This is a genomic window from Polynucleobacter alcilacus, assembly GCF_018881545.1.
GTDB classification, from domain to species: Bacteria; Pseudomonadota; Gammaproteobacteria; order Burkholderiales; family Burkholderiaceae; genus Polynucleobacter; species Polynucleobacter alcilacus.
In genome coordinates this window covers 1699973-1757643 of record NZ_JACVQD010000001.1, presented here as the reverse complement: position 1 = coordinate 1757643, position 57671 = coordinate 1699973, and the positions used below count along the sequence as shown (strand labels likewise).

56 protein-coding genes, 2 tRNA genes and 1 pseudogene (2 of these 59 running past the window's edge) are annotated in these 57671 nt (G+C 45.6%); 21 read left to right on the top strand and 38 right to left on the bottom strand.

What is annotated here, in order from left to right:
• Window positions 1-2100: the 5' portion of an excinuclease ABC subunit UvrB gene (gene uvrB, locus ICN45_RS09090; RefSeq protein WP_255531131.1), read on the bottom strand. 57 nt of this gene lie to the left of the window's left edge; 2100 of the gene's 2157 nt are visible here — the first part of the coding sequence; it begins with the start codon at window positions 2098-2100; its stop codon lies beyond the left edge, outside the window.
• A 158-nt stretch (window positions 2101-2258) separates the two neighbouring features.
• On the opposite strand from uvrB, the gene ICN45_RS09085 reads away from it, so the two are divergent.
• From ICN45_RS09085 to ICN45_RS09065, 5 genes are read left to right on the top strand one after another with little or no spacing between them, the layout of a single operon-like run.
• Window positions 2259-3458 (top strand): amino acid aminotransferase, encoded by a 1200-nt coding sequence (locus ICN45_RS09085; protein WP_216175342.1) that lies wholly within the window; start codon window positions 2259-2261, stop codon window positions 3456-3458.
• A 41-nt stretch (window positions 3459-3499) separates the two neighbouring features.
• Complete coding sequence (locus tag ICN45_RS09080; RefSeq protein WP_216175341.1) at window positions 3500-4798, top strand: polyhydroxyalkanoate depolymerase; 1299 nt, start codon at window positions 3500-3502, stop codon at window positions 4796-4798.
• A 46-nt stretch (window positions 4799-4844) separates the two neighbouring features.
• A complete protein-coding gene (rsxB, locus tag ICN45_RS09075; RefSeq protein ID WP_216175340.1) occupies window positions 4845-5540 on the top strand; it encodes an electron transport complex subunit RsxB in 696 nt (231 codons plus the stop codon).
• The gene (gene nth, locus ICN45_RS09070) at window positions 5537-6193 is read left to right on the top strand and encodes an endonuclease III (RefSeq protein WP_216175339.1); all 657 of its coding nucleotides are present in this window, start codon (window positions 5537-5539) and stop codon (window positions 6191-6193) included. The genes rsxB and nth overlap by 4 nt, the downstream gene beginning before the upstream one ends.
• Window positions 6186-6611: a DUF1841 family protein gene (locus ICN45_RS09065; RefSeq protein ID WP_216175688.1), complete on the top strand. Its 426-nt coding sequence runs from the start codon at window positions 6186-6188 to the stop codon at window positions 6609-6611. Before nth ends, ICN45_RS09065 begins: the two co-directional genes overlap by 8 nt.
• Window positions 6612-6666: 55 nt before the next feature.
• Here ICN45_RS09065 and ICN45_RS09060 read toward each other — a convergent pair whose 3' ends face one another.
• The 9 genes from ICN45_RS09060 to clpB all read right to left on the bottom strand — a co-directional run bounded on the left by ICN45_RS09060 (window position 6667) and on the right by clpB (window position 16237).
• A complete protein-coding gene (locus ICN45_RS09060) occupies window positions 6667-7008 on the bottom strand; it encodes a winged helix DNA-binding protein (RefSeq protein ID WP_216175338.1) in 342 nt (113 codons plus the stop codon).
• 171 nt (window positions 7009-7179) lie between these two features.
• Window positions 7180-7572: a Zn-ribbon domain-containing OB-fold protein gene (locus ICN45_RS09055; RefSeq protein WP_216175337.1), complete on the bottom strand. Its 393-nt coding sequence runs from the start codon at window positions 7570-7572 to the stop codon at window positions 7180-7182.
• Entirely contained in the window at window positions 7569-8750 is a 1182-nt protein-coding gene (locus ICN45_RS09050) for a thiolase family protein (protein ID WP_216175336.1), read from the bottom strand. The genes ICN45_RS09055 and ICN45_RS09050 overlap by 4 nt, the downstream gene beginning before the upstream one ends.
• Before the next feature lie 33 nt (window positions 8751-8783).
• Window positions 8784-9446 (bottom strand): 3-oxoacid CoA-transferase subunit B, encoded by a 663-nt coding sequence (locus ICN45_RS09045; RefSeq protein WP_216175335.1) that lies wholly within the window; start codon window positions 9444-9446, stop codon window positions 8784-8786.
• Window positions 9443-10114: a 3-oxoacid CoA-transferase subunit A gene (locus ICN45_RS09040; RefSeq protein ID WP_216175334.1), complete on the bottom strand. Its 672-nt coding sequence runs from the start codon at window positions 10112-10114 to the stop codon at window positions 9443-9445. Before ICN45_RS09040 ends, ICN45_RS09045 begins: the two co-directional genes overlap by 4 nt.
• A gap of 91 nt (window positions 10115-10205) precedes the next feature.
• Entirely contained in the window at window positions 10206-10646 is a 441-nt protein-coding gene (locus tag ICN45_RS09035) for an HIT family protein (protein WP_216175333.1), read from the bottom strand.
• A gap of 121 nt (window positions 10647-10767) precedes the next feature.
• Entirely contained in the window at window positions 10768-12066 is a 1299-nt protein-coding gene (gene aceA, locus ICN45_RS09030) for an isocitrate lyase (protein ID WP_216175332.1), read from the bottom strand.
• Window positions 12067-12348: 282 nt separating this feature from the next.
• Window positions 12349-13584, bottom strand: coding sequence for an MFS transporter (locus ICN45_RS09025; RefSeq protein ID WP_216175331.1), 1236 nt, complete (start codon window positions 13582-13584; stop codon window positions 12349-12351).
• 49 nt (window positions 13585-13633) lie between these two features.
• Complete coding sequence (gene clpB / locus ICN45_RS09020; protein WP_216175330.1) at window positions 13634-16237, bottom strand: ATP-dependent chaperone ClpB; 2604 nt, start codon at window positions 16235-16237, stop codon at window positions 13634-13636.
• A gap of 105 nt (window positions 16238-16342) precedes the next feature.
• On the opposite strand from clpB, the gene ICN45_RS09015 reads away from it, so the two are divergent.
• On the top strand, window positions 16343-16585 hold the full coding sequence (locus ICN45_RS09015; protein WP_216175329.1) for a GIY-YIG nuclease family protein: 243 nt from the start codon (window positions 16343-16345) through the stop codon (window positions 16583-16585).
• Between the two features lie 9 nt (window positions 16586-16594).
• Here the strand turns inward: ICN45_RS09015 and ICN45_RS10525 are convergent, their stop codons facing one another.
• The 9 genes from ICN45_RS10525 to ICN45_RS08970 all read right to left on the bottom strand — a co-directional run bounded on the left by ICN45_RS10525 (window position 16595) and on the right by ICN45_RS08970 (window position 26661).
• The gene (locus tag ICN45_RS10525) at window positions 16595-17572 is read right to left on the bottom strand and encodes an HD-GYP domain-containing protein (protein WP_216175328.1); all 978 of its coding nucleotides are present in this window, start codon (window positions 17570-17572) and stop codon (window positions 16595-16597) included.
• Between the two features lie 140 nt (window positions 17573-17712).
• Window positions 17713-18807, bottom strand: a complete 1095-nt coding sequence (gene dctP / locus ICN45_RS09005; RefSeq protein WP_216175327.1) for a TRAP transporter substrate-binding protein DctP — start codon at window positions 18805-18807, stop codon at window positions 17713-17715.
• Between the two features lie 117 nt (window positions 18808-18924).
• A complete protein-coding gene (locus ICN45_RS09000) occupies window positions 18925-20592 on the bottom strand; it encodes a carboxylesterase/lipase family protein (RefSeq protein WP_216175326.1) in 1668 nt (555 codons plus the stop codon).
• A 35-nt stretch (window positions 20593-20627) separates the two neighbouring features.
• A complete protein-coding gene (gene moaE, locus ICN45_RS08995; RefSeq protein WP_216175325.1) occupies window positions 20628-21092 on the bottom strand; it encodes a molybdopterin synthase catalytic subunit MoaE in 465 nt (154 codons plus the stop codon).
• A 1-nt stretch (window position 21093) separates the two neighbouring features.
• Window positions 21094-21351 (bottom strand): molybdopterin converting factor subunit 1, encoded by a 258-nt coding sequence (moaD, locus tag ICN45_RS08990; protein WP_216175324.1) that lies wholly within the window; start codon window positions 21349-21351, stop codon window positions 21094-21096.
• A gap of 18 nt (window positions 21352-21369) precedes the next feature.
• Window positions 21370-22596 (bottom strand): molybdopterin molybdotransferase MoeA, encoded by a 1227-nt coding sequence (locus ICN45_RS08985; protein WP_216175687.1) that lies wholly within the window; start codon window positions 22594-22596, stop codon window positions 21370-21372.
• A gap of 39 nt (window positions 22597-22635) precedes the next feature.
• Window positions 22636-24078, bottom strand: coding sequence for a threonine synthase (thrC, locus tag ICN45_RS08980; RefSeq protein ID WP_216175323.1), 1443 nt, complete (start codon window positions 24076-24078; stop codon window positions 22636-22638).
• Between the two features lie 19 nt (window positions 24079-24097).
• Window positions 24098-25408: a homoserine dehydrogenase gene (locus tag ICN45_RS08975; RefSeq protein WP_216175322.1), complete on the bottom strand. Its 1311-nt coding sequence runs from the start codon at window positions 25406-25408 to the stop codon at window positions 24098-24100.
• Window positions 25405-26661 carry a pyridoxal phosphate-dependent aminotransferase gene (locus ICN45_RS08970; protein ID WP_216175321.1) on the bottom strand — a complete coding sequence of 419 codons (1257 nt, stop codon included), beginning with the start codon at window positions 26659-26661 and terminating at the stop codon, window positions 25405-25407. Before ICN45_RS08970 ends, ICN45_RS08975 begins: the two co-directional genes overlap by 4 nt.
• A gap of 79 nt (window positions 26662-26740) precedes the next feature.
• Here ICN45_RS08970 and ICN45_RS08965 point away from each other — a divergent pair, with 79 nt between their 5' ends.
• The 10 genes and pseudogenes from ICN45_RS08965 to ICN45_RS08920 form a co-directional block, all read left to right on the top strand.
• Entirely contained in the window at window positions 26741-27118 is a 378-nt protein-coding gene (locus ICN45_RS08965; protein ID WP_216175320.1) for an Mth938-like domain-containing protein, read from the top strand.
• Window positions 27118-28809 (top strand): glycosyltransferase family 39 protein, encoded by a 1692-nt coding sequence (locus ICN45_RS08960; protein WP_216175319.1) that lies wholly within the window; start codon window positions 27118-27120, stop codon window positions 28807-28809. The genes ICN45_RS08965 and ICN45_RS08960 overlap by 1 nt, the downstream gene beginning before the upstream one ends.
• Before the next feature lie 24 nt (window positions 28810-28833).
• A complete protein-coding gene (locus ICN45_RS08955; RefSeq protein ID WP_216175318.1) occupies window positions 28834-30009 on the top strand; it encodes a DegT/DnrJ/EryC1/StrS family aminotransferase in 1176 nt (391 codons plus the stop codon).
• Between the two features lie 41 nt (window positions 30010-30050).
• Entirely contained in the window at window positions 30051-31013 is a 963-nt protein-coding gene (locus ICN45_RS08950) for a glycosyltransferase (protein WP_216175317.1), read from the top strand.
• Complete coding sequence (locus ICN45_RS08945) at window positions 31014-31883, top strand: formyltransferase (protein WP_216175316.1); 870 nt, start codon at window positions 31014-31016, stop codon at window positions 31881-31883.
• A gap of 47 nt (window positions 31884-31930) precedes the next feature.
• Window positions 31931-32977, top strand: coding sequence for a bifunctional UDP-4-keto-pentose/UDP-xylose synthase (locus ICN45_RS08940; protein ID WP_216175315.1), 1047 nt, complete (start codon window positions 31931-31933; stop codon window positions 32975-32977).
• A 12-nt stretch (window positions 32978-32989) separates the two neighbouring features.
• Window positions 32990-33907 (top strand): polysaccharide deacetylase family protein, encoded by a 918-nt coding sequence (locus tag ICN45_RS08935; RefSeq protein WP_216175314.1) that lies wholly within the window; start codon window positions 32990-32992, stop codon window positions 33905-33907.
• A 35-nt stretch (window positions 33908-33942) separates the two neighbouring features.
• Complete coding sequence (locus tag ICN45_RS08930; protein WP_216175313.1) at window positions 33943-34410, top strand: peroxiredoxin; 468 nt, start codon at window positions 33943-33945, stop codon at window positions 34408-34410.
• 235 nt (window positions 34411-34645) lie between these two features.
• Window positions 34646-36295 carry a PhoH family protein gene (locus ICN45_RS08925; protein ID WP_216175312.1) on the top strand — a complete coding sequence of 550 codons (1650 nt, stop codon included), beginning with the start codon at window positions 34646-34648 and terminating at the stop codon, window positions 36293-36295.
• A gap of 22 nt (window positions 36296-36317) precedes the next feature.
• Window positions 36318-36800: pseudogene (locus ICN45_RS08920) on the top strand (C40 family peptidase); the annotation flags it as partial.
• 44 nt (window positions 36801-36844) lie between these two features.
• Here the strand turns inward: ICN45_RS08920 and ICN45_RS08915 are convergent.
• Entirely contained in the window at window positions 36845-39685 is a 2841-nt protein-coding gene (locus ICN45_RS08915; RefSeq protein WP_216175310.1) for an autotransporter outer membrane beta-barrel domain-containing protein, read from the bottom strand.
• A 226-nt stretch (window positions 39686-39911) separates the two neighbouring features.
• Here ICN45_RS08915 and ICN45_RS08910 point away from each other — a divergent pair, with 226 nt between their 5' ends.
• Window positions 39912-40175, top strand: a complete 264-nt coding sequence (locus ICN45_RS08910; RefSeq protein ID WP_216175309.1) for a hypothetical protein — start codon at window positions 39912-39914, stop codon at window positions 40173-40175.
• Window positions 40176-40272: 97 nt separating this feature from the next.
• On the opposite strand, the gene dnaB is transcribed toward ICN45_RS08910, so the two are convergent.
• The 6 genes from dnaB to ICN45_RS08880 form a co-directional block, all read right to left on the bottom strand.
• Window positions 40273-42768: a replicative DNA helicase gene (gene dnaB, locus ICN45_RS08905; protein ID WP_439650786.1), complete on the bottom strand. Its 2496-nt coding sequence runs from the start codon at window positions 42766-42768 to the stop codon at window positions 40273-40275.
• A 24-nt stretch (window positions 42769-42792) separates the two neighbouring features.
• On the bottom strand, window positions 42793-43245 hold the full coding sequence (gene rplI / locus ICN45_RS08900) for a 50S ribosomal protein L9 (RefSeq protein WP_216175308.1): 453 nt from the start codon (window positions 43243-43245) through the stop codon (window positions 42793-42795).
• Between the two features lie 13 nt (window positions 43246-43258).
• Entirely contained in the window at window positions 43259-43531 is a 273-nt protein-coding gene (gene rpsR, locus ICN45_RS08895) for a 30S ribosomal protein S18 (RefSeq protein WP_028819198.1), read from the bottom strand.
• 13 nt (window positions 43532-43544) lie between these two features.
• Window positions 43545-43838 (bottom strand): primosomal replication protein N, encoded by a 294-nt coding sequence (gene priB / locus ICN45_RS08890; RefSeq protein WP_087909119.1) that lies wholly within the window; start codon window positions 43836-43838, stop codon window positions 43545-43547.
• 59 nt (window positions 43839-43897) lie between these two features.
• The gene (gene rpsF, locus ICN45_RS08885) at window positions 43898-44272 is read right to left on the bottom strand and encodes a 30S ribosomal protein S6 (protein ID WP_216175307.1); all 375 of its coding nucleotides are present in this window, start codon (window positions 44270-44272) and stop codon (window positions 43898-43900) included.
• A 133-nt stretch (window positions 44273-44405) separates the two neighbouring features.
• On the bottom strand, window positions 44406-45467 hold the full coding sequence (locus ICN45_RS08880) for an asparaginase (protein WP_216175306.1): 1062 nt from the start codon (window positions 45465-45467) through the stop codon (window positions 44406-44408).
• Window positions 45468-45525: 58 nt separating this feature from the next.
• On the opposite strand from ICN45_RS08880, the gene lexA reads away from it, so the two are divergent.
• Window positions 45526-46245 carry a transcriptional repressor LexA gene (lexA, locus tag ICN45_RS08875; protein WP_216175305.1) on the top strand — a complete coding sequence of 240 codons (720 nt, stop codon included), beginning with the start codon at window positions 45526-45528 and terminating at the stop codon, window positions 46243-46245.
• Window positions 46246-46304: 59 nt separating this feature from the next.
• On the opposite strand, the gene ICN45_RS08870 is transcribed toward lexA, so the two are convergent.
• The 5 genes from ICN45_RS08870 to uvrC form a co-directional block, all read right to left on the bottom strand.
• Window positions 46305-46769 (bottom strand): hypothetical protein, encoded by a 465-nt coding sequence (locus tag ICN45_RS08870; protein ID WP_255531129.1) that lies wholly within the window; start codon window positions 46767-46769, stop codon window positions 46305-46307.
• Between the two features lie 65 nt (window positions 46770-46834).
• Window positions 46835-46908, bottom strand: a tRNA-Cys gene (locus ICN45_RS08865).
• A gap of 49 nt (window positions 46909-46957) precedes the next feature.
• Window positions 46958-47033: transfer RNA gene (locus ICN45_RS08860), tRNA-Gly, on the bottom strand.
• A 116-nt stretch (window positions 47034-47149) separates the two neighbouring features.
• Window positions 47150-47725, bottom strand: coding sequence for a CDP-diacylglycerol--glycerol-3-phosphate 3-phosphatidyltransferase (gene pgsA / locus ICN45_RS08855; protein WP_216175304.1), 576 nt, complete (start codon window positions 47723-47725; stop codon window positions 47150-47152).
• A 34-nt stretch (window positions 47726-47759) separates the two neighbouring features.
• Window positions 47760-49676: an excinuclease ABC subunit UvrC gene (uvrC, locus tag ICN45_RS08850; RefSeq protein ID WP_216175303.1), complete on the bottom strand. Its 1917-nt coding sequence runs from the start codon at window positions 49674-49676 to the stop codon at window positions 47760-47762.
• On the opposite strand from uvrC, the gene earP reads away from it, so the two are divergent.
• The 3 genes from earP to ICN45_RS08835 all read left to right on the top strand — a co-directional run bounded on the left by earP (window position 49675) and on the right by ICN45_RS08835 (window position 52470).
• Complete coding sequence (gene earP / locus ICN45_RS08845; RefSeq protein WP_216175302.1) at window positions 49675-50745, top strand: elongation factor P maturation arginine rhamnosyltransferase EarP; 1071 nt, start codon at window positions 49675-49677, stop codon at window positions 50743-50745. The two genes, uvrC and earP, sit on opposite strands and share 2 nt — an antisense overlap.
• A gap of 86 nt (window positions 50746-50831) precedes the next feature.
• The gene (gene efp, locus ICN45_RS08840) at window positions 50832-51392 is read left to right on the top strand and encodes an elongation factor P (protein WP_216175301.1); all 561 of its coding nucleotides are present in this window, start codon (window positions 50832-50834) and stop codon (window positions 51390-51392) included.
• A 76-nt stretch (window positions 51393-51468) separates the two neighbouring features.
• Window positions 51469-52470: a GNAT family N-acetyltransferase gene (locus ICN45_RS08835; protein WP_216175300.1), complete on the top strand. Its 1002-nt coding sequence runs from the start codon at window positions 51469-51471 to the stop codon at window positions 52468-52470.
• A 29-nt stretch (window positions 52471-52499) separates the two neighbouring features.
• Here ICN45_RS08835 and nagZ read toward each other — a convergent pair whose 3' ends face one another.
• The 7 genes in view from nagZ to lepB are tightly spaced (at most 44 nt apart) and all read right to left on the bottom strand, a layout consistent with a single transcriptional unit that may run on beyond the window.
• Window positions 52500-53576, bottom strand: coding sequence for a beta-N-acetylhexosaminidase (nagZ, locus tag ICN45_RS08830; protein ID WP_216175299.1), 1077 nt, complete (start codon window positions 53574-53576; stop codon window positions 52500-52502).
• Window positions 53577-53610: 34 nt separating this feature from the next.
• The gene (gene acpS / locus ICN45_RS08825) at window positions 53611-54003 is read right to left on the bottom strand and encodes a holo-ACP synthase (RefSeq protein WP_216175298.1); all 393 of its coding nucleotides are present in this window, start codon (window positions 54001-54003) and stop codon (window positions 53611-53613) included.
• Window positions 54000-54752, bottom strand: coding sequence for a pyridoxine 5'-phosphate synthase (pdxJ, locus tag ICN45_RS08820; RefSeq protein ID WP_216175297.1), 753 nt, complete (start codon window positions 54750-54752; stop codon window positions 54000-54002). The genes acpS and pdxJ overlap by 4 nt, the downstream gene beginning before the upstream one ends.
• A gap of 12 nt (window positions 54753-54764) precedes the next feature.
• Window positions 54765-55499, bottom strand: a complete 735-nt coding sequence (gene recO / locus ICN45_RS08815) for a DNA repair protein RecO (protein ID WP_216175296.1) — start codon at window positions 55497-55499, stop codon at window positions 54765-54767.
• 6 nt (window positions 55500-55505) lie between these two features.
• Window positions 55506-56399: a GTPase Era gene (gene era / locus ICN45_RS08810; protein WP_216861770.1), complete on the bottom strand. Its 894-nt coding sequence runs from the start codon at window positions 56397-56399 to the stop codon at window positions 55506-55508.
• A 44-nt stretch (window positions 56400-56443) separates the two neighbouring features.
• On the bottom strand, window positions 56444-57235 hold the full coding sequence (rnc, locus tag ICN45_RS08805) for a ribonuclease III (protein WP_216175294.1): 792 nt from the start codon (window positions 57233-57235) through the stop codon (window positions 56444-56446).
• Between the two features lie 5 nt (window positions 57236-57240).
• Window positions 57241-57671, bottom strand: partial view of a signal peptidase I gene (gene lepB / locus ICN45_RS08800; RefSeq protein WP_216175293.1) — the 3' portion only. The gene runs 376 nt beyond the window's last position; the window shows 431 of its 807 coding nt (coding positions 377-807); its start codon lies beyond the right edge, outside the window; it ends in the stop codon at window positions 57241-57243.

The window sequence follows — 57671 nt, the reverse complement described above, 5'->3', positions numbered from 1 at the left end:
GCGATCTCGGGTGCCGGCGGCCTTCTCAAACTCCAAATTCTTGGCCTCAGCATTCATTTGCTTCTCCAAAAGCTTGATTTCAGCTGCCAGATCCTTATGACCCATATCTTCATAGCGAGCCCGCTCCTGCTCCACCTGCATCTCCTGACGCTTCTCTTTGACGTCATAGACGCCATCAATAATGTCTTTAATGCGCTTTTTAACGCCTTTAGGCTCGATACCATGTAGCTTATTAAAGGCAATCTGCTTAGTGCGACGCCTTTCAGTCTCCCCCATCGCCCGTTTCATAGAATCAGTGACTCGATCCGCATACAAAATCGCTTTGCCCCGGACATTGCGAGCTGCGCGCCCAATCGTCTGAATCAAACTGCGTTCTGAACGTAAGAAGCCTTCTTTGTCGGCATCTAAGATGGCGACCAGCGATACCTCTGGAATATCTAAACCTTCGCGTAATAAATTGATACCCACTAAAACATCAAACACACCCAAACGTAAGTCACGCAGAATTTCTACCCGCTCAACAGTATCGATATCAGAGTGCACATAGCGCACCTTTACCCCATTATCAGAAAGGTAATCCGTTAATTGCTCTGCCATCCGCTTAGTGAGAACAGTAACCAATACCCGCTCATGCACTTTGACGCGCTCATGAATTTGTTCGAGCAAATTATCGACTTGCGTACTTGCTGGCAACACTTCAATTTCTGGATCAACCAATCCAGTGGGTCTTGCAACTTGCTCAACCACTTGCCCTTGATGTGTCTTTTCGTAATCGGCAGGCGTTGCAGAAACAAAAATGGTTTGACGCATCTTGGTTTCAAACTCGGTAAATTTAAGGGGGCGGTTATCCATTGCAGACGGCAAACGAAAACCAAACTCCACTAAAGTATGTTTACGAGATTTGTCGCCGTTATACATGGCATTGAGTTGACCAATTAAGACGTGACTTTCATCTAAGAACATCAAAGCATCATTAGGGAGGTAATCCACCAGCGTAGGCGGAGCCTCGCCTGGGGCTGCGCCTGAGAGGTGCCTTGAGTAATTCTCAATCCCCTTACAAAAGCCTAGCTCATTAAGCATCTCTAAATCAAAGCGAGTGCGTTGCTCCAAGCGTTGTGCCTCCACTAACTTCCCATCCTTCACAAACTCATCTAGGCGGGTGCGTAACTCTGTCTTGATTGTTTCAATAGCTTTAAGAACGGTTTCTCGTGGGGTGACGTAATGCGAACTTGGGTAAACAGTAAAGCGTGGAATCTTTTGACGAATCTTTCCAGTCAGAGGGTCAAAGAATTGCAAACTCTCAACGACATCATCAAATAATTCCACACGGACTGCTAATTCATTATGTTCTGCAGGGAAGATATCAATCGTATCCCCACGCACCCGAAATACGCCGCGCTTGAAATCCGTTTCATTGCGATCGTATTGCATAGCAATCAAGCGCATTAAGATATCGCGCTGACTCATTTTGTCACCAGGACGAATAGTCATCACCATACTGTGATAGTCACCCGGATTACCGATGCCATAAATTGCAGAAACAGTTGCCACGATGATGACATCGCGTCGTTCTAATAAACTCTTTGTAGCAGATAAGCGCATCTGCTCAATATGCTCATTAATAGAAGAATCTTTTTCAATGAAAAGGTCACGCTGGGGGACATAGGCCTCAGGCTGGTAATAGTCGTAATAACTGACGAAGTACTCGACAGCATTCCGAGGAAAAAACTCCCTAAATTCACTATACAGTTGCGCGGCTAGGGTCTTATTTGGGGCAAAGATAATGGCTGGACGCCCTGTTCTAGCGATGACATTGGCCATCGTGAAAGTCTTTCCAGAACCAGTAACCCCCAAAAGAGTCTGAAAGGTCAAGCCGTCCTCAATACCCTCAACCAAGGCATCAATTGCCTGGGGTTGGTCACCCGCGGGCTTAAAAGGCTGGTAAAGGTGGTACGGGGAGTCTGGGAAGCTCACAAACTTGGCTGGATCCAGGTCATGGCCAGCTTCCCCCAAGGGATCAGCCGCTGGGGTTTTTTTGACATCCTGAGCTTCTGAATTCGAACCAGTTTTGGGGGACTTAGGGGGCATCTCGGCTATCATTTCACTTGTGAGTGTTCTTCACAGCGAATTTTGTAAAAACAATGATTTTGCCGTTTTTATTTAGAAATAGTTGGGTCTGGCCTCAAAAACCGACAATTAAGCTAAATTTAACGACAATAAAAGCCAAACTACCCTTAAACCACCATTCTCGACCTCAAATGACCCTGTTTTCCTCAGTCCAGCTAGCCCCCAAAGATCCTATTTTCGGCCTCACCGAAGCCTACGTTGCAGATCAGCGTCCTGACAAAGTGAATCTCGGTGTGGGTGTGTATTACACAGACGAAGGCAAGGTACCGCTCTTAAAAGCCGTGATCAAAGCTGAAGAAGCGCATGTAGCCAAGCGCTCTCCTCGTAGCTACATCCCGATCGAAGGCCCAAACCCATATAACAGCGCAGTGCAGACTTTGCTATTTGGTGCAGATTCTTCACTCATTCAAGATGGTCGTGTTGTTACTGCAGAATGTCTTGGTGGTACTGGTGCCTTACGCGTTGGTGCAGACTTTATTAAACGCCTCAACTTAAATGCGCCTTGTGCAATTAGTAACCCAACTTGGGAAAACCATCGTGGCATTTTTGAATCCGCCGGATTTGAAGTGCTTGAGTACACCTACTTTGATGGCACAACCCGTGGTGTTGATTTTGATGGCATGGTGAAGTCACTAGAGTCTTTCCCTAAAAACACTACCGTACTCTTACATGCTTGTTGTCATAACCCAACCGGTGCAGATATCACTGAAGCGCAATGGCGCCAAGTCATTGAGATATGCAAGAACAAGGGCTTGATTCCGTTCCTGGATATGGCCTACCAAGGCTTTGCAGTAGGGATTGAGCAAGACGGTATCGCGGTTCGCCTGTTTGCTGAATCAGGTATGTCCTTCTTTGTATCTAGCTCATTCTCCAAATCATTTTCGCTGTATGGTGAACGTGTTGGGGCACTGTCGATCGTGACACAAAGCAAAGATGAATCTACTCGCGTACTGTCTCAATTGAAGCGTGTGATTCGGACTAACTATTCCAATCCTCCAACGCACGGTGCTGCAATTGCAGCCGCTGTTTTGAATTCACCAGCATTGCGTCAGCTCTGGGAAGATGAATTAGCAGAGATGCGTGATCGGATTAAAGCAATGCGTCATGGTCTGGTTGAAAAACTCGCTGCTGCTGGTGTAAAGCAAGATTTTGCTTTCATTGAGAAGCAACGGGGAATGTTTTCTTACTCAGGTTTAACAGCTGAGCAAGTTGAACGCTTACAGAAAGAAGATGGCATTTATGCCCTCTCTACTGGACGCATTTGTGTTGCGGCCCTCAATACCAATAATATTGATAAAGTGGCTAAAGCAATCGCCCGCGTATTGGCTTAATTAAGTTTAATAAGCGGATACACTGAATTACCGGAGGTACCATGCTATATCAGTTACACGAATTTCAAAAAGCCTTACTTCAGCCAGTCAGTTCATGGGCACGCGCCGCCTCTGAGGCATTCATTAACGCTTCGAACCCCGCCTCGAAGGTCCCAGGGTCTGAGCGTTTAGCTGCTAGTTATGAACTCCTCTATCGCTTAGGCAAAAATTATAAGAAGCCCGAATTTGGTATTCGTGCTGTTCAAGCACATGGTCGCGAAGTGGCGATCCATGAAAGAACGATCATTGCAAAACCTTTTTGTAACCTGGTTCGCTTCAAGCGCTTTTCTGATGATGTAGAAACTATTAAGAGCCTCAAAGAAGATCCCGTGGTATTAGTCGTTGCTCCTATGTCAGGGCACCATGCCACCCTATTGCGCGATACCGTGCGTACCCTGTTACAAAACCATAAGGTTTACATTACCGACTGGATCGATGCACGTAACGTTCCGCTTGAAGATGGTGAATTTGGTCTTGATGATTACGTTCATTACCTACAAGAATTTATTCGTGTCATTGGCGCAGTAGATTTGCATGTCATTTCTGTTTGCCAGCCTACCGTTCCAACCCTGGGTGCTATTTCCCTGATGGCCTCTGCTGGTGAAGTAACTCCAGCCTCAATGATCATGATGGGCGGCCCAATTGATGCCCGTAAATCACCAACAGCGGTGAATAACTTAGCAGAGCAAAAATCCCATGCATGGTTTGAGAGTCACGTTATCTATAACGTGCCACCAAACTATCCAGGCGGTGGTCGTCGCGTGTACCCTGGCTTCTTGCAACACACCGGCTTTATTGCCATGAATCCGCAAAATCACTTGCAATCCCATTGGGATTATTTTCAAGATCTCGTTCGCGGTGATGAACAAGATACTGAATCACATATTCGTTTCTATGATGAATACAACGCCGTATTAGATTTAGATGCCAAATTCTATTTAGATACGATCAAAACAGTATTCCAGGATTACGCCTTACCTAATGGCACCTGGGAGGTATCTGGAGATCTCGTGAAGCCACAGGACATCACCAAGACCGCCCTTCTAACCATAGAGGGTGAGTTGGATGATATTTCGGGTAGCGGTCAAACCCGTTCAGCACATGGTTTATGTGCTGGCATTCCAAAAGAAAATAAAGCCCACTATGAAGTTGCGGGTGCCGGACATTACGGTATTTTTGCAGGTCGTCGTTGGCGCGATAAGGTTTATCCAAAGATCACATCCTTTATTCGTGAACACCAAGCCGTGAATAAGAAGCCCAAAGCTAGGCCCCCAAAATTAGAAGGTGCTGAGTCAGCATAAATTGGTGAGGGCAGATGCCCTTGCTTCTTTTGTTTTTTCTAAAGCAATGAAGATTAGCCAAGCGAACGAACTCAGCAATCGCTTGGAAGATGTTCTTCCACAAACCCAATGCACCAAATGTGGCTATCCAGATTGCCGTGGGTATGCCGAAGCGATGACGGGAGGCGATATCCTCCCCAATCGCTGTCCTCCAGGCGGCATTGAAGGCATTCGGCGCCTGAGTCAGATTCTTGCCCCTATTTATCCTCAAGATGCATTTGATTTGCACTCCCAGATTGACCCCGAATGCGGTGCAGAACGCCCAAGACCCGTTGCCTTCATTGATCCCCAAAAATGCATTGGCTGCACACTCTGTATACAGGCCTGTCCTGTTGATGCCATTGTTGGAGCTTCCAAACAAATGCACGTTGTTTTAACGGAATGGTGTACAGGTTGTGATTTATGCATTCCGCCATGCCCAGTTGACTGCATCAGCATGATTAATGTTACAGGCGATGCGACCGGCTGGAATGCCTGGTCTTCTGAATTGGCCGACATCTCCCGTAAGCGTTATCACGATCGGGAGCAACGTTTAGATCGCGAGCAAAAAGACAATGATGAGCGCCTGGCTAAAAAAGCCAGCGCTAAGCTACTTGCTGTAAATGCGGATACTCCCATATCAGATGCAGATAAGAAAGAGCAAGAGCGAAAACGGGCCATCATTACTGCTGCGATTGCACGTGCACAGCAAAAGAAATCATGAACCTAGAAAAGCGTCGGGCTTTTTTTGAGCAACTCAAAGCCAATAATCCAAAACCTGAAACGGAGTTGGAATATAGCTCGCCATTTGAGCTACTCATTGCAGTCCTCTTATCTGCACAAGCGACAGATATCTCAGTAAATAAGGGTACACGTCAATTATTTAAGCTTGCGAATACCCCGCAAGCCTTACTAGACTTGGGTGAAGAAGGCGTTAGGCCTTTTATTCAGCACATTGGATTATTTAATTCCAAGGGCAAACATATTCAAGAAACCTGTCGACTCCTGCTAGAAAAACATGATGGCAAAGTACCACGGACACGTGAAGAACTAGAGGCCTTACCCGGAGTGGGCAGGAAGACCGCCAATGTCATCCTCAATACTGCTTTTGGACAACCCACTATTGCAGTCGATACGCATATTTTTAGAGTCTCCAATCGTACGGGTTTAGCTCCCGGCAAAGATGTTGTCAAGGTAGAAGAGCAGCTGCTAAAACGCGTACCCAAAGAATATCTATTAGACGCCCATCATTGGCTCATTCTGCACGGCAGATATACTTGCAAAGCGCGCAATCCAGATTGTGCGCAATGCATTGTTGAGCCTTTATGTGGCTTCAAACAAAAAACCGGTAAAGGAAAAGTGCGTGGCGATATTTAATCCAACTCGTGAAGAAGTGCGACGCTTTTTCTGTGGCACTTGGAAAAAGAAAATAGAAGGGCATATTCTGGACCCCATGGAAACGCTGGCAAGCGATTGGATGGAGCAACATCCGGAATATCACAATCTTCTTTTAGATCCAGAAGATGCCCTAGCACAAGATTACACCCCTGAAAGAGGTGAAACGAATCCTTTTTTACATCTGTCGATGCACTTATCAATCAGTGAACAAATCTCCATTAATCAGCCGCCAGGCATTAAAGAAGTTGCCGAGAAACTATCTAAGAAAATGGGCTCAGAACATGAAGCGCAACACCTGATGATGGAATGCTTAGGTCAAGTAATGTGGGAGGCACAACGTGAAGACAAACCACTTAATCCAGAAAACTATCTTGAAGCACTTCAGAAGTTAGTCTAATTTAATCGTGAAATAGATTTAATATTCACCATTCACTATTTACTATTCATATTCCTTACTTACGAGATGCTGAACATAGTAGCTCTGTACAGTCGTCAAGCCATGCCAGACCTTGTTTTGCTGGGGTTACGTGCTTACGACGGCCATCCTCTTTAGATGCCTCAGATTTGATCAGCTTCTTTTCAATCAAGTTCTTCAGAATCGAATGTAATGTTGCTTGAGATGCGATTTCCTTACGAAGAATTAAATCTAGAACAGAAATTGATGTGCCCTCAGCATAAGCCGTGAGCACTGCTTCAAGAACCATGACGTCCTTTTGATCGCGTAACTTGTAGCGTGCACTGATACGCCTTAGCGCGCTGGAAAAATGAAGTAATTTAAGGTTAGATGGCAACATAGCAGAATGTTATGTGCCTTAGGTCTAATAACCTAGTGAAATCGAATCCAATTTTTATATTTAATTACTAATACTTTTATTTAGATACAACCATTTAATCACAATGGATGGAACTATTTTGAGTCAGATCAGATTGCTGAGTCTGGCTACAAGGATAAAAAATAGGCGTAACTAAGCAGGCTCAAACAAATGGGTCTTTTGCCCATCCTGCGTTTCCTGAAAAACCACCTTTACTTTTTGTCCCACCCGAATTGCATCAAAGTCACAGTTGGTCAAATGCGTCAGCATAGAAATACCCTCTTGCAGTCGAACATAAGCCATTGCAAATGGTACTTCTACCCCACGTCTCATGACGGTATAGGAATAAATCTCTCCTAGACCTTTAGATTCAATCCAAGTCGTATCATCGCTTCCGCAATGCGGACAAATAGTACGAGGATAGTAGTGGGATTCCTTACAGGCATTGCAATACTTCATCAGTAATTGATTATTTTGAGCTGCTTCTAAAAACACTTTATTTTCTGGATTACCTATTGGACTAGGTAAGCGATGATGTTCACTCATTGCAATCTCCCCATAATTAAAGTCGCAGCACCATGTCGCGTTCCTAAGGCTCCACCAATACCAGAGGCAAGAGCAAATTCTAGATTGGGTACCTGTACTGCAGGATGCGCTTCACCACGTAACTGACGAACTGCCTCAATCACCTTGGTCATTCCGCCTCGATTGGCTGGATGGTTGTTGCATAAACCTCCACCATCGGTATTAAAGGCTAATTTACCCCTACCGGAAATCAATTGACCATCTTCAACAAATTTTCCACCCTCACCTTTTTTACAGAATCCCAAATCCTCAAGCTGAATGAGTACGGTAATAGTGAAGCTGTCGTAAATCGAGGCGTAACGAATTTGTTCTGGCGTCAGTTTGGCTTCTTTGAATGCCAAAGGAGCAGCCCAAGCTAATCCTGAATAGGTGAGATCGACTTTGCCACCCATCTGACCTTTAGTGGTTTCTCCGGCACCCATCATAGTGACCACCGGTTTCTTTAAAGTCTTTGCAATATCTGGGTGTACAACAATAATGGCGCCACCGCTATCAGACACGACACAGCAATCAGCGCGATGTAATGGATCGGCAATCATCGGGGAATTTAAGACATCTTCAACAGTAAGAACTTCTCTTAATACTGCATGGGGATTATATTGGGCATGATGCGAAGCAGCCACCTTAATCCAAGCCAATTGCTCACTAGTTGTACCGAACTCATACATGTGACGCATCGCGCACATGGCATAGGTATTTAATGGGGCTGGTGAATAGGGCTTCTCAAAAGCGAAGTCCGGAGCGCTAGCCCATTGACTGCGAACTTGTGTGCCACTTGAACCTTCAGACTTCGGGCGGCCAGCTAAGGTAATCAGAGCAACACGGCATTGCCCAGTGGCAATCGCACGGGCAGCGTGATTGACATGGGTTAAATAAGAAGCACCACCAGAATCTGTCGAATCTAAATACCTTAATTTTTTTAAGCCCAGATAGTCCGCCATCGAAACGGGTCCCATACCAGGAGCATCCCCAGCACAAAAATACGCATCCACATCATCCAAAGTTAGGCCTGCGTCTAATAAGGCACCACGTGCAACCTCAGCATGCAATTGCGCTACGGTATGGTCTGGCGCAACCCGCAAGGGGTGCTCATAAATTCCTGCGATACATGCATCGTATTTAGTTGCGGCAAAAGACATAACTCTTCCTTGGGTAAATTTCTTTAAATTAATTTATTGACTGGCACGCTTCATTGGTACGCCACTGAGTTCTTGTAGCTCTTCAAAGGACATACCGTCTATCCAATCCACCGCTACCAATCCTTCTGGAGTAACTGCAATCGTCGCCAAGTCTGTGTAGATGCAGTCAACTGCTGCTAAGGCGGTCAAAGGATAAGTGCATTCTGACACTAACTTCGATTCACCAGACTTTGTCAAATGCTCCATCATGACAAACAATTTTTTTGCACCTAAGGCCAAATCCATCGCACCACCAACCGCTGGTATGGCCTTAGGATCACCCGTACGCCAATTGGCAATATCACCCTTGACTGAAACCTGGAAAGCACCAAGCACGCAGATATCAATATGCCCCCCACGAATCATGACAAAAGAATCTGCGTGATGACACAGTGAAGCGCCTGGTAGCATAGTAACCGGCTGCTTTCCTGCATTGACTAACTCTTCATCGATTTCATCACCGGTAGCCAGCGGCCCCATGCCAAGAATGCCATTCTCAGAATGCAGGAGAATTTCACGATCCGATGGGAGGTAGTTGGAAATCGTCATCGGCTGACCAATGCCCAAATTGACATGAGCACCATCCGGAATATCTTGCACAATACGTTTAGCAATATCTGCCGTACTGCGTTTTTGTACTTGAGAGAGATCAATCATGATTTAGCTCCTAGCAATACAACACGCTTCACAAAGATTCCTGGAGTGACAACTGTCTCGGGATCAAGATCGCCCAACTCTACTATTTGATTTACTTGCGCAATAGTGCAGCGCGCTGCTGTTGCCATAATAGGCCCAAAGTTTCTTCCGGTACGGTGATAAGTCAGATTACCCCAACGATCTCCTTTATCGGCTTTGATTAAGGCGTAGTCTGCTTTGATCGCAGTCTCAAAAATATAATTCACGCCATCAATCACGCGCGTGTCTTTTCCTTGAGCAAGCTCGGTACCAAAGCCGGTAGGTGTATAGAATCCGCCAATGCCAGCGCCGCCAGCACGGATGCGTTCCGCCAGTGTTCCCTGCGGAACCAATTCCAATTCAATCTTGCCAGCACGATAGAGGTCGTCGAAAGCGCCGGATTCTGGCTGACGTGGAAAAGAACAAACCATTTTCTTAACCTGGCCCAAGCCAATCAACTTGGAAATACCAATTCCTGAATTTCCAGCGTTATTGCTGATGATGGTTAAATCTTTGGCACCCTGCTCCGCCAATGCATCGAGCAGATAAATGGGCAGGCCTGCACCGCCAAAACCCGAAACTAATATGCTTGAGCCATTAGCAATATCCCGTACAGCCTCAGCTACGCTGGGAATTATTTTTTGTATCACTACACGTCTCCATCTCTTTTTTATTATGGGTACTGCTTACAGCTTTTTTTCTGCAGCTTTTTGGTGCTGCTTTTACTTATCTCCTGCTAATTTAATGCATTTGAGAAATGGCCCAACGAATTGCTTCAGGCAGGGCTTGAGCGAGTGTTTTCCGATTGGCGAGTAAAGCCTTTGGCGTTTCCTGCGCTCTAAGCGACCAGGCTGAACCCGGGAAAAATGCATCATCCTTAAATCGAGGGATGACATGCCAATGAATATGGGGAACCATATTCCCCAAGGCAGCAATATTGATCTTGTCTGGGTGCATCACCTGACGCACAGCGTCTTCTACGACAAATACCAATGCCATCACATGCTCACGTTCACCATAGGTGAGATCAGTCATCTCAGTCACATGTCGATTCCAGATCACCCTGCAAAAACCCGGTAAGTCAGGGTCGTTTACCAGGATGACACGGCAGTCATCCCCACGCCAAATCAGTTCGCCCTCCTCGGGCTTTAGTTCTTCTTTACAGAGTATGCAATTAGACATGAGAAGAATGTAAACGAAAACGGCATCTAAGTCACCCTTGTGAGGTAATTTAGATGCCGCGGCAGTATTGGTGCGTTATTACTGCGCCGCCACTACGCACTACTTAGGGATCTACTCAGGATTAATGGAACTGCTCTTCTTCAGTTGAACCAGTCAATGCGGTTACAGAAGACTTTCCACCTTGGATTACGGTGGTGACATCATCGAAGTAACCAGTACCCACTTCTTGCTGATGTGATACGAAGGTGTATCCACGGTCACGTGCAGCAAATTCTGGCTCTTGTACTTTCTCGATGTAAGCAGTCATGCCGCGCTGCATATAATCTTGCGCTAAATCAAACATGTTGTACCACATGGAGTGAATACCAGCGAGAGTAATAAATTGATATTTGTAACCCATTGCACCTAATTCACGTTGGAACTTCGCAATCGTTGCGTCATCCAAGTTTTTCTTCCAATTGAAAGATGGTGAGCAGTTGTAAGCCAACATCTTGCCTGGGAATTTCGCACGAATGGCTTCTGCGAACTGACGAGCAAAATCCAAATCAGGCGTGCCAGTCTCGCACCAAACCATGTCTGCGTAAGCAGCATATGCCAAACCACGAGAAATCGCTTGATCCAAGCCCTTACGGGTTTTGTAGAAGCCTTCTGGAGTACGTTCACCTGTCAAGAATGGCTTGTCATTTTCATCATAGTCAGAGGTCAACAAATCAGCAGCTTCAGCATCGGTACGAGCCAAGATGATTGTTGGAACGCCCATCACATCAGCAGCCAAACGAGCAGAGATCAATTTCTGTACGGACTCAGCTGTAGGCAGCAATACTTTTCCACCCAAGTGACCGCACTTCTTCACAGAAGAGAGTTGATCTTCAAAGTGAACACCAGCAGCGCCCTGCTTAATTAATGCCTTGCTTAATTCAAATGCATTCAATACACCCCCAAAACCGGCTTCAGCATCAGCAACAATTGGCGCAAAATATTCAATATAACCAGCATCACCTTTATTGATACCCTTAGCCGTTTGAATTTCATCGGCGCGTTGGAATGAGTTATTGATGCGCTCAACCATCTTTGGAACTGAATCCACTGGATATAAAGATTGGTCTGGGTACATGGCTGCGTATGAGTTACCGTCTGCAGCAACTTGCCAACCGGACAAGTAAATAGCTTGTACGCCAGCTTTAACTTGTTGCATTGCTTGACCACCAGTCAAAGCACCTAAACAATTTACGTAAGCTTCGTTGTTGACTAATTCCCAAAGTCTTTCAGCGCCATGCTTAGCTAAAGTGTGCTCAATCTTCAATGAGCCACGAAGACGGACAACGTCCTCAGCGGTATAGCCACGAGTAATGCCTTTCCAGCGTGGATTGGTATCCCAGTCTTTCTGAATTGCTGCGATTTCTGCTTTGCGATCTGCCATGTTTTTCTCCCTAAGTTAAACAAGTACTTCAAAATTGTTGGACCTTTAAGACTGTTTCAAGTCTTATGTCTTATATAAGAGTTTAAATAGATCCAACAGAGATACAAGAGAAATTTGAGATTTTTCTAAAATATTTAATTATTTAAATTCAATGACTTAAATAGGTATTTTTACTATGTGGAATGGTTATTCACTAATTGGAATGCAATTGATCCAATCATATTGCACTGCATTTTACGCAGTGTAATGCCGTTTCACATCGTGAAAATGATTGGAGACTGATTAGGCGGTTTTGGGGGCAGCGCCAGCCGACACCTTAAATACGGTCGGAATGATCATGAGTTGGAATAAAACAATGCCTAGGAACAGTGCCTTTGGAAGGCCCGCATCCATAAAGAAACCAAAGATAAAAGGTCCCACTGCCGCGCCTAAATCAATACCTGAATACACGATTCCGTATACACGCCCCGCTACCCCTTTCGGTGTCACTGCCTTAACCAAAAGATCGCGCGAAGGGGCAACAACACCATAACCAAAGCCTAAACCAATAAACAGAAATGGAATCAGACTCATTGGAATGAATCCAGTCCCTAATAGTAAACTCATCACTATCGTGATAGATAAGCAGGCAGAAACGATTTGCTCTGGCGCTTGTAACTTTGCAGCCAGATAACCACCAAATAAAACCCCGCCAGCGCTACCAAGCGCTAGGAGGGTGATGTAGTAACTTCCCACATCTAAAGGCACTTGGTAAATCTCAAATAATGCACTCGGAGCAAAAGACTGCAAGCTCGAGGTAGATGCCATACTGAAGAAAAAGAAAATCCAACATAACCACACTGCAGTCAGCTTCAAGAAAGCAAATGCACTCTCTGGAGCAACTCCAGGATTAGCAGCTTCGGTACCTGCATGCGTGTTCTCATGGCGCTCTCTAACGTTATCTATGAGGTAGTTTTTATTGAGCCAAAGAATCCCTAAGACGCCAGCCTCTAATAGGGCTGCAGAGAAGAAAGCAATCCGCCAATCGGTAAACTGAGCAATCGCAACCATGAAGGCTGGAGCTGCAGCCCACCCTAAATAACCAGCTACGCCGTGCATTGAATAGGCATAAGGCAGATTGGGGGGTGATACCTTGTGATTGATGAGGGTGTAATCCACTGGATGAAAGATGCCATTACCACAACCAGCAATTACTGCCCCCAATAAGAGCATGGCATAGCCATTACTTTGGGAATAAATCAGAGCCGCAAGAACCAGTAAGCCAAGACCACCAAACAGCACTGGTCTTGCCCCAATACGATCCACTAAAAATCCAGAGGCGGCCTGGGCAATACAAGACACTACAAAGAAGACAGACATGAGCAAACCAAGTTCGGCATAACTTAAGGCAAAAGCATCCTTCAACCATGGGAACATGGGAGGGAGTACTAAATGAAAGAAATGAGAGCTGCCGTGAGCCAGGCTAATAAGACCAATAACCCGGACATCACTGGCACGCCTACTAAGCGCAACAGTCATGTCCCGAGTTTACTGGCGCAGGAATATTCCTGCTGAACTACTATTTTTCTTAATGCACTTGGCGAGTGAAGCTAAAGTCACCTTTTTTGTCTACATCTACCGGGACAATATCCTTAGGACCAAAAGTACCCTCCAGAATCATCTTCGATACGGGGTTCTCAATGTGCTGCTGGATTGCACGCTTAAGGGGTCTAGCTCCATAGACCGGGTCAAAACCCACTTCAGCAATTTTTGCTAGTGCAGCATCGCTCACTTCGAGTTGCATATCGACCTTGGCCAATCGATCTGACAAGTTCTTGAGCAAGATCTTTGCGATATTGGCAATATTGTCCTTATCTAAGCCATGGAACACCACAATTTCATCGATCCGATTCAAGAACTCCGGACGGAAGTGATTCTTCAACTCTCCAAAAACAGCCTCTTTAATCTCGGACTGCTTCTTATCCGTCATCGACTGAATTAAGTGTGAACCAATATTACTGGTCATCACAATTACGGTGTTCTTGAAGTCGACAGTACGTCCTTGACCGTCAGTTAAGCGACCGTCATCGAGTACCTGCAAGAGTACGTTAAAGACATCAGGGTGAGCCTTTTCGATTTCATCAAATAGAATCACACTGTAGGGATGGCGGCGAACTTGTTCAGTCAGATAACCGCCCTCTTCGTAACCCACATAGCCAGGAGGCGCGCCAATTAAACGCGCAACACTATGCTTCTCCATGAACTCACTCATGTCAATACGAATGAGGTGATCTTCACTATCAAACAAGAAGCCTGCTAATGCCTTACAAAGTTCAGTCTTACCAACACCGGTAGGCCCTAAGAATAAGAAAGAGCCATAAGGACGATGCTCTTCAGCCAAGCCGGCACGGGAACGGCGAATCGCATCGGATACCGCCCGAATAGCTTCTTCTTGACCAACCACGCGCTTATGTAATAACTCTTCCATCTTCAGAAGCTTATCGCGCTCGCCCTGCATCATTTTTGATACCGGGATACCAGTTGCACGAGAAACCACTTCAGCAATTTCTTCTGCGCCTACTTGAGTGCGCAAGAGCTTGTTCTTCACAACACCATCTTTACCGCCCTTAGCTTCAGCTGCAGCAGCAGACTTCAACTTGGCTTCAAGTTCTGGCAACTTGCCATATTGCAATTCAGCAACCTGCTCTAGCTTGCCTTCCCGTTGCAACTTAGCAATGTCAGCGCGAACTTTTTCAATCTCTTCTTTTATATGAGCAGCGCCTAATACGGCACCCTTCTCTGCTTTCCAAATTTCTTCCAAGTCGGCATATTCAGCACCCAGGCGTTTGATCTCATCTTCTATCAAACCAAGGCGTTTCTGAGAAGCTTCATCTTTCTCTTTCTTAACGGCCTCACGCTCAATCTTGAGCTGAATGAGGCGGCGCTCCAACTTATCCATCACCTCAGGCTTAGAGTCGATCTCCATCCGAATGCGTGAACCAGCCTCATCAATCAAATCAATTGCCTTATCTGGCAAGAAGCGATCAGTAATGTAGCGGTGCGATAACTCCGCAGCAGCCACAATTGCTGGATCTGTAATTTCAATACCATGATGTAGCTCATAACGCTCTTGTAAACCACGCAAGATGGCAATCGTTGCCTCTACGCTCGGCTCTTCCACCATGACTTTTTGGAAACGCCGCTCCAGCGCTGCATCTTTTTCGATGTACTTGCGGTACTCGTCTAAAGTTGTTGCGCCGATGCAATGCAATTCGCCACGAGCCAAAGCAGGCTTCAGCATATTACCAGCGTCCATGGCGCCATCACCTTTGCCAGCACCGACCATCGTATGAATTTCATCAATGAAGATAATAGTTTGACCTTCATCTTTAGCGACATCACTGAGAACAGCCTTCAGACGTTCTTCGAATTCCCCGCGGTACTTAGCGCCAGCTAATAACAAAGCCATATCTAAAACCAAGACACGCTTGTTTTTTAAAGTCTCTGGCACTTCGCCATTGACAATGCGCTGCGCTAAACCCTCAACGATCGCCGTCTTCCCTACGCCGGGCTCACCAATCAACACGGGATTATTTTTACCGCGACGCTGCAGAATCTGAATTGTGCGACGAATCTCATCATCGCGACCAATCACAGGATCCAACTTGCCCATACGAGCACGCTCGGTTAAATCGATGGTGTATTTTTTTAAGGCTTCACGTTGACCTTCAGCATCCGCACTATTCACTGATTCTCCTCCGCGTACTAAATCAATAGCTGCTTCTAACGATTTACGATTTAAGCCATTTTCACGAGCTACTTTTCCAAGCTCACCCTTGTCATCGGCCACTACTAGCAAGAATAGTTCGCCAGCAATAAATTGATCATTGCGCTTGTTCGCCTCTTTCTCACAGAGGTTCAGCCAATTACTTAAATCTCGACCAACTTGTACTTCACCACTAGTGCCCTGCACCTCTGGCAAATTACTAATGATTTTCTCTACACCTTTTTCTAGACCTGGAACATTGACACCCGCTCTGGTTAACAAGCTCTTTGCGCCACCATTAGAATCGCGCAACATCGCCAACAATAAATGGGCAGGCTCAATGTATTGATTGTCTTTTGCTAAAGCGAGACTTTGTGCCTCACTCAGCGCTTCTTGAAATTTGGTTGTTAATTTATCTATTCTCATTTTTCTTTTCTCACCTACTCCAAATATATCTATCTATAGAATATAAGGGCAATATGACAGATTTCAAGGCATTTAGACCCTCTTTTTAAGCGAACTTACCCTACTGTGACCTGGCTTGTTTACCTCCTCGAATGCGCTGATGGCACCTACTATGCTGGCATTACGAACCGGCTTGAACATCGCCTGGAGGCTCATAACTCAGGACAAGGTGCCCGCTATACCCGGTCTCGTAGACCTGTAATCCTTTTGGCAACTCAGGAGCACCCGGATCGCTCAGAGGCCTCTAAGGCTGAGGCCAAATTAAAGAATCTACCTAGGGGATTAAAGCTGGCTTTTTTTGAACTTTAACTACTTGATTTAAACGTCCTTGTACTGCTCAGCAATTTCTTGGAAGTTATCCTGTTCAGCGATAAACGCCTCTACCACCCGAGGATCGAAATAAGTGCCTTGATGGCTAATTATTTCTTGAATTGCCTCTCTATGCGTCCATCCTTTTTTATACACCCTCTCGCTCACTAGGGCATCATAAATATCAGCCACGGACATAATACGGGCGGCTAATGGAATATCAGCTCCACTTAAGCCCCTAGGGTAGCCACTCCCATCCCATTTTTCGTGATGACCCCCCGCTATTTTTAAGGCCTTAGCAATCACTCCATCCTCATCCTTAAATTCAATTTCAGCCGAAGATAGCACTGCCTCACCAATAGTGGTGTGGGTTTTCATGATCTCCCATTCCTCATCATTTAAGCGACCGGGTTTAAGCAAAATATGGTCAGGTATTCCGACTTTTCCAATATCGTGAAGTGGAGCAGCCTTAAACAATAGGTCAATGATGCGATCGGTCAATTCACCCTCGTAATAGCCCATTTTTCTGAGGCGCAATGCCAAATTCTTTACATATAGTTGGGTACGAATAATATGATTGCCAGTTTCATTATCTCGAGCTTTAGCTAGTGCATTCAAGCTTGCGAGCATTTGCTCTTCAAGGGCTACAGCTTTATTTTTCTCATTTAAAGAAAAGAGTCTAATAATGGTGTCAACCACTGAAATGAAAATCACTGAATACGCAAGCAAAAAAATCCAACGCCATCCAATCTCCATGTGGGCAAAAAGTCGCCAATCTTGCCCATCTGAAGTTTCAAAGAAAAAAGCTAAAACGATCCGCAGGATGACGAGAGCCAACTGAACTCCCACTAAATAAAGCAAAACATCCACCAAAGATATGGGCAACCATCGACTTAAGCCACGAACCTCAATCAGAGTCCATATCGACATTACAAAAGTGATCAATGAAATTGCCCATTTTTGATATGAGGACGGGTTATAACTCACAAATACTTCGTAGCAAAAATTAAAGGCGAAAATAAGTGCCGATAGCCCAGCAATCACTCGCAAGGGCAAAAGAATTTTTTGAAAATTAATATCTTGTATTAATTTCGATGCTGATAACGAAATATTTTTGCGCATACCAATCACTGAATATCGGCAACTGGGCCAGCGATCCTCAACCATTCCTCGCCACATCCAGGATATTCTTTATTGCATGCCTCTGACCATTTTTTATATGAGATGGCTTTAGCCTGTAGTTTTAAATAAGTAAGATCTTCACTCGGAATATCGACACGAATAAGCTTGTATTTCTGGCTGTTCTTACAAGCATCCTTACCAGTCAGACAATCTTGAGAATTACTATAAATATCCTCTGAAATAGCCCACATATTACTTATATGCTTATCAAAGGCTGTTTGCAGAGTTTGCTGCTGTGTCTCGCTTAATAAATTCCACTTTAACAGGGTGATCACATAAGCATTAATGCCAGTATTGAATGAGATCGGAATGTAATATTTTACATATTCAAGCCACCCTGCTGAGCTAGCAGAAGCAGCGCTGCTAATTGCACAATCTACCAGCCCATTTTGAAGTGCTGCCCTGGTTTCATCAAAAGGGATGATGGCTGCAATTGCACCAAAAGAAGCAATATAGTCACCCAATAATTCGCCTGCTACCCGAACTTTTAAGCCTTTGAGGTCAGACATTCTAGTAATGGGGTTTTTACAAAATAGTTCTTGGGGGCCAAAGCTCCATAAACCCAGGACTTTGACCTGATATTTTTCTTGCAGGTGCTTATCCACTATTGGTAAATAGGCATCCGCTAATGCATGACCCTTTTTAATACTGAGATTTAACCCCGTTAAATCCAGACCATTCAAAGTCACTTCGTTTTGTGAATTCTGTATCAGTCTAAGAGAAGCTAAATCGAACACACCGTCTCTCATCATTGGGAGTTGATGAGTATCTTTTACGCCTAAGGTATCAAGAGATTTAAATTCGATTTCAATGGGAAGACCAGTCTCTTTTTGCAGCGAAGCAAAAAAAGGTTGTTCAACTTGAGTGGCAAGAATGCCAGTGGAATTTGGTTGTCCTACTACTTTGATTTTGATAATGGAAAGCATCTGCCAAGCAATGCCAAAGCAGATCAAAATGAGAATTGCGACAATGATTCTTTTCATTGGCAGGCTGATGTACAGACTCGATATTGGATTAACGATTTCATCAATTAATAACAATTGTTAGAGTGAATTTTTATAACCATACTATATATTCAGTGACATTAAGTAGTATAAATGCACTAGTCTATACCCTATAAAGGGTCATGAATTCAATTACTCCGAGCGCTTAGCCCATTAAAAAGCATCTTTTAAGCGCTCAAGGGCGTAAATCTCTCTCAAATGGAGCATTTGATAAGCCACGCGCTCCTTGAGTAATTCCGTAATCGTCTCTTGCTCGTATGAGAAATTTCTCATGACATCAGTATTCAAGTTGTAGATAGGCCAGTTGGCCTGACCGCTAACATTAGGGTTTCCACTCTTTGCAAATGCTGCCCAGCTTGCAGACATCTTCTCTGACATGGCGATGTCCTGCGGATCATTTTTATTGGTCATGGGATACCAATACTTCGACCAGATCCCTTTTTGCTTTAGATCAGCCGTGGCCTTTTCGATGAGAGCGCAATTATTTGCGCCAGACTCTGGCTTATTTGGTGCTTGAGGCATTAGGCTATAACTCCCAAATACATAACTGATTTCAAATGTATGGGGCACGCCTGGATATGCGGCACGAATATTCTGAGTCAGGTAGTCGAAGTAATAGGCATACCCAGGAGCGATGCCATTCATGCTGTCTGCGAGCAGCTTAGTACTGCCGCGATAGAGCATATCCCCCAACACATCAGAAGATTCAACACACTTATCTTTCACTCGTGAATATAGTTTCTCTATATTCTTAGGATTTTCATGAATCTTTTTCGCAAGCACATCTATCGCTGGTTGACCGGGAACCAAAAAACTAGAGTCCCAGGAGTTGGTGCCAATCATGAAAGGAACTTTAGCCTGCTTGCCGGCAGCAAATAATGGAATGGGGTCACCTTTGATGATTTGTCCATCAACAAAAGGACCACCAAATTCACCCTGCTCAAAGTTGGCGGCAGTTAATACCAGTTTATTTGTTGGCAGACTTCTTAATTCCTTGAGAGACTTGACGCCCAAGGTTGCCATGTACTTGGCATCAATTTCTGTCTCAGGTGTCATGCCCAAATGCTTTTGGGTCATACCGCGTAAAGGACTTTGTTGCGCACTCTCAGCAATGGCTTTATGAAACAAACCTCTAGCGGCATCGGAAACCATCAACCAGGTAACACTTCGTCCCCCTGCTGACTCACCAAATATCGTGACATTGTTTGGATCACCGCCAAATGCAGCAATATTATTTTTCACCCACTTGAGTACGGCAATTTGATCCATCGTACCGTAATTACCAACTGGCTCGCCCTTAGCCTTCGCCTCTGCAATCAATTCATTACTTGCAAAGAATCCAAAGGTCCCTAAGCGGTAATCAAAGGTGATAACAATGACGCCGTTCTTGGTTAAATTAATTGGTGTGAACTGCACATCCCTGGATCCATCTACCAACATGCCACCGCCATGAATCCACACCATCACTGGCATATTCTTAACAGGCTTGGTTGGGGTGAATACGTTTAACTTCAAGCAGTCTTCGTTACCAGGCAGGGATAATCCTGCGCTTAAATTTTTCACAAAGGGTTGTGGGCAAGAATCACCAAAGCGACTTGCATCCCGTGTACCAGTCCAAGGTAAAGCAGGCTGGGGCGGTCGCCATCTCAGGTCACCTACTGGTGGTGCTGCATAAGGAATGTTCTTGAAGGCGAACATATTGTGTTCTGTCACACCCTGAACTCGACCACTCTCCATCTGAATGACTGGACGCTCGACTTGAGCATGAGTATAAAGAGAGAAACTCCCAAGTAATATCAACAGCACAAACATTTTCTTCATGGGATATCTCTCTAAAAGATGAAAGTACTGCAGTTTTATTTCTGGTCCCAGCGAACCATTGCAGCATCATCAGCAACTCTAGCGTCTACCCAACGAGCACCCTCTGGGGTATCTTCTTTTTTCCAAAATGGTGCTGCCGTTTTGAGGTAATCCATAATGAATTCACAGGCAGCAAAGGCTTCACCACGATGAGCACTCGTCACGGCAACCATCACAATTTGATCTTCGGGAAGTAAAGGCCCAATACGATGAATTACCAGCGTGTTGTATATATCCCAACGTGCTTTCGCTTGAGAAATAATCTCTTCCAAGGCTTTTTCAGTCATACCAGCATAGTGCTCGAGCGTCATACCTTTGACTTGACTACCGTCATTCATATCCCGCACAGTACCCAAGAAAGTCACGACTGCGCCAACTCTTGGATCACCCTTGCGGAGCGCTGCTAATTCAGCGCTGATATCAAAATCAGTTTCTTGAATTCGTATCGAAGAATTTGGCATATCAGCCCCCGGTCACCGGTGGGAAGAAAGCCACTTCGGCACCATCTTCGAGAGGCGTGCTGGCATCAACCATGTGCTGATTAAAAGCGCAACGTAATACCTTACCACCCGCTAAGACATCAGACCAAGGAGCTCCCCGCTCTACCAGATGGGCTCTAAGATCCGCGATGGTTTTAACTGACTCAGGAGCAGTAATACTCTCTTGTGAGACACCAAGGGCTTCACGCAGAGAGGCAAAAAATCGCAATTCCAGTTTCATGGACTAATCGTAAACCGATTACTTGAGAAGCGCATCAAAAGGGATGTACTTCACTAGATCTCCAGCTTTAATAGCTTGGTTTGGCGGGCAATCTACCAAACCATCTCCCCAAGAGGCGCTTGTGAGGACGCCAGAGCTCTGGTTAGGGAATAAATCTAAGCCGCCACTGCTATTGAGCTTCACCCGCAAGAACTCATTACGTCGATCAACTTTGAGCCAGTCAAAATCTGCGCGCATGAAATAAGACTGCGCTTGCCCTGCTTCACGTCCCTGTAGTTTGAGTATGAAGGGCCTTACAAACAACAGAAAAGTCACGAAGCTAGAAACTGGGTTGCCCGGCAAACCAATAAACCACGTCTCTCCATCTGTGGGATCTACTGATTTACGGACTGCACCAAAAGCCAACGGCTTACCCGGTTTAATCGCGATCTGCCACAGGTCTAATCTTCCTTCAGCCATCACTGCAGGCTTAATGTGATCCTCTTCTCCAACTGATACGCCACCAGAAGTAATGATGAGGTCATGATCTTTACTGGCTTTGCGCAAAGTCTCTTTTGTGGCATTCAGCTTATCAGGAACAATACCGAAATCAGTGGCATCACATCCTAATGATTTAAGACAGGCTAATAAGGTATCGCGATTGGAGTTGTAGATGCCACCTGGTTTGAGTGGCTCACCTGGGAGAGATAACTCATCGCCAGTAAAGAAGGCAGCCACCTTGACTCGGCGCTTGACATTCAAATGCGTAAGGCCTGCAGAAGCAGCTACACCTAATTCTTGAGGACGTAAAAAGGTTCCTGCAGTGAGCGCTGTTTTACCAGCCTTTAAATCCTCGCCCCTACGACGTATCCATTGACCTACTAATGGCATTACATTGACCTGCACTTGATCAGTTGACCCCTCAGGAATACTGCAGTCCTCTTGCATCACTACTGCATCAGCACCTAAAGGAACGGGTGCGCCAGTGAAAATTCTGGCGACAGTTCCAGACTCTAATTGAGTTCCCACTGATCCTGCAGGAATACGTTGCGCAATTTTTAGAATGCTTCCAGAATTTTGGAGATCGGCTGTGCGGACTGCATAGCCATCCATTGAGGTGTTATCAAGCGGCGGTACATCAACCAAGCTGTCTACATTTTTAGCGAGCACGCGACCGAGAGCAGCTTGCATAGGAATACTTTCGCTCTCAGCTACCGCCTTTGCATGCGAGAGTAAATGGTCTAAAGCCTGCTGTGCAGTCAACATTGGGGGCTTAGTCATAGCGCCTATTACTTCTATATTGGTTTAACTGAGGTGCGCGGTAATGAACGCTTTGATCTGATTGACATCAGCATCCATATTTTCTACGCGCTGGGGCTTGGATTTAATGTCCTTAAATGCCGATGGACACTCAGCAGGGCGACCCAGAGCTTCAAGGATAGTTTCTTCAAACTTGATCGGCAAAGCGGTTTCAAGTACTAGCATCGGAACACCCGCTTGCAAATGCTCGCGCGCCACTTTCACGCCATCTGCAGTATGGGTATCGATCATGACGCCATAGCGTGTATCGATATCACGAATCGTTTCTAGGCGATTTTCATGAGAACTACGACCGGACTGGAAGCCATACTGGCCCAGTTCCTGAAAGACAGTCTCTTTGGAAATATCAAAGCCACCTGTCTCGTCGACTTGCTTAAACATTCCAGCAGTAGCCTTGCCATCTTGACCCATAAAGTCAAAAACAAAACGCTCAAAGTTACTTGCCTTAGAGATATCCATTGAAGGGCTAGAGGTGTGTAGGGTCTCAGCAGATTTACGGGCACGATAGATGCCTGTGCGGAAGAATTCATCCAGCACATTATTTTCGTTCGTAGCAACCACCAAATGCGCAATGGGTAAACCCATCATGCGTGCAATATGCCCGGCACACACATTACCAAAGTTACCTGAGGGCACAGTGAACGATACTTTTTCAGAGCTGGACTTGGTAGCCAATAGATAGCCTTGGAAGTAATACACCACTTGAGCAACAACCCGACCCCAGTTAATAGAGTTCACAGTACCAATGTGGTTTTTAGCTTTGAAGGCATGGTCATTGCTAACAGCCTTCACAATATCTTGGCAGTCATCAAACACACCCGCTACTGCTAAGTTAAAAATGTTCGAATCCTGCAAGGAATACATCTGCGCCGATTGGAAGGCGCTCATCTTGCCGCGTGGTGAAAGCATAAATACTTTCACACCCTCTTTACCGCGTATCGCATATTCAGCAGCACTACCAGTATCACCAGAGGTAGCACCCAAAATATTGAGCTGTTGGCCTTTTTTCTTCAAGGCATATTCAAACAGATTACCAAGTAACTGCATGGCCATGTCTTTGAAGGCTAAGGTTGGGCCATTTGAAAGACTGAGCAGACCAATGCGAGTGCCAGCCTCCTCACCCAACCAATGCAAAGGCGTGATGTCTTTAGCATTATCTTGCGGGCGACCGTTGCAATAGACTTGCTCGGTATACGTTTTTCGTAAAAGCGCACGTAAGTCAGCTTCTGGAATATCGTCACAATACAAACTCAAGACTTCATAAGCCAGGTCTGCATAAGAAAGGCCACGCCAAGAATCTAACTGCGCAGGTGAAACCTTTGGGTAGTGGGCTGGTAAATAGAGACCACCGTCAGGCGCCAATCCCCCTAAGAGAATTTCTAAAAAGGATTGTTGCGGACTATTGCCACGAGTAGATTGGTAACGCATGTATTTTGCTTAATTTTTCTTAAGACAAATTTTCTAGACGAATCTTCACCACATCACCCGCAACCGTTTTGAGATTCTGAACCTCTTTAATTGCAGTAAGCATGTTTTTCTCTTTGGTCTCATGAGTTAACACAACCAAATCTGTTTGACTTTCACCCTCATCAGCTTCTTTTTGCAAGAGCGCGTCAATGGAAACGCCATGAGCAGCCAAGATCTTGGTGATATCAGCCAACACACCAGCTTGGTCAGCTACGCGCATACGCAAGTAGTAGCTGGTGGTGATTTCACCAATAGGCAATACCGGTGTGTTTTGCACTGACTCGGGCTGGAAAGCTAAATACGGAACGCGATGCTCGGGATCCGCACTTAACAAGCGAGTGATATCCACCAAGTCAGCAATCACTGCAGAAGCAGTTGGTTCTGAACCGGCACCTTTGCCGTAATACAAGGTTGTCCCTACTGCATCACCAAATACTTGCACGGCGTTCATTGCGCCTTCTACATTTGCAATTAAACGCTTAGAGGGAATTAAGGTAGGGTGTACGCGCAACTCAACACCCGTTAATGTCTTCTTGGCAATACCCAGTAACTTAATCCGATAACCCAGCTGCTCAGCATAACGAATATCGATTGCAGCCAGTTGAGTAATACCTTCAATATGGGCTTTTTCAAACTGCATTGGAATACCAAAAGCAATCGCGCTCATGATGGTTGCTTTATGAGCAGCATCAACACCCTCAATATCGAATGTCGGATCCGCTTCTGCGTAACCTAAACGTTGTGCTTCTTTAAGAGCAGTTTCAAAATCCAAGCCTTTGTCACGCATTTCTGACAAGATAAAATTGGTGGTGCCATTAATGATGCCGGCGATCCACTCGATCCGGTTAGCCGTTAAACCCTCACGCAAGGCTTTAATAATCGGAATGCCACCAGCTACTGCCGCTTCAAATGCCACCATGACACCTTTAGCATGGGCTGCTTTAAAAATCTCATTGCCATGAACTGCAATCAAAGCCTTATTGGCTGTAACCACATGCTTACCAGCCGCAATCGCCTCTAAAACCAAGTCTTTAGCAATCCCATAGCCGCCAATCAGTTCGACAACGATGTCGATTTCAGGATTATTAATGACAGCGCGAGCATCACTAACGATCTGCGCACGATCTTGAACAATTTCTTTGGCACGCTCTACATTGAGATCAGCAACAGTATTAATGCGAATACCACGACCAGCGCGACGAGTAATTTCATCCTGGTTACGCTCTAAAACAGTGAATACGCCACCACCAACGGTGCCAATACCTAATAGACCTACTTGAATCGGTTTCATGATGCCTTTGCTGCAGTTGAAGAAGCCTTACGGCCATGCTTTTGACGATAACGCTCTAGAAAACGTGCAAGTCGGCTAATCGCTTCTTGCAACACATCTTCGTGGGGCAAAAACACGATGCGAAAGTGATCAGACTGATTCCAGTTAAATCCAGAACCTTGAACCAATAACACTTTTTCCTCTTTCAAGAGATCAGCAACAAATTGCTGATCATCCGCAATTGGATACATTTCTGGATCTAACTTGGGAAATAAATACAGAGCAGATTTTGGCTTTACACAAGTCACACCTGGAATAGCTGTAATCAACTTCCAAGCAAGATCACGCTGCTTAGCTAAGCGACCACCTTCAGCTACTAAGTCATTAATACTTTGGTATCCACCAAGCGCTGTTTGGATGGCGTATTGTCCAGGAACGTTTGCACACAAGCGCATTGAGGCCAACATATTGAGGCCCTCAATATAGTCGCGTACCATTTCTTTATCACCTGAAACTACCATCCAGCCAGCACGGTAGCCGCAGGAGCGATAGTTCTTCGATAAGCCATTGAGGGTTATCGTAACGACATCAGTAGAAAGAGAAGCTAAGGAGATGTGCTTCTCGCCGTCATACAACATTTTGTCGTAGATCTCATCAGCAAACAAAATCAAATCATTTTCACGTGCAATTTGTACCAGCTCACGCAACACTTCTTTAGAGTAAATTGCTCCTGTTGGATTATTGGGATTAATCACCACAATCGCTTTTGTGCGAGGTGTAATTTTTTTGCGCAGATCATTTAAGTCAGGAGCCCAATCCTTGGATTCATCACAAAGATAGTGAACTGGCGTACCACTAGACAAACTGACTGCTGCAGTCCAGAGCGGATAATCAGGCGCAGGTACCAAGACCTCGTCGCCGTCATTCAGTAATGCATTCATGGCTAAAACGATGAGTTCGGAAACGCCATTGCCTGTGTAAACATCATCCAAATTCACACCTTGGATGCCTTTTTCTTGGCAATACTGCATGATGGCTTTGCGAGCAGCAAAAATTCCCTTGGAATCAGAATAGGCTGAGGCATTGCTAAGGTTGCGGATCATGTCCAACTGAATTTCTTCAGGAGGATCAAATCCAAACACCCCTACGTTCCCGATGTTTAATTTGATGATTTTGTGGCCCTCCTCCTCCATGCGCTGAGCAAGCTCGAGCACGGGCCCCCGAATGTCATAACAGACGTTATCGAGTTTTTTGGACTTTAGGATTGGTTTCACAATAAATTAAAGGGTAAGTTCTTGAAATCTTGGAAAAAACAGCTAGCTATAATCTACATAATTATGACAGAGAGTCCACTTGAAGCTTCAATCTGACCCCCATTCTGGAGCCAACACAATCACGGGATATGGCGCTGGCTATGTAGAGATCAATCAGATCCCTTATAGCCATGCAGTTCTTCTGAGTTCTGATGGCGCCATCTTGGACTGGCCAATTCAGTCATTTGATAGTCTGGAAGCTTTCGATTTCGCCAAAATGGTTGATCTCAAACCAGAATTAATCCTCATTGGCACAGGTAGCCGTCAGCGCTTCCCTAAGCCAGAACTTCTAAAAGCACTGATTGAGGCCAAAATCGGCTTTGAATTCATGGATTCTCAAGCCGCCTGTCGCACCTACAACATCTTGGTAGGCGAAGGGCGTCAAGTTCTATTGGCATTGATTGTGGAGCCGATTTAATGCAATTTGGGCAAATACGACAAGCGTCAGCCCTCCATCCCGGCAAAATTTTATTATTGGTCATTATTTACGGCCTCATTTGGTTTGGCACTCTGAACTACCGTCACCTCATTCCTTCCGATGAAGGTCGTTACGCTGAAATTGCACGAGAGATGTTGGTGACTGGTGATTGGGTAACACCGCGTTATAACGGCTACAAGTATTTTGAAAAACCGCCACTTCAAGCCTGGGCGACTGCGGCAACTTTCCAAGTCTTTGGCATTGGTGATTGGCAAGCCAGACTCTGGGCAGCGCTAACGGGTTTTCTAACGATTCTACTGATTGGCTTTACTGGAACGCGCCTCTTCAGCGCTAGAGCTGGCTGGTTGGCTGCTGTTGTTCTTGCGTCAAGTCCAATGTGGGTGATTAGTGGCCATTTCAACTCTTTAGATATGGGCTTGTCTGCGTTTCTAGTGGCAGCACTTTGCAGTTTATTGTTGGCGCAACATTCTCAGAGCAAAACAAGTTCTCGAAATTGGATGTGGCTATGCTGGATCTGTATGGCGCTCGCCACTTTATCCAAAGGATTGATTGGTGCCGCCATTCCAGCGATGGTCTTCATTGCCTACTCCATTAGTGCTTGGGATTGGAAAATCTGGGCACGTCTTCGTTTACTCAGTGGCACTCTGATTTTTCTAGCAATCACAGCACCCTGGTTTGTTTTGGTTGCGCTGCGTAACCCAGAGTTCCTGGAGTTTTTCTTTATTCACGAGCACCTCCAACGCTTTACCCAAGACGCGCATAGCAGAACGGGGCCTATCTATTACTTTGTCCCACTCTTGTTAATTGGCTTATTGCCTTGGGTTTTACAAATTCCGGGTTCGATTCTGCAAGCCTGGAATGAGCGCCGACGTGAGTTCTCCAGTAGCTGGCTATTGGTTTGCTGGTCTGTCATGATCTTTGTCTTTTTTAGCGTATCCCACTCTAAATTACCTGGCTACATCATCCCCGTCTTCCCAGCGTTAGCATTATTAATTGGTCATCGCCTAGATCAACTATTGGGTAATTCCAACTCCATGGCCTTCACTTGGAAACTGCAAGTTTTTGGGTTTGCCATTCTCGGCAGTATTGGGTTTTTCTTTTTATCCGAAATTGGTAAGCAAGCAAGGCCCGATGAAATCGAAGCTTATGCGCAATATACGTATTGGGTGATCGCTGCACTAAGTGCGCTCATTATCTTTAGCGCTTATGCAGCATGGCAAAGCAAACGCAACGGCATCCAAAGCATTCTGAGTTTTGCTTGTGGATTTTTTCTTTGTGCCATCATTGCTGGTACCGGCCATGAAACATTAGGGCGTGCAGTTTCGGGCATCGATCTGGTGGAGCGAGTAAAAACATCCATTCCAGCAAAAGTGAACTTCTATTCGGTTCGCCTCTTAGATCACACCGTCCCCTTCTACTTAGGTAGAACCATGATCATGGTTGAATCTCCAGATGAGCTTGAGTTTGGTGTTAAGCAAGAGCCCGAACTCTGGGTACCAACGCTGGAAGCTTTCATTACTCGCTGGAATGAAGACCTTACAGCCTATGCCTTAATGGTTCCTGAGCAATATATCGCTTTACAAGGGCTAAACCTTCCTATGCAAGAGGTGGATCGTGACTCCCGGAGGGTAATCGTGAAGCATCCTGACACATCAAAATTGGCGCAGTAAGGCAGTAAAGTAAGATAAGACATCATGTCAAACAACTCTTCATCCATTCCCAAATTTATCCCCTTTACGCGTCCCAGCTTCAATCAAGAAACGATTGATGCCGTAAGCGAGGTATTGCGTTCGGGATGGGTTACCTCGGGCCCTAAGCTGGCTGAATTTGAAGCCGCACTCAGTGACTACTTCGGTGGTCGCCCTGTGCGTTGCTTTGCTAATGGCACAGCAACCATGAAGATTGCTTTGCAAGTAGCAGGTATTGGTGCTGGTGATGAGGTCATCACTACACCCATTTCCTGGGTAGCAACCTCTAATGTGATTTTGGGTGTCGGTGCCAAGCCTGTGTTTGTCGATATTGATCCGGTTACACGCAATATTGATTTGGATAAAGTGGCATTAGCAATCACACCAAAAACCCGTGCGATCATGCCAGTCTATCTTGCAGGCTTGCCAGTAGATATGGATCGCCTCTACTCTTTAGCTCAGCAATCCAATTTGCGCGTGATTGAAGATGCTGCCCAAGCTTTTGGCTCACAGTGGCAGGGCAAAAAGATTGGTAGCTTTGGTGATCTAGTGAGCTTTAGTTTTCAGGCTAATAAAAATCTCTCTACTGTAGAGGGTGGCTGCCTAGTTTTAAACAATGATGCTGAAGCCAAGCTTGCTGAGAAATTACGTCTACAAGGACTCACTCGCCAGGGTATGGATGGGATGGACGTTGATGTACTTGGTGGTAAAGACAATTTGACAGATGTCAACGCTGTCATTGGCTTGCAACAACTGAAACAATTACCTACCTATCAAACACGCCGGGCTACTTTAGCGCGCCAATACTTTGATGTCATACCTGCAGAACTCAAGTTGGCTGGTTTAGAAAATCTCCCTTTGGAGTTACCAGTGGAAAATTTCACTGACAGCAATTGGCATATGTTCCAAGTCGTTCTTCCGCTTAAGCAATTAAATGCGGATCGCGCCCAAATCATGACTGAACTCAAAGAACTTGGCATTGGTACAGGGGTGCATTACCCAGCTATTACGGGTTTTACGCTTTATAAAGATTTGGGCTACAAGCTCTCGGATACACCGATTGCTGAACGCATTGGCCGCTCCATTCTGACGCTACCCCTATTTCCTGGAATGACTGACGAGGATATTGGTCGGATCGCCAGGGGTTTGGCTGAGATTCTGAAAAATCACCGCAAAAACTAGAGATCTTGGGCTAAGCCCCAGGAATCAGGCAAAATTGCAGCATGACTGCTAATTTAGTTGCTAACCCAAAGCTCAGCATTGTTATTCCTGTTTATAACGAGGAAGATGGCCTGCAGGCTCTTTTTGATCGCCTCTATCCAGCCTTAGATGCGCTGGCCACCAAACGCAATCTTCCTTATGAAATTGTTTTCGTCAACGACGGCAGCAAAGATCGCTCAGCTGGCATCCTTGCCAAACAAGTAGACCTGCGTCCAGACGTCACGCGCGCCGTATTATTCCACAGTAATTTTGGTCAGCACATGGCTATCATGGCTGGCTTTGAATTTGCTCAAGGCGAATACATCATCACCCTTGATGCGGACTTACAAAACCCCCCTGAAGAAATTGATGCCCTCACTGAGCAACTCTTAAAAGGTCACGACTATGTTGGTACCATTCGTGCCAATCGCCGCGACAGCTTCTTCAGAAAAGTAGCATCGCGCGTGATGAATCGTTTGCGTGAAAATATTACCCGCATCACGATGACCGATCAAGGATGTATGTTGCGCGGATACAGTCGTCGTATTATTGATTTAGTTCGTCAGTGTGATGAAAGCAATACCTTTATTCCGGCTTTAGCGTATACCTTTGCTGCGAACCCAACAGAAATTACTGTTAAACACGAAGAGCGCTTTGCGGGCGAATCCAAATACAGCATCTATCAATTGATTCGTCTGAACTTTGACTTAGTAACTGGCTTTTCTGTTATGCCCCTCCAGATCTTCTCAATCCTGGGTATGCTTCTAGCCCTTGCCGCTGGTAGCTTATTCGCTTACTTGCTGGTGCGGCGTTTTCTTCTAGGTGCTGAGGTCGAGGGTGTATTTACCCTCTTCGCGCTGACCTTCTTCCTGATTGGCGTCATGCTCTTTGGCCTTGGTCTATTAGGTGAATACATCGGTCGTATCTACCAACAGATCCGAAAACGCCCTCGCTATGTTGTGCAAACTATTTTAGAGAAAAAATAATTGCACGCAGTCGTCTTCGCTTATCACGATGTTGGTGTCAATTGCTTAAAAGCATTAATCAGTGCTGGCATTCAGGTTGATTTGGTCATCACCCACCAAGATGATCCTCATGAGAACATTTGGTTCGGCAGTGTCGCAAAACTTTGCGTCGAGAAAAATATTCCTTACATCACCCCCCGTGCTGATGAATTGACGGGCTTAATTCCGAAACTGCAATCCCTTGCTCCTGACTATCTATTTTCTTTCTACTACCGCCATATGATTCCTGCGCAGATCTTAGCTTGTGCCAAGATCGCTGCTTTAAATATGCATGGCTCTCTGCTACCAAAGTTCCGTGGACGGGCGCCTGTGAACTGGGCAATATTGCATGGCGAATCAGAAACCGGCGCCACTTTGCATATTATGGAGGTCAAACCCGATGCCGGCGATATAGTGGGACAGGCAGCAGTCAGTATTGGTCCAGATGAAACCGCTACCGAGGTTTTTGGCAAGGTCAGCACAGCTGCTGTTGAGGTGATAAATCAGGTTTTACCAAGCCTGGTTCAGGGGAATGTGCCTCGCAAACCCAACGAGCTTGAAAAAGGCAGCTATTTTGGCGGCAGAAAACCTGCTGATGGCCAAATTCAGTGGAAGCAAACCGCTCTTCAGGTACATAACCTCGTCAGAGCCGTCGCACCCCCATATCCTGGTGCTTTCACAGAACATCAAGGCCAAACGATGCTGGTGGCGCGCACAAGCTTAAAAGGGCCCTTTCCTGACACGCTCGATCTTGGGGTTTATGGCATCCAAGTGGTTGATAATCGGGTATTCGGCATTTGTGGTGACCGCCAGGTAGTTGAAATCTTGGAATGGTACCCAGCCCAGAAATAAGCAAAAGATTCAGTAATCGCAAACTAGATTAAAACGAGGCAGTAAAGATGAAAAAAGTACTCATTCTTGGTGTGAACGGTTTTATTGGACACCACCTTTCTAAGCGCATTCTTGAGACAACCGATTGGGATGTCTATGGCATGGATATGCAAAATGATCGCCTCGGTGATTTAGTAAACCACCCGCGTATGCACTTCTTTGAAGGCGACATCACCATCAATAAGGAATGGGTTGAATACCATATTCGTAAATGTGATGTCATCTTGCCTTTGGTGGCCATTGCGACACCTGCAACTTATGTGCAACAACCATTGAAAGTGTTTGAACTCGACTTCGAAGCCAATCTGCCCATCGTTCGCTCTGCTGTTAAATACAACAAACATTTAGTTTTCCCATCGACATCCGAAGTGTATGGAATGTGTGAGGACGCTGAATTTGATCCTGCTCAATCCAATATGGTTTACGGCCCCATCAATAAGCCACGTTGGATCTACGCCTGTTCTAAGCAATTAATGGATCGTGTGATCTGGGGCTATGGCATGGAAGGCTTACGCTTTACCCTCTTCCGCCCGTTTAACTGGATTGGCCCTGGATTGGATAGTATCTACACACCAAAAGAAGGTTCATCCCGTGTTGTAACTCAGTTCCTAGGTCACATTGTGCGTGGCGAGCCTATTAACTTAGTTGATGGTGGCGCGCAAAAAAGGGCCTTCACATATATTGATGATGGTATCGATGCTTTGATGTGTATCATCGATAACAAAGATGGCATCGCTACTGGCAAAATCTATAACATCGGCAATCCTCAGAACAATCACTCGGTTCGTGACTTAGCCAATCAGATGCTTGAGATTGCACGCAGCATTCCGGAATACGCGAAGACCGCCAATGAAGTGAAGATTGTCGAAACCACTTCAGGTGCATATTACGGCGAAGGCTACCAAGACGTACAAAATCGCGTGCCTGCCATTGATAACACCATGAGTGAGTTGAGTTGGAAACCGACTACGACAATGTCTGATGCCCTGAAAAATATCTTTGAAGCCTATCGTCAGGATGTAGATAAAGCGCGTCACTTAGTCGATAAAGAATAAGTACCGAGGTTTATGGCAAAGATTGCGCTCAAGGTTGATGTTGATACCTTACGTGGCACTAAAGAGGGTGTGCCGAATTTAGCGCGTACCCTCGAGCGCTTTGGTCTTAAGGCCACCTTCCTATTTAGTCTTGGGCCTGACCATACTGGTTGGGCTCTGAAGCGCGTGTTTCGTCCCGGCTTTCTGAAAAAAGTGAGTCGTACTTCCGTCGTAGAGCATTACGGCATCAAGACCCTACTCTACGGCGTTCTGCTTCCGGGCCCAGACATTGGCAAACAAGCGTCTGCAGAAATGCGCGCGATAGACAAAGCAGGTCACGAGACCGGTATCCATACTTGGGATCATGTGGCATGGCAAGATGCTGTGCGCAAGCAAGATGCCACATGGACAAAAGCCATGATGCAAAAAAGTTGGGATCGCTTTGTAGCTATTTTTGGACACAAACCAGTCACCTATGGCGCTGCTGGCTGGCAAATGAATGAAGCTGCATTTGAGCAACTCGATCAATGGGGTATCGCCTACTCATCTGATGGTAGAGCAGAACCTAATCTCATGCCTTATCGCCTTGTACTACCCTCTGGTAAAGCAAAGCATGTGCAATACCCAACCACATTACCCACCTTGGATGAATTGATTGGTATCGATGGTGCCGATGAATTCGGAGCAGTAAAAAAACTCCTAGAAATTACCCAAAGCAACCCGAATGACCAAGTCTTTACTTTGCACGCTGAACTAGAGGGGCAAAAACTCCTACCGGCATTTGAGCAGCTATTGGCTGGATGGCTAAATCAGGGTCACGACCTCGTCACCATGGGAGAGCTCCATAAATCCTGGGAAGTTACCAAACAACTCGATAAAATAGCAGTATCACCTCTGACTTGGGGCGAAATACCCAATCGCAGTGGCGAGCTGATTATTCAGAGCAATTAAAATCTAGAGATAAACTAAACTTAAGAGAGATCATCATGACAGTAGCTATCGGCCAATCTATGCCTGAGTGTGCTATTCCAGCAACTTCAGGCCTGACATTTTCCTCAGCTTCGGCCAAAGGAAAAAAAATGGTGCTCTACTTTTATCCCAAAGATATGACTCCCGGTTGCACCGCTGAGTCTAGTGAGTTTCGCGATAATATCGAAGCCTTCTCTAAGGCAAATACTTTGGTCGTAGGTGTTTCTCGAGACAGTCTAAAGTCCCATGACAACTTCCGTAGCAAATTGGAGTTGCCGTTTGAGTTGGTTGCCGATACTGAAGAGAAGCTCTGCCAAATCTTCGGTGTCATGAAAATGAAGAATATGTATGGCAAGCAAGTCCGTGGGGTTGAGCGCAGCACCTTCCTGTTTGACTCCAATGGCAAGCTGGTTCGAGAGTGGCGCGGTCTTAAAGTGCCCGGCCATGTGACAGAGGTATTACAAGCAGCCCAAGCCACTACATAATTTTTACAACAATTTATTCTGAGGTGCTTGCAAACCCCAAGATTTGGGGTAAAGTAAAGCCATATGCACCGTAAACGACGGGAAAGTCTGATAATCCGTTTAAACCATCAACCTGAATATTTCAGAACAGGTTTGGAGAGCAACCCCCTCCATTTTTTAGATCTCACTGCAACTCATTTCGTAATAAACCGCCAACGCACACCGCTTGGCGGTTTTTTCTTTTAGGAGAGTCTGTATGCCATTACCCCCCATCCCAACTCAAATTGCTGATCAAGTAAAACTAAATCGCAAAGACGCTCCAGATTTAAAGAAACGTCCTGCCACAGCAAAACCAGTAGTGATGGAAACCTCTGATTGGGTTAACGATCCAGAAGAAGATCTGTCTGCAGCAGAAGTTGCTCTAGAAAAAATCAAGGCAGATCGTCATCCCGAGAGAAATGACGTGAAGACAGTGATGCCAGTAAAACCAAAACGCGTGATTCGTACTGGACCACCAAGCTTATTCGTTTTAGATACAAACGTATTAATGCATGATCCAAGTTCATTGTTTCGCTTCTCCGAGCATGATCTTTATTTACCCATGACCACTCTTGAAGAGTTGGATAATCATAAAAAAGGGATGACTGAGGTTGCTAGAAATGCCCGTACCGTCAGCAGATCCCTTGACCAACTCATCGGTGGTACTAGTGGCACACTGGATGATGGTATCCCTCTCAATAAGTTAGGTAATCAAGATGTCTCTGGTCGCCTATTCTTCCAAACCAAACTCTCTACCCAGCCATTGCCCGAAGGCTTACCAGAAGGCAAAGGCGACAACCTGATTTTGGCAGTCGTTGCTGAATTACAAAAGACTCGCAAAGGCCAAGAAGTTGTATTGGTATCGAAAGATATCAATATGCGCATCAAAGCACGGGCACTAGGTTTACCTGCAGAAGATTATTTCAATGACCAGGTATTAGAAGATCGCGACTTGATGTACTCAGGCGTGATGTCTTTATCGCAGGATTTCTGGCCAAAGCACGGCAAAGACATGGAGAGCTGGGCTGATTCAAGATCCGGTACCATGTTCTACAGAGTGACTGGCCCTGCCGTACCAAGTATGTTGGTAAATCAGTTTGTTTATCAAGAAAATCCAGATGGCTCGACACCATTCTATGCTCAAGTACGAGAAATCAATGGCAGGACAGCCCTTTTACAAACATTGCGTGATTTCTCTCACCAGAAAAACAATGTCTGGAGTGTGACTGCACGAAATCGTGAGCAAAACTTTGCCATGAACTTGCTGATGAACCCAGATATCGACTTCGTAACTCTTCTCGGCCAAGCTGGCACTGGTAAAACCTTGCTGGCTTTGGCTGCTGGACTAGAGCAAGTATTAGACAGTAAACGCTATAACGAGATCATCATTACCCGTGCAACAGTTCCGGTAGGTGAAGATATTGGCTTCCTGCCAGGCACAGAGGAAGAGAAAATGCAGCCATGGATGGGTGCATTTGACGATAACCTCGAAGTACTTCAACGGAATGATGATAGTGCTGGTGAGTGGGGTCGTGCAGCTACCCAAGAACTCATTCGTTCACGCATTAAAGTGAAGAGTATGAACTTCATGCGCGGTAGGACTTTTGTTAGTAAGTTCGTCATTATTGATGAGGCTCAAAACTTAACGCCTAAGCAAATGAAAACCCTGGTCACTCGTGCAGGTCCGGGTACTAAGATTATTTGTCTAGGTAATATTGCGCAGATTGATACTCCTTATTTAACTGAGGGTTCATCCGGCCTAACCTATGTGGTTGACCGCTTTAAAGGTTGGCGTCATGGTGGTCATATCACTCTTGCGCGCGGCGAGCGTTCACGTCTTGCGGATCATGCTGCCGACGCACTTTAAGCATCTCCCCTCATGCCGCACTCTGTTCGGGTGCGGCATTTTTATTTTCACGCTAATACTCTCGGGGTGTAGTACCTTTAGTAGCAAGCCTAACGCCTCTAAAGTTACCCAATTCAAGCAAGACACCAGCGTAGGTACTGAAGATATTTCCATTGCAGCGGTTGGATTAGTCGATGTGCCTTATCGCTTTGGCGGTAACACCCCAAAAGGAGGATTTGACTGCAGCGGACTCATTGTCTATGTCTATAACAAAGCTGCCGGCATTAAGCTACCGCGCACCATTCAGCTCATGAGCACCAAAGGGAAAAGTGTGGAAGACCAACCCCCAGCTCCAGGAGATTTAGTCTTCTTCAATACCACCGGTGAAAAATACTCTCACGCAGGAATCTATGTAGGGCAAGGCAGATTTGTGCATGCCCCCAGCGCAGGCGGAACAGTTCGGCTCGATTACATTACGGCACCCTATTGGGCTGCCAAATTTACTGAAGCGCGTCGGATAGCACCATAGTCAGTTTTAATATCTAGGTAGATTTTTTAATCTAGTGATGGCTAGAAGCCAATCGTGTAAGTTGCTAATGCTGTAGTCGTATTCGTGGCAATGAATGGCTGCTGCTGCCACAATATATTGAAGCCCAAACGTTCACGCTTATTTATGTCATATATCAAGCCAGCAGTAGCTGTTGCCATTGAGTTCACATTACCCGGCATGGCAACACTAAAACTTTCGAGACCAACAATCGCGCTTGTCACCTGATAGTTTGACATTGAGTATTTGAGGTTTTGTTGAATACCAATTGAAGCGGTACCAGTCAGATTTTCGGCTAAACCAAGCTGAAATCCAAGACCCCCAATTGCAGAGAAAGTATTTTGTGTCATTGCACTATATGAAAGTGGTAGCGTCACACTGGCGCTACTATTTTCCGTGTACGCACCCGTATTTACTCGGGTGTAACGCAGTCCAATATAAGGTACGACTGCAAATGAATCTGTTACAGGATGATGATAATTTGTAGTCAATTGATAGCCCTGTCCACTAAATTGAGTTGAACCAGAGCCTGCTTCAGTATTGGACAATTGAGTTCGAGTAATATTTAAAGTGCTCGATGAAGAGACGCCAGATGCCTGAATTCCAAGTCCTGTTTCATCTGGATTCATATACCATTTGGCAAACAGACCCCACATCGGACTTGCATTACTTTGGCTAAAACCTGAAGGCATACTAGTGCTGATCGACTGGTCTGCAAAAGCTCCAATGCGAAAGTTCTGCGAGGGTTTATAGCCAACAACCACTAAACCAGCTTGCTGGTTAGCTGATGGTGATGGACCTGCGTAGGTATAGCGGCCACCAACACTAGCGCAAAGATTATTTTTGTCATACATACGACAGTCATATGTCAAAGCAGCCTGATAAGCAGCGACTTGTTGGTTATAGATATTGGCCAAGCCAGCGGCACTAATTTGTACCGACTTGACCGTATTGTCTGTATCTACCTCAGTAAAATCGGAATCCAGTTGAAGGTAGACATCATTCCCATCGTAAGTCAAACGATACTTGGACAACGCAATATCAAAGTCGGTTGTAAAGCTCGTGAAAGTACCTGACCGACCTGCCGGTGCTGTGGTTATGAGTGTATATCTCCCTGCGTTGTAATGACCAGGCGTGGCATTCACGTACAAGCCTCCTGACAAGCTTGCGGTACCCGCGATCATTAACTTCTCGACATTGGAGGGTGTAAGCCCCATCTTTAAGTTACCAGTACTTGATTGCACATAATTTCCGCCCAGATTGGTATTAACAGTCTTCTGTTGGAGATCAAAGGTACCGTTATTCGTAACTAAACTTGAGTTGGCAATTGAGCCAGCATTAGCTAAAGCTAAGGTGCCGCCACTACTGATAGTGGTTTGACCTGAGTAAGTATTTGTACCAGCAAGTGTCACAGCTCCAGCACCCAGTATATTCAGAGCGCCTGCTCCACCAATGACACCTGAAAGAGTAAAGTTATTTCCGTTGGAATCAATAATGCTTGAACCAGTTAGATTTACGTTATTAGATAGGCTAACCGAAGAATTGGCCATTAGGGTAGATCCAGAAGCCATTGATACCGATCCAGTACCAAGTGCAGAGTCATTACCAACCCCAATTGTTCCCGAATTAATGGATGTTCCACCGCTATAGGTATTTGCATTAGAAAGGCTCAATACACCTGAGCCATTCATGGCCACATTGCCTGAACCCTTAATTATTCCAGTATAACTTCCGGCTCCAGAATCAGTAAAAGATAGAGTTCCATTGTTTGTCAAACTCGTGGCGCCTACAGCCGTTGATCCTGGAATCGCTATCGCATTACCCTCAAGCGTTGCACCTGAATTAACTATCGCGCTTCCTGAAAACCCCGTATTGCTTCCCTGCAGGATCAGTTTTCCTGCATTTACATTCACAGTTGCTAATCCTGTAATAGCAGTGAGAGGGTTGGATAACGTCCAAGCTCCCGAATCAATTTTGTTGAGGGTTTGGAATCTCGAGGTACTGTTGCCAAATGTGCCCGAGCCAGTTCCAGCAAATTGCAAAGTATTGCTACCGCCCCCTCCATCAATTGATCCAGATATTGATGAACCAGTTTGAATCGTGACGGTATTAGTTCCTGTTGCAAGACCAACGTTTCCTAAAACCTGACCATAGTTGGTGAAATTAACACTGCCATTGCCACTTGCTCCAAATACATTGCCAACCCCAGATGCCGTTCTGATAACACCAGAGGAATAATTGATAATTTCATTAGCTGCACCACTGCCAACGTTTTGAAACCAAACTGCTGTACCTGTAGCAGAGGTCAAGGTACCGTAGTTATAAATTCGATTACCAAACCCAGTTGGATTAATTGCCTCAGAGGCGCCAGAGGCTCCTGCTGCATTCACTGTTGCCCCAACTCCAATGGTGACCGTGTTGTTTGAATTTAACTCAATCGTATTATTGCCCGCATTAATTGGCGGGGTTCCAGTTCCCCCTGTCGCATAATTGATTACTGTAGCTCCGTCACCAATATTTAAAACGCCATTGTCTCTAATAAAAATTGCTTGGTTATTCACAGCCCCAGTACTAGGGGCAGAGACAGTTGCATTGGTCCCAATATTAATATTAGCGTTGTCACGCAATAAAATCGTCGCAGTATCAGGTCCAAAATTTGTAGTGTTTAAACCGACTGAGCTTCCTGTAGCAGTAGTAACTGAAATACCATCTTGTGTAGGCACCCCATTAGTGGTATTAGCTGCAGCACCAATTCGTCCAGTAAAGGTTCCACTACATGAAACAGCCCCGCTAACTGTTCCAGTAGCAGGATCCACATTAGTGCATCCCTGAGAGTAAGCCTTGCTGATGGCAAAAAAGCACATCAGAACGATTAAATATAATAGCCGCACCTTAGATATCAATTCAATAGTGAAAGAGAGCGCACTCAATTTAAAGATATGAAAAATAATTATTTAAATTTTGATAACCATTACTAATTTAAATAATAGATTAATGTAAAGTAAGCGATTGGCAAAGCTATTTAACAAACTAAGCATCAATAGCTCTGAAAATTAGATGTAGTAGATTTCAACTAATAGGAGAATTAGCATGAAGAAAATCATCATCGCTTTAAGTTTTGCATTGAGTTTTACCCTCCCCACTTACGCATTTGCAGATCAAGCAGCTTGCGAAGCAAAAGCAGTGAGTAAAGAGGGTAAGCCTCTGTATGGTGCAGCCAAAGATGCCTCAATCAAAAAATGTATGGGTGGATCAAAGCCTAATGATTGCGAAGCAAAAGCAGTAAGCAAGGATGGCAAGCCTTTGTATGGTGCAGCCAAAGATGCCTCAATCAAAAAATGTATGGGTGCTTAATTCGTTTTTAATTTACCTACATTAAAAAAGCCTCGCATTGCGAGGCTTTTTATTGATCTTTGATTACTAGTTAGAAATTGATGATGTCATTGTTCTATTAGAACGGCTCATAACCACCGGAAGAATAGCCAACTGATCCCATCGCCAAATTATCGAACTTGGTATACGGACCTTGCCAACTTAATCTGACTGTACCGATTGGGCCATTACGTTGTTTGCCAATGATGATCTCTGCCATCCCTTTATCAGTAGTGGTGTCTGGGTGATACACCTCATCACGATAAATAAACATAATGACGTCAGCATCTTGCTCAATCGCTCCTGACTCACGCAAGTCTGACATGATGGGACGTTTATTCGGTCGCTGCTCTAAGCCACGATTTAATTGAGAGAGTGCTACTACTGGGCACTGCAATTCTTTTGCAAGTGACTTCAGTGAGCGGGAAATTTCAGAAATCTCAGTCGCTCGATTTTCCTGACCAGAGCCACTCATGAGCTGCAAGTAGTCAATCACTACCAAGCCCAAAGTACCGCCAAAATTTCTGGCGATCCGCCGTGCTCTAGCGCGCAATTCAAGACTGGATAATGCGCCAGTCTCATCAATCAAAATTTGGGTATTACTTAAGCGCGCAATAGCATCGGTGACACGTGGCCATTCGTCATCTTGCAACTTACCGGTACGCATACGGCTTTGATCAACGCGCCCTACTGAGCCAAGTAAACGTGATGCCAATTGCTCACCTGACATCTCCATTGAGAAAATCACTACTGGCAAACCTTCAGAAAGCGCAACGTTCTCTGCAATATTGAGTGCCAAGGCAGTGTTATGCGTAACTACATAGTCATTGGTTATATAGGTTCTTTGAGGATGACTAACTGAAATACATTGCGCCTCAAATACCCTGGACGGCTCAATGCTCTGAAATGAAAGCCTGCGCTGTCGATCCCAGGTAGCCCGTAATCTTTCTTTCTTTTCAGGCAAGGTAAAAGCTTGAAAGGCTGGACCAAAACTCATATTTAAAACATAAGATAAGCGACCCCGCTTCTTTTCACCCTTGTAGGTATAGCTAGTCTGCTTATGTGCTATTGAACAAAAGCCCCCCAAAGATCTAGCTAAAGAAGCAAGGTCTTCAGACAATTGCTTACTGACAGTGCAATAGCGAATGGAACCCCATTTCTCAATCCAGCCATCAGTGTCCATCAGGCCTTGGAACAATGCGAGACGAGAATTCTGATTGGCCTCAAGATAGGTTGCGGGAATAAATTTATCAAAACTTCTGCAACCCAGGACACCTATATCTTGCAGTGCAGACCTAAAATAATTCTCTGGAACTGCTTGACGCTCTCCATTTACAGCAATTCTGGCTTTGGAGACTAATCTCCAGTCGTACGCATTTGCATGAACCAGCTCCATCTCATAGTTTGCAAGCAAATTCATACGCTCTACAAGCTCAGGTGACTTAGTTGAAAACATCACTGAGCCATGGGATAAGGCTAGAGTGCCATCACCTAGTAATGCCCCTAAAACCCACGGATGAATCGGCAATTCATTCGAGTGGCCAAAATCGCCTGAGACAGGGTCTACCCATAATCTATTTTTATACCGAACACACTGCAGCATTTCCATCAAGCGCAAAGTATTGATGACGCGTGGCTCAGACCAATCTCGATACATCACACGCCATAGGTGTTCATTGCAACACTCAGCGTGACGACCATCAGAAAAAGTTACTTTGTATATCTGCTTAATGCCTTGCGGGTAAATGCCGGTCACCATCGAGTGCTGGCCATCCACAGAAGCGAGACGATCGCCAAAACGTAAATCGCCCATCAACTTCCAACCATCCACCGTTTTCACTTTTGCATCTAGTGGTTGCGCCTTGCCCATGGAAGGACGACCCGCAACAATCACCAAGTCGCCTTTTTGCAAGCCACTGGTTTGTTTATCTAAGTCAATGAAGCCGGTAGCAATACCAGTAATGTCGCTGCCGCCTTGACGGTTGTATAGCTCATCAATTCTGGCAACGACCGAACGTAGGAGTGGTTCGATCTCCAAATAGTCTGCTTTACGACTACCCTCTTCACCGATTTGTAAAATGCGAGACTCTGCTTCATCCAATAGCGTTCTGACAGAACGGCCTTCTGGAACAAAAGCTGAGTTAACAATATTGTCTGAAACTTCAATCAAGCGACGCAGAATACTGCGGTCACGAACGATGTCTGCATAACCTTTGATGTTCGCAGCACTCGGTGTGTTTTGCGCTAAAGAATTCAGGTAATCCACGCTGACTAAATCACCACCCTGCTCAGATTTAATTGCATCATGAACTGTAATCACGTCAGCTGGATGATTGTCACCGACTAAACGTTGAATGACCTTATAGATCAATGCATGTTCGGGGCGGTAGAAATCTTTATCGGTTAACACGCCACCTAGACGATCCCAGGCGGTGTTATCAATCAATAGACCGCCGAGCAAAGATTGCTCGGCTTCTACAGAATGCGGTGGAACTTTTAAAGCCTGCACAACTGCGTCCCCAGAACCCATCATGCCGGGATTCAGCGTAACGGAACGTGAACGGGATTCAGCCATGAGGCTAGTTTACAGATCTAAAACTTAAGCTTGCTCGCCAACTACACGAATAGTGATGTCTGCTACTACATCGGTATGAACAGCTACCGCAACAGGATGATCACCAACCATTTTTAATGGGCCAGTAGGCATACGGATCGAAGCTTTCTCAATCGTGAAACCTTTGGCTTTCAAAGCATCAGCGATATCGTGATTGGTTACAGAACCAAACAAACGACCGTCAACACCCGCTTTTTGACCGATTTCGAGAACCAAGTCTTTGAGCTTTGCGCCAACCGCTTCAGCAGCAGCCAATTTCTCAGCAGCCAATTTTTCCAACTCGGCACGACGCGTTGCGAAATCAGCAATTGCTGCCTCAGTCGCACGACGCGCTTTACGTTGTGGGATTAAGAAATTACGAGCGAAACCGTCTTTAACGCGTACTACGTCGCCGAGGTTGCCCAAGTTTGTTACTTTTTCTAAAAGAATGATTTGCATTGAGGGCTCCCAATTATTTCTTATGTTGATCGGAGAATGGCAATAAAGCCAAGAAACGAGCACGCTTGATAGCAGTGTCTAACTGACGCTGATATTTTGCTTTTGTGCCTGTCAAACGAGCAGGAGTAATCTTGGCATTCTCGCCAATGAAGTCCTTCAATGTATCTACATCTTTGTAGTCGATTTGCTCAACGCCACCAACTGTGAAACGGCAATAACGCTTACGCTTGAACAATGGGTTCTGAGCTGGTTTCTTTTTGAAATCGGGTTTCTTTCCAAACGCCATGATGATTTCCTCTTTAATTTTTCAATTGAATATGGTTAATATGGAAAACAAGTCTTTGATTACGTAGAGTCTTGGGTGCTAAGAATCCTTCGAACACTGCCTCAGTCCCTAAATCCATTTGCTCTAGATCCTTTTGTATCGGACCGATTGCAATGGCTTCAACGCTCATCTGGATTTTCCTGGCCACTCCTACCTCGTTTGCTTGACCGCTATGTTCTAGCTGGCAATGCATCACCGGTATTCCTGCTGGTGTAAATCGAATTGCGTCTTTAGATACCAAGATTGCAGTGAGGGTGAAATGATTCAACGCCGCTCCGCTACTCTGATACGTTTTCTTGTCTGTGTCTTCCTCTTCAAATTTTTAACTTAGGCCACTACTGCAGGAGCTTCGGTTTGAGCTGATTTGCGCGCTTCTTCACGTTGTACTTCTTTCATCATGATTGAAGGCTCTACTTCTGCTTTCTTAGTCTTGATGATGAGGTGACGCAAAACAGCATCGTTAAATTTAAATGCATGCTCGAGCTCTTCCAGAGTTTTCTGGTCACACTCAATATTCATGCAAACGTAGTGGGCTTTAGCAAGTTTGTCGATCATGTAAGCCATCTGACGACGACCCCAATCTTCAATACGATGAATTTTGCCACCAGCAGCTGCTAATGTCGCTTTATAGCGATCGATCATCGCGGGCACTTGCTCGCTTTGGTCCGGATGGACGATAAAGACGATTTCATAATGACGCATCTAACACTCCTTAAGGATAAAGTCACCTGGGCGTCTTGCTAACTTCCGATGGTTTTAAAGTTAGCGCCAGTGTGACAAGGTAGTAACAAATTGTAAGTACTGCTACAACACTTTCAAAACCGCTTTTCAGCGCTTACCTAATCTCCGGCAAGACCGCTATTCTAGCAAAAAAATCCTGCCAAGTCAGGGATTTATCTACTTTTGCGGCATTTAATGCCAGTTGGAGTGCAATCCGCGCCCTAGGGGCTGTCAAAGTACCAGAGGCTAAGCAACCCTCAAGGTCTTTTTCAGGAATATTGGGGTAGGTAGAGCCAGCACCAGTTCTACTAGTCCTGACCAGGGCAATCCCTTGGGAAGCGGCCTCAGCTAATGGCGTCTGCCACGCATCATGAAAGCCTCCCATCCCAGAGCCAGCGAGAACCAAACCTTTCACTCCACTTCCTAGCCATTGGGCAACTGTTTGGGGGCGGGCACCCGCATGGCTAGTCAAAATCTCAACCCAAGGCCATTCATCACCCTTGGGAAGGGGTAAATCCTCATTCCAGGCTGCTTGAACCGCTTTGACACCGGATAACCACGATGGATTGATCAAGCCAGCAGAGCTGCTTGGCGATGACTGTAGTGGCGCATTCAGCGCTGTGGGGTGGCGTTTGGAGAGATCCATTGCCAAACAAGCTCTGCCATCCATAACTGCATAAACACCACCCGGGCAATTATCCAAAGGAGTTGATGCCCAGCGGATCGCATCCAATAAATTGGATGGCCCATCTGCCCCTGCGGCATTTGCTGGAAGCATGGCCCCGGTCAGAATAATTCTCTTGCCTAATTCTTGAGCAGATTTTCCGCAGATCAGTTGTAAAAAGAGGCCAGTTTCTTCGATAGTGTCCGTACCGTGAGTAATCACTAACCCTTTAACCCAATTGTTTGCAAGGGCTTCTTGAACTGTTTTCCCAAGTAAGCTCAATAAAGGTTCTGTGAGGTTGCGACTGTTAATGTTGGCAATCTGATGGGAAACGAGCTTAAGGCCCTCCGGAATAGCCGATTCGATATGGGCCAACAAAGAGCTAACGGTGACCTGACCAGCCTCATATTGCAGAGGATTTTCAGGTTTAGCAGCGAGCCCAGCAATGGTGCCGCCCATACCCAAAACTAAGATATGGGGTGAATTTTCAGGTTTAGCTTGATTTGGGCTCATCTCCCATTATCTCCCTAAATGACTTGAAAAATAAAATAGTGCTGTATACAATCCCAGTATGGACATAAATACAGTTGATTTTCCCGAGGAGCTGACTGCCCTCCCTAAGCTCACTTCCCGTCAGAATGAGATCTTGGAGTTGATCACCAAGGCCATCGATGAGAGTGGCTCACCCCCCACTCGTGCAGAGATCGCTACTGAACTCGGATTTGCCTCTGCTAATGCGGCCGAAGAACATTTACGTGCACTCGCAAAAAAAGGTTATATCGAATTAACGCCAGGAACTTCTCGTGGCATTCGTATTCCGCAACGATTTAATCAAACGCATAACAGCAATAAATATCGTCAGATGTCTTTGCCGTCAGGTGCTCTCCAACAGCTGACTTTACCTTTAATTGGGCGGGTTGCTGCTGGTTCACCAATCATGGCTGTAGAGCATATTGAAAAGCAAGTGCCGATTGATCCTAGCCTGTTCAGCAAAGGCGCTGATTACTTGTTGAAAGTAAAAGGGATGAGTATGCGCGATGCTGGAATTTTGGATGGCGACTACTTAGCCGTCAGAAAAACAACCGAAGTACGCAACGGAGATATTGTGGTTGCGCGCCTTGATGATGAAGTCACCGTAAAGCGTTGGCTGCAAAAGAAAACGGCGAATGGTATGGTGATCGAATTACAGGCCGAGAATCCTGACTTCAAAAATATTATTGTCGATGACCGTCAACTAAATTTTGCAATTGAAGGCCAGGCAGTAGGCCTCATTCGGGCAGAAGGCTTATAAAGCGGATGTGCTAAAGCAAAAGGCCTCCAATGGAGGCCTTTTTATTTATGTGGCTTACCTTATTTCTTGCTTGGCGCCACAACGTTTGCATTCTTTGGTGATGATGTGATCGTAATCACAGTTTTAGGGCCTGATAAAGAACCTTCATTCAGCTCAACAGTAGCAGTGCGGTCACCCTTAGTGAATACCAAAATACTTGTCTTCGATTTCACCGCACTAATCGTTGTCCAGCCTGCTCTTGGATATTCAGATTGGAAGAAAGCGTAAATATCTGTTGGTGTTTGCACGCCGGATAAGACTACACGACCGACCCAATTATCCCCCCGTCCAATAATTAATGAATCAGATCCAATAATTTTGGACGCTGCGGGAAGTGGCATGTCGCCCAAAAGTTGAGATTGAATCTCCTGCACTTCATTGGGCGTTCCTGTTGGGGAATCTCCAGAACTGGCACAACCGGCTAAGAGCGCGGTGAGACATGCTGTATATGCAGCACCTTTAGAAACGGAGAAAAAATTCATCATATCTTTACCTAGCGTTTGAATAAACCCATTTTAGGGTATGCGCCTAAATCGTCAAGACAAATTACTGGAGGCGCGTGAGGGAATCGAACCCCCGTACGAAGCTTTGCAGGCTCCTGCCTAACCACTCGGCCAACGCGCCAGATAATCAAATCAAAAATGGGAAGCTTTTGAGGGCTTCCCATCGAACTTGGAGCGGGAAAGGAGGTTCGAACTCCCGACCTATACCTTGGCAAGGTATCGCTCTACCAGCTGAGCTATTCCCGCATAACAGGGCGACAGTTTAACAAACAATCCTCAAGAAAGCATTTTTCCGCAAGAACACCAAATTCTCTGTCACGCCAATCACCCCAAAATCCATATGTGGCTTGGGTTTGAAAGCTTTAATCGATTTTGCCAGCTAATTGTGGCAAAGCCTTTTTCATGTAATAAAACATTGACCATAAGGTTAAGAAGGAGGCAACCCAAATGAGCCAAGTACCAACTCGGGCGCAGTCTAACCAACCAAATAAAGTGTCATTGAGCAATAAAAAGGGAATTGCAATAAGTTGCGCAGTGGTTTTTAACTTACCAACCATATGAACAGCAACACTTTTTCCTGAACCTAATAAAGCCATCCACTCACGTAAGGCCGAGATGGTGATCTCGCGACCAATAATAATGAGAGCTACCCATACCTGGACACGATCCATATTCAGCAATACTAACAATGCGGCTGCCACAATCAACTTATCCGCAACAGGATCTAAGAATTGGCCAAAGGCGGATTCTTGCTGCATGCGGCGTGCTAAAAATCCATCTAACCAATCAGTAAGCGCTGCAAGCACAAAGACGATCGTTGCAAAAAGATTTTTCTCAAACGGTGTGAGCCAAGAATTTGGTAGATAAAAAATAGCTATCAGCAATGGTATTGCCGCAACACGTAACCAAGTTAGGGCGATAGGAAGATTAAATGGCATTGGATAAGCATAAACTAAGTGGGAATGACATTACTTAGTGAAGTTGACGATAAATCTGCTCAGCTAGGGTTAAAGATACGCCTTCCACGCTAGCAATCTCCTCAATACTGGCGTTAGCAACCCCTTTTAGACCCCCAAAGCGCGCCAATAACTTCTGACGCCGCTTTGCGCCGATACCCTCTATCTCTTCTAGGCGCGAGACTGTTCTTGCCTTTGCTCGCTTAGCGCGCATGCCGGTAATTGCGAAACGATGCGCTTCATCCCGAATCTGAGCAACCAATAAAAGCGCGGCACTATCAATTCCTAACTCTAATGCGGGGCGGCCATCCGCAAAGATCAGGGTTTCCAAGCCCACCTTACGACCCTCACCTTTTGCCACGCCCACAATCAAGCTTACATCCATACCAAATTCCGTCAGGACTTGCCTAGCCATTTCAACCTGCCCTTTACCACCATCAATCAGAATCACCTGAGGTATTTTGTCGACAGGCAACTCTTGGAAGTTCGCGTAGCGTCTTTGCAAGACCTGACGCATGGCAGCATAGTCATCCCCTGGAGTGATGTCGTTAATATTGAAACGTCGATACTCACTAGACTGCATAGCGTTCTTGGCATACACCACACAAGATGCTTGTGTAGCCTCGCCAGAAGTATGACTAATGTCAAAACATTCAATCCGCAGTTGCTCGAGACTTTCTAAATCTAGAGCCAGAATATCCGCCAGTGCCCGCGCTCTAGCCAGCTGTCCACCAGTCTCCACGAGACGTTTTGTCAGTGCAATCTTTGCATTGCCTTCGGCCATCGCCAGCCAATGGCGCCTTTGCCCTTGTGGCTGAAAGAGGAAAGTAATTTTTCTACCGGCCTGCGTGTTCATCAAGTCATGTAAATCTTCCGGCGGGGTTTCGCTAAGAGCAGAAAGGTCATCACCCACTGACTGAAGCGCGTAATTTAAGACGATCACTGGGGGGATTAAATTAGTACTTACTTCAGTATTGCCAGTAAGGTCTTCTAAATAATGCTGAGCAATAAAGGCTTCTAAAATTTCTGCAGGCGATGGTAACTCACCAGACGCTGTGCGTAAACCTTTCGGGAAGTACGCTCTGTCGCCTAAATGACGGCCGCCTCGCACCATCGCCAAGTTCACACACACCATTCCTTCCATTAAGGCAACGGCAATCACATCTACATCGCCCTCACCTTCTGCTACTGTATCCATAGATTGCTGCTGCAGAACACTAGAGAGATCAGCAATCCGATCACGCAATACTGCTGCCATCTCGAATTCCATTGCCTCGCTATGGGCATGCATTTCTCTTTCGAGTTCCGACAGAACGCGACTATGATTCCCCTCTAAAAAACGCGTTGCTTGAGCAACATCTTGACTATATTGCTCCACACTTAGCCTGCCTACGCAGGGTGCGCTACAACGATGAATTTGATGCAGGAGACATGGGCGGCTCCGATTTTTAAATACGGAATCCTCGCAGGTCCGCAAACGGAAAACTTTTTGTAGAATCTGAACGCTGTTACGGACCGCCCAAGAATTGGGGAATGGGCCAAAGTAGTGATTACGTTTATCTACCTTGCCACGATAAGAAGCCAAGCGGGGAAATTGGTGGCCCGTTAACATCACATAGGGATAAGATTTGTCATCCCGAAAAAGAATATTGAATGGTGGAGCCAATTCTTTAATGAGATTGTTCTCCAGAATGAGTGCTTCCGTTTCAGTCCGTGTTACTGTTGTTTCGTAGCGGGCAATTTTGCCCACCATCAACGCTATGCGTGGTGAAAGTTGTTTACTTTGAAAATAACTGGAGACCCGTTTTTTGAGATTGCGTGCTTTGCCAACATACAGAATCTGTCCCGCCTCATCAAAGAAGCGATATACCCCCGGCAATCCGGGTAGCCGTTTAACGTCCTGCTGAAGGTTTTCAAAAAGCGAATTACTCATGCGTTGGGATATTTTCTGCCAAATCGTAGACAACTATGGAGATGCTGGTGTTTGCTGGCGTCTAGCCCGAAGCTTATCAAGTCTTCATGGCCAAACTATCCGTATTTTTTGCGATGACCTACCAACCCTTAATTTACTCGCTTCCGGCATTGATGAGGCAGTTAAACACCAAATTGATATACAAGCTTGGGAAGCAAGTTACAGCAATGTACGCCACCCTGTTACTGCGCCCGATGTTGTCATTGAAGCCTTCGGCTGCGACCTACCCGAGCGCTATCTTGCCGGTCTGTTTATTGCTCCCATCAAACCCATCATCATTAACCTAGAGTATCTCAGTGCTGAGCCATGGGTAGCGGAGTTTCATGCCAAAGCCTCACCCCAGTCTCACGGCATAGCAAAATATTTTTTCTTTCCAGGCTTTCGTGATGATGTTGGCGGGCTATTGCTCGATCCCATTCCGCCAGAGGGTTATTTAGTTACAAAGCAACTTCCCCAAGACCTAAAGTCAGTTTGGTCAAAGCTACGCCCTAATGCAAAACGAGTCAGTATTTTTTGCTACCCCGGAATCCCATTACGTCAATGGCTTGAAGACTTAGGCAATCTTGGTGAGAACTTCGATATCTTGCTAGCGCATGGTCATTCTGAATTACTGAATGTCTATGACGAGCAAGCCATTCAATTACCCACCAGCCTGCAATTAATACCGATGCCATTTGTGTCGCAAGATGACTATGACTGGGTTCTATCGCAATGCGACTTCAATATTGTTCGCGGCGAAGACTCCTTCATCCGCGCTCAGCTAGCGGGCAAACCATTTATCTGGCACATCTACCCCCAAGAAGATCATGCTCATGAGGTGAAATTGGCAGCCTTTTTAGACTTGTATCTTGAAAGCGCTAGCCAAGACCTGAGATTAGCAAGCATTGCTGCCATGACCTGGTCAATGCCCAGTGAGTGGATTGGCTCCCTAGATGCCTGGCATGCCCATGCCAAAGCCTGGCGTGCCGATTTACTCGAAAAACAAGCCGATGGCGGCTTGGCTGCACGCCTATTGCACTTTATAGCCTAAGCCTAGCGATATAGGCTTGCGGGCGGGTACAATCTTGTTTTTGATATAAACCGCAGAAAATTCGCTCTGCACCCAGGAATAGCAAGATGAAAACAGCACAAGAACTCCGCGTTGGTAACGTAGTCATGATCGGCACTGATGCCATGGTCGTTTTAAAAGCGGAATATAGCCGCTCAGGTCGCAACTCCTCTGTCGTCAAAATGAAATTCAAGAACCTGTTAACTAGCGCACCGAACGAGGGTGTTTACAAAGCGGATGACAAGTTTGATGTGGTGATTCTCGACAAGAAAGATTGCACTTACTCTTATTTCGCAGATCCTATGTATGTCTTTATGGATGGTGACTACAACCAATATGAAGTTGAAGCTGAATTCATGGGTGATGCCTTAAATTACCTCGAAGAAAGCATGCCATGTGAAGTCGTGTTCTACGAAGGTAAAGCACTTTCCGTAGCAATGCCTAATTCACTCGTACGTGAAATCATTTATACCGAACCTGCTGTTAAAGGTGATACCAGCTCAGGTAAAGTTTTGAAGAACGCAAAATTGTCAACTGGCTATGAATTACAAGTGCCTTTGTTCTGCAATACCGGTGACAAGATTGAGATTGATACACGCACCGGTGAATACCGCAGCCGTGCCAACTAATTAGCACTAGGGCACAATACAAAGCTCGGTACGCCGAGCTTTTTTATTCCTCAACTTCAGCCATAATATTCACACTATGAGCAATGACATTACCCCAGAAATCAGACCCCTAGAAGTTGATGATATCCCCCAGCTAATTCATTGTGTTAGGCGCTGCTATGGGGATAGCTACCCCTTCCATGAGATGTATGACCCAGAGGCACTAAAAAGGCTTGTGGATGAAAAGCTCATGTACTCGGTTGTCGCGCAACATTCGGATGGACACCTCATTGGTCATTGCGCACTCACTTTTGACAGCCTTCACAACACGACCCCAGAAGCCGGGAAGATGATTGTTGATCCAGATTTTCGCGGTCACCATATTGCTGAGAACATGGCTAAGAAGCGCATTGAAATAGCTAAGGAATTAGATTTAGTCGGATTTTGGACTGACTGCGTAACCAACCATACTTATAGCCAACATGAAATAATTGCATTTGGCGCGCAAGAAACGGGGATGCTATTAGGCGCCTCGCCCTTTCGACAAATGGCAGGTTTAGATAACTTTACTGACACTCGTATGTCATTCTTATCCTGCTATGTCTCACTAAAAGAAAATGTAAATACCATCTATGTGCCTAATAATCATTTTGACTTTGCAAAAGACTTAGCTCAAAAAATTAATGTCACTAGAAGCGTTTTAGAATCGAATGCCAATGGACATGGAAAATCGGAATACACGGTATCCATAAGTCCTGCAACCCAAATGGCTAATATTAAGATTCAGCATATTGGAGCGGATTTCCTTTCAGCTATCAGTGCCGAGCTAGAAAAGATCGAGTACCTCCAACTTGCCTATACCTTGGTCAATCTTCCTATTTCTCAGGAGGCTGCAGCACTAGCCTTTTCTCAATTAGAGGATATGGGATTCTTTTGGGGTGCCTGGCTCCCGAATTATTCCTCTCATGGAGATGTATTACGCCTCCAAAAGCTTCATGAATCCGTTAATGTAGATGAGATTTTTTGCGCAAGAGAACAAGGGGAGCATATTAAAAAATATATCATCTCCGAATGGAAACGGGTATCTTCCGATCAGTAATTACTAGTTACTGAAGTACTATTGACTTTTTATTGGATTAACCCAAACTGCTTTAGCAATCCTTTGGCATGTTGATATTCAGCTTCGTTTTGTAACTCATCCCACGATAAGGCCAATGACCTTGGCATCAAGCGATTCAGGCGAGTAGCAGACTCGGATTGCTTGGCTTTAGTGATCTTCAGTTTTGCGAGTAATTGATCAGCAAGATCTGGACGGTTACAAATCAGGACTGCATCACACCCTGCATTTAGGGCCAACTCAGCGCCCTTCACCACAGAGCCAGCAACACTCGCGCCTTCCATGGATAAATCATCACTAAAGATCACACCTTCAAAACCTAATTCTTGGCGCAAGATGGAGTGCAGCCAAATATTAGAAAATCCCGCAGGATTTTTATCCACTTTGGGATAAATCACATGGGCTGGCATCACGGCGGACAAACTTAGATCCAACCATTCATAAGGCTTGGCATCATCATTCAAAATTTCCTTAAGGCTACGCTCATCTACCGGAATGGCTACATGAGAATCTGCTTCGGCCCAACCATGCCCCGGAAAATGTTTGCCACAGTTAGCCATGCCTGCCAAACGTAGGCCCTCATTCAAGCTCTTGGCTAATGCATATACGATTTGTGGATCACGACTAAATGAACGGTCGCCAATGACGCTACTGCGTCCAAAATCTAAATCTAGTACCGGGGTAAAACTAAAGTCCACACCACAAGCGCGAAGCTCTGCAGCAAGTACATAAGCACAAGCCGTTGCCGCTGTCATTGCTAAAGCAGCGGATTCAGCAGCATGAATAGATTTACTCTTTGAGCCCCATAGCTCACCTAACTTACGCATTGCTGGCAGATGGGTAAAGTCATCAGTTTTACAGCGCTGCACTCGCCCACCCTCATGATCAATCGAGATCAATACATCAGGGCGTAGCTTTTTAATATCCGCAGTGAGTTTAGTGAGTTGCTTGCGATTTGCAAAATTTCTGCCAAATAAGATGACGCCACCAGTCAACGGATGCAAGATGCGGCGTCGATCCTCTGTATTTAAGACCTGACCAACGACATCTAAAGTAATCGGGCCTGGAGTCATGGTGGATTTAGTCATCTCTTTCTCTTTATTTTTATTTTTATTTTTATTTTTATTTTTGGATCACAATCACATGGGCTATCGCCATATCCTGCTCATCACTCACAGTAACTTGGGCTTCCCAATTTTTTTCGTGCATAAATTGCGCTAAGGCTCCAAGGTAGCTAGTAACAGGCTTACCACTTAACTCATTGAGGGTTTGCAAGGAACGCCAAGTCATCGGCATACACATACCCAGACCAATGGCTTTAGAAAATGCCTCTTTTGCAGCGAATCGGGTGGCTAAAAAAGCAATGCCTCTCTTATGATTTCTGGCGAGGCGCTGCTTGAATACCACCATCTCGTCAGGCCCTAGAATCTTTTCAGCCAAGCGTCCATTAGTGCGATCGTACGCCGCTTGTAAGCGCCCAATCTGCAGAATGTCTGTGCCAATGCCGACGATCATTTTGATGACTTCGCTCTGCCTTGCGCCATCAGGGATTTCATATCAATGATGGCCTTCTGCCAACCTTTGAAAATGGCCTCAGCTACGATGGCATGTCCAATATTCAACTCAGATAATTCTAGAATGGCAGCAATGGGCATGACATTATCTTCATGCAAACCATGGCCCGCATTGACTCTCAGGCCAATGCTCACCCCAAATTGAGCTGCTGCTCTGATACGCTCCAATTCTGTTGCTTGTTCTGGGCCAGATAAATCTGCATAACGGCCAGTATGTAATTCAACTACTGTTGCACCCACATCTTGAGCAGCCTGTATTTGTTTTCGGTCTGGATCAATAAACAGTGATACCCGAATACCCGCTGCCTGTAATTGCTTGGTAGCTGCCTTCACCGCTTCAAAATGCCCCAATACATCTAAGCCACCCTCAGTAGTCACTTCCTCGCGCTTCTCAGGCACTAAGCAGACATCATGTGGCTTTACTTTGCAGGCAATATTAATCATCTCTGGTGTAACAGCGCACTCTAAATTCATTCGCGTTTTGATAAGGGGGCGTATTGCCATTAAGTCCGCGTCTTTAATATGCCGACGATCTTCACGCAAATGTAAAGTGATTAAGTCGGCGCCTGCCTCCTCGGCTAGTCGTACCGCTTTAATAGGATCTGGATAGACAGTGCCACGGGCATTACGCAATGTAGCGACGTGATCGATATTGATACCAAGTTGTAGGGCATGTTGGGATGCTGTCATAACTGTAGATTACTAGATTTTTTTGAGATCAATCAAAATCTGCCTGGTAGTCAAGACTTGATCTTGCAGATGCAAACCCAATAAGAAGCGCATCAGTTGTTTGCTCTCTGAAAGCGTTTCTGGATCAGAAAAATCTCCACCAGCGATTGCTAAAAGAGATTTACCGGTAAGCACTGGCCAATGCCCCGGATCATCCTCTTGAACCGGGCGAACACCGCGTTCAGGCTGATAAATGTACTGAATCTGCGCAATGGGCATTTCATTGGTTTCAACACAACGGTCTAAAGCCGCAGCATAACCAGTCTCTTGCAATAAAGATAACTCAAAAGGCCGTAGGATCTCTTCCAAACCTTTCGATTCAAACTCTAGATTGGATAAGGCATTAATTGTTTCTGAGTAGCGATCGTAGAGTTTTTCATAGTCATCTTCACGAGCCAAAAACTTCACTAGCAACTCGTTGAGATAAAAACCGCAGAGTAATGCATCGCCCACTAAAGAAGGCATGCCACCAACCCATTCAGATTTAGTTAGCGTACGTAATTCAGATTTACCACTCCAAGATACTAGCAGTGGTTGGAATCGTTGTAATACAGGACGTAATACAGAATGGGGTCGCTTTGCGCCTTTAGCAATCAAGGCCATCCGCCCATGTTGCCGTGTGAAGACATCCAGAATTAAGCTGGTCTCTTTATAGGGAATGCTATGCAATACGAAAGCGGGTTCATCAGCAACGCGAATCGAGGCCATGGACTTTTATTCCAGCCCTTGCGCCCGCAATTCAGCGCGATCGTCTGCCCAACCTCGTTTGACCTTAACCCAAGTCTCCAAAAAGACTTTGCCATCAAATAGTTTTTCCATATCGATACGAGCATCAGTTGAAATCTTCTTTAGGCGCTCACCCTTTGCGCCAATAATCATGGCTTTATGGCTATCGCGATCGACCAAAATGGTTGCCGCGATGCGACGCATCTTGCCATCCATCTTGAACTGATCAATCACCACGGTACTGGTGTATGGCAACTCTTCACCGGTAAAACGAAAGACCTTCTCTCGCAGAATCTCCGCAGCCAAGAAGCGCTCGCTGCGATCGGTGATAGTCTCGCCGTCATATACAGCCTCAGCCTCCGGCAAATAACCCTCTAGTACATCTAATAATCTTTGCACATCACCTGGGCTCTTAGCACTCATGGGGACAATTTCAGCAAACTCAGACTTCTGGTCTTCATGGCCACCCAATTCACACCAAGGGCGAGACATGTCTTTCATAAAGTTGAGCAATGCTTGATCACGCTCTGATGGAGTCTGAAAGCGACTATTAAATAAATCCAATTTATTAAGAACCAAGACTACTGGAAGATCGTCTGGTAGAAGCTTTAATACTTTCTTGTCATCTTCACCAAAATACCCCGCCTCAACTACAAAGCAGGCTACGTTGACATCCTGTAGTGCAGTAGTGACAGTGCGATTCAAGGCTTTATTAAGGGTATTCATGAGACGCGTCTGAAAGCCTGGAGTATCTATAAAGATAAATTGCGCTTCTTCCCGATTCTGAATTCCCAAAATACGATGTCGTGTAGTTTGAGCCTTACGAGAGGTGATACTGATTTTTTGTCCGACCAAAGCATTCAGCAGAGTTGATTTGCCCATATTGGGACGCCCAACAATGGCGATAGTGCCGCATCTAAACACGATTAGCCCTTCAGCTTAAGATTTAACTGCTCTTCGGTCACTTCTTTTTTAGCCGCTTTTTTCTTGGCCGACCGAGTTTTCTTGGGTTTACGAGATTCCTGTGGCAATGCTTTCAGCACAGCCATTAAAGCGGTCTTAGCGGCTGATTGCTCAGCAGCGCGGCGGGATGCACCATCACCCTTAACCGATACCTTCAAGCTAGGAATAAGGCACTCTACTTCGAACTGCTGGTTATGAGCAGCGCCAGTAGTTCCAGTGACGTTATAAGTTGGTAAAGGTAATTGATAGCTTTGCAAACACTCTTGCAATAAGGTTTTGTCATCCTTACCTAAGGTTTTAGGATCTACATGCGCCAAGATTACGGAATAGAGTTTGCGTAAACAGGCTTTTGCCGCATCAAAGCCGCCATCAATAAAGATTGCACCAGTAACCGCTTCTAATGTATCAGCCAAGATCGACGGACGACGAAAACCACCACTCTTGAGCTCACCCTCACCTAAGCGCAAGTAATCTGACAGAGAGAGGCTTTGAGCAATCTCATATAGAGCCTGTTGCTTCACTAAGTTAGCCCGCACACGCGAAAGATCACCTTCATCCAAATCTGCATAACGCTCATAGAGCATCTCGGCAACTACGCAATTCAGAATCGAGTCGCCCAAGAACTCCAAACGCTCGTTGTTTTTCTTGCTATGACTACGATGAGTCAAGGCTTGATTCAAGAGCTCGGGCTTCTTGAACGTGTAGCCAAGACGTTCTTGCAGCGGTGCAGTTTCGATAACGGCGCGCGCGTTCATGATCTTTACTCGAAGCCGCCAATGCGGCCGAGGTTGCCTAAGTTCAGCCACACAAAAAATGCTTTACCAACGATATTCTTATCTGGTACAAATCCCCAATAACGAGAATCGGCACTGTTATCACGGTTATCCCCCATTGCAAAGTAATGGCCTGGTGGCACCTTACAAGTCACTCCGGATTGCTGGTACTGACAAAATTCTAGGCCTGGAAATCGCTCTGTAGGCATCACCGTTGCAGGGCGATCTGGATCGTTCAAAATCTCATGGCGATTACCACCCAAGTCTGCTGGGAAGGTTTCTGTGAAGCGTTTTGCATAGCGCATATTTTCCGGGTCGAGATAAGACTCACCACCACTGTATTGCAAAGGTTGACCATTCACTATCAGACGCTTGTCTTGATAAGTAATCACATCGCCTGGCAGAGCCACTACACGCT

Bases quoted from the DNA above. Each gene is read 5' to 3' on its own strand.
- ICN45_RS09085 (WP_216175342.1), top strand. From the start codon at position 2,259: ATGACCCTGTTTTCCTCAGTCCAGCTAGCCCCCAAAGATCCTATTTTC.
- ICN45_RS09080 (WP_216175341.1), top strand. From the start codon at position 3,500: ATGCTATATCAGTTACACGAATTTCAAAAAGCCTTACTTCAGCCAGTC.
- rsxB (WP_216175340.1), top strand. From the start codon at position 4,845: ATGAAGATTAGCCAAGCGAACGAACTCAGCAATCGCTTGGAAGATGTT.
- nth (WP_216175339.1), top strand. From the start codon at position 5,537: ATGAACCTAGAAAAGCGTCGGGCTTTTTTTGAGCAACTCAAAGCCAAT.
- ICN45_RS09060 (WP_216175338.1), bottom strand. From the start codon at position 7,008: ATGTTGCCATCTAACCTTAAATTACTTCATTTTTCCAGCGCGCTAAGG.
- ICN45_RS09055 (WP_216175337.1), bottom strand. From the start codon at position 7,572: ATGAGTGAACATCATCGCTTACCTAGTCCAATAGGTAATCCAGAAAAT.
- ICN45_RS09050 (WP_216175336.1), bottom strand. From the start codon at position 8,750: ATGTCTTTTGCCGCAACTAAATACGATGCATGTATCGCAGGAATTTAT.
- ICN45_RS09045 (WP_216175335.1), bottom strand. From the start codon at position 9,446: ATGATTGATCTCTCTCAAGTACAAAAACGCAGTACGGCAGATATTGCT.
- ICN45_RS09035 (WP_216175333.1), bottom strand. From the start codon at position 10,646: ATGTCTAATTGCATACTCTGTAAAGAAGAACTAAAGCCCGAGGAGGGC.
- aceA (WP_216175332.1), bottom strand. From the start codon at position 12,066: ATGGCAGATCGCAAAGCAGAAATCGCAGCAATTCAGAAAGACTGGGAT.
- ICN45_RS09025 (WP_216175331.1), bottom strand. From the start codon at position 13,584: ATGACTGTTGCGCTTAGTAGGCGTGCCAGTGATGTCCGGGTTATTGGT.
- clpB (WP_216175330.1), bottom strand. From the start codon at position 16,237: ATGAGAATAGATAAATTAACAACCAAATTTCAAGAAGCGCTGAGTGAG.
- ICN45_RS09000 (WP_216175326.1), bottom strand. From the start codon at position 20,592: ATGAAGAAAATGTTTGTGCTGTTGATATTACTTGGGAGTTTCTCTCTT.
- moaE (WP_216175325.1), bottom strand. From the start codon at position 21,092: ATGCCAAATTCTTCGATACGAATTCAAGAAACTGATTTTGATATCAGC.
- moaD (WP_216175324.1), bottom strand. From the start codon at position 21,351: ATGAAACTGGAATTGCGATTTTTTGCCTCTCTGCGTGAAGCCCTTGGT.
- ICN45_RS08985 (WP_216175687.1), bottom strand. From the start codon at position 22,596: ATGTTGACTGCACAGCAGGCTTTAGACCATTTACTCTCGCATGCAAAG.
- thrC (WP_216175323.1), bottom strand. From the start codon at position 24,078: ATGCGTTACCAATCTACTCGTGGCAATAGTCCGCAACAATCCTTTTTA.
- ICN45_RS08975 (WP_216175322.1), bottom strand. From the start codon at position 25,408: ATGAAACCGATTCAAGTAGGTCTATTAGGTATTGGCACCGTTGGTGGT.
- ICN45_RS08960 (WP_216175319.1), top strand. From the start codon at position 27,118: ATGCAATTTGGGCAAATACGACAAGCGTCAGCCCTCCATCCCGGCAAA.
- ICN45_RS08955 (WP_216175318.1), top strand. From the start codon at position 28,834: ATGTCAAACAACTCTTCATCCATTCCCAAATTTATCCCCTTTACGCGT.
- ICN45_RS08950 (WP_216175317.1), top strand. From the start codon at position 30,051: ATGACTGCTAATTTAGTTGCTAACCCAAAGCTCAGCATTGTTATTCCT.
- ICN45_RS08940 (WP_216175315.1), top strand. From the start codon at position 31,931: ATGAAAAAAGTACTCATTCTTGGTGTGAACGGTTTTATTGGACACCAC.
- ICN45_RS08935 (WP_216175314.1), top strand. From the start codon at position 32,990: ATGGCAAAGATTGCGCTCAAGGTTGATGTTGATACCTTACGTGGCACT.
- ICN45_RS08930 (WP_216175313.1), top strand. From the start codon at position 33,943: ATGACAGTAGCTATCGGCCAATCTATGCCTGAGTGTGCTATTCCAGCA.
- ICN45_RS08925 (WP_216175312.1), top strand. From the start codon at position 34,646: ATGCCATTACCCCCCATCCCAACTCAAATTGCTGATCAAGTAAAACTA.
- ICN45_RS08915 (WP_216175310.1), bottom strand. From the start codon at position 39,685: ATGTGCTTTTTTGCCATCAGCAAGGCTTACTCTCAGGGATGCACTAAT.
- ICN45_RS08910 (WP_216175309.1), top strand. From the start codon at position 39,912: ATGAAGAAAATCATCATCGCTTTAAGTTTTGCATTGAGTTTTACCCTC.
- dnaB (WP_439650786.1), bottom strand. From the start codon at position 42,768: ATGGCTGAATCCCGTTCACGTTCCGTTACGCTGAATCCCGGCATGATG.
- rplI (WP_216175308.1), bottom strand. From the start codon at position 43,245: ATGCAAATCATTCTTTTAGAAAAAGTAACAAACTTGGGCAACCTCGGC.
- rpsR (WP_028819198.1), bottom strand. From the start codon at position 43,531: ATGGCGTTTGGAAAGAAACCCGATTTCAAAAAGAAACCAGCTCAGAAC.
- rpsF (WP_216175307.1), bottom strand. From the start codon at position 44,272: ATGCGTCATTATGAAATCGTCTTTATCGTCCATCCGGACCAAAGCGAG.
- ICN45_RS08880 (WP_216175306.1), bottom strand. From the start codon at position 45,467: ATGAGCCCAAATCAAGCTAAACCTGAAAATTCACCCCATATCTTAGTT.
- lexA (WP_216175305.1), top strand. From the start codon at position 45,526: ATGGACATAAATACAGTTGATTTTCCCGAGGAGCTGACTGCCCTCCCT.
- ICN45_RS08870 (WP_255531129.1), bottom strand. From the start codon at position 46,769: ATGATGAATTTTTTCTCCGTTTCTAAAGGTGCTGCATATACAGCATGT.
- pgsA (WP_216175304.1), bottom strand. From the start codon at position 47,725: ATGCCATTTAATCTTCCTATCGCCCTAACTTGGTTACGTGTTGCGGCA.
- earP (WP_216175302.1), top strand. From the start codon at position 49,675: ATGCGTTGGGATATTTTCTGCCAAATCGTAGACAACTATGGAGATGCT.
- uvrC (WP_216175303.1), bottom strand. From the start codon at position 49,676: ATGAGTAATTCGCTTTTTGAAAACCTTCAGCAGGACGTTAAACGGCTA.
- efp (WP_216175301.1), top strand. From the start codon at position 50,832: ATGAAAACAGCACAAGAACTCCGCGTTGGTAACGTAGTCATGATCGGC.
- ICN45_RS08835 (WP_216175300.1), top strand. From the start codon at position 51,469: ATGAGCAATGACATTACCCCAGAAATCAGACCCCTAGAAGTTGATGAT.
- nagZ (WP_216175299.1), bottom strand. From the start codon at position 53,576: ATGACTAAATCCACCATGACTCCAGGCCCGATTACTTTAGATGTCGTT.
- acpS (WP_216175298.1), bottom strand. From the start codon at position 54,003: ATGATCGTCGGCATTGGCACAGACATTCTGCAGATTGGGCGCTTACAA.
- pdxJ (WP_216175297.1), bottom strand. From the start codon at position 54,752: ATGACAGCATCCCAACATGCCCTACAACTTGGTATCAATATCGATCAC.
- recO (WP_216175296.1), bottom strand. From the start codon at position 55,499: ATGGCCTCGATTCGCGTTGCTGATGAACCCGCTTTCGTATTGCATAGC.
- era (WP_216861770.1), bottom strand. From the start codon at position 56,399: ATGGGCAAATCAACTCTGCTGAATGCTTTGGTCGGACAAAAAATCAGT.
- rnc (WP_216175294.1), bottom strand. From the start codon at position 57,235: ATGAACGCGCGCGCCGTTATCGAAACTGCACCGCTGCAAGAACGTCTT.